This is a genomic window from Bacillus sp. UNC322MFChir4.1, assembly GCF_000746135.1.
Classification (GTDB): domain Bacteria; phylum Bacillota; class Bacilli; order Bacillales; family Bacillaceae_G; genus Bacillus_A.
Genome location: NZ_KN050810.1, coordinates 203,116 through 260,786, shown reverse-complemented (window position 1 = coordinate 260,786; position 57,671 = coordinate 203,116). Strand labels below are relative to the sequence as shown.

The window sequence follows — 57,671 nt, the reverse complement described above, 5'->3', positions numbered from 1 at the left end:
AGCAGTTTTCCTAAAAAAATGTATAGGAGAAACAACTATGAAGAACAGACAGATTTATATGGATCCTCCGAAAACATTAGTAGTAGGATTCGCTTTCATTATTTTCATTGGTACGACTCTTTTAACGCTTCCAGTAGCGACAACAGATGGGCAAGGCCTTCCGTGGTTAAATGCATTGTTTACAGCTACGTCTGCTACATGTGTAACTGGGCTTGTCGTAGTAGATACCGGGACAACGTTCACCTTATTTGGCCAACTGGTTATATTGTCACTTATTCAGGTAGGTGGCTTAGGATTTATGACGTTTGCTATCTTTTTTTCTGTTTTGTTAGGAAAAAGGATTTCTCTAAAAGAAAGGCTGTTATTACAAGAGGCGTTAAACAATATGTCCATTGCGGGCATTGTTCGTTTGGCAAAAAGAATTCTTATTTTTACAGTTGTAATTGAATTCATCGGCGCGACTTTATTAGCGATTCGTTTTGCGTTTGATATGCCGCTTTCCAAAGCGGTGTATTACGGGATCTTTCATTCCGTTTCAAATTTCAATAACGCAGGATTCGATATAATGGGAAATTTTAAAAGCTTAACTGATTATGTAGAAGATCCAATTGTTACATTGGTAATCTGTGCACTCATTACACTGGGCGGTATTGGTTTTATCGTTATGAATGAAGTATATGAATATAAACGGATTAGACGCCTTTCTTTGCATACGAAGGTAGTTTTGTTTACAAGTTCTTTGCTAGTGGTAGTAGGAACGCTTCTAATTTTCTTATTGGAATTTCATAATCCCAAAACGTTACAACCGTTATCAGCGTTTGGGAAAGTTTTAGCTTCTTTATTTCAAGCTATCACGCCAAGAACAGCTGGGGCAAATACACTCAATATTCCAGATTTACACCATTCAACCCTGTTTATTATTATTATCCTCATGTATATCGGGGCTTCTCCTGGATCGACGGGTGGAGGAATTAAAACAACTACATTTGCAACTCTTTTAGGAGCAGTAAGGTCACAAGTAAAAGGAAAAGAAGATGTAATCTTTTTTCGGAAAAGAATTGCATACGACACAATTTATAAATCACTTACCGTTATGTTAGCCGGTCTTTTTATCGTTATAATCGCTACCATGCTGCTAACAATAACAGAACCAGGGAAGGACTTTTTAATGATTCTCTTTGAAGCAACTTCCGCCTTTGGAACAGTAGGACTTTCTATGGGACTGACCCCTGAATTATCTCCGCTTGGTAAAATCATCATTATTTTAACGATGTTTGCAGGAAGGGTAGGGCCATTGACCATCGCTTTTGCCGTTACGCTGCGAAGAAATTCAGATCCGTTCAGTTATCCAAAAGGGAAAATTATGATTGGCTAGGTGTTTATTTATCCTTAGAGGAGCGATAGGAATATGAAAAAGCAATACGCAGTTATTGGGTTAGGAAGGTTTGGTTCAAGTATTGTAAATACATTAGTAGAAGCAGGAAATGAAGTATTGGCAATAGATAGCAATGAAAAACGTGTAAATGAACTTGAGGATGCTGCCACCCATGCAGTGATTGCAGATGCAACAGATGAAGAGGTATTAAAAGCAATTGGCATTCGGAATATTGATACAGTCATTGTGGCAATTGGAAATGATATTCAAGCAAGTATTTTAACAGTCTTAGTACTAAAAGAATTAGGAGTAAACAAAGTTGTAGTCAAGGCGCTTAATAAACGGCACGGCCAAGTGTTAGAGAGGTTAGGTGCCGACTGGGTCGTATTCCCTGAGTGGGATATGGGAGAGCGTGTAGCACATCAGCTGATGTTACCGAATGTTCTTAATTTCATTGAACTCGCCAAAGATTATAATATTGAAGAAATTAAAGTGCCTTCCAGTATGTCAGGGAAAAGTATCAAAGAACTGGATATTCGAGCGAAGTTAAATTTAAATGTTATTGCGATTAAAAGTAAGGGGAGAATTAATATTTCTCCTTCCCCAGATGAAGTTGTGCAAGAAGGGGACGGTTTAGTTATGATTGGAGAAAAGAGAAATTTGCATCGTTTTGCAGATTTTGAATAAGCACAGTAAGCTCGGAAAGAATGAAACCGACAAGAATCCCCTTTTTAGGGGGAGACGAGAGCGTCTGGCCATGCATAGAAGCGGTCAGGGCCTATTTTTACCACGTGTTATGCTTAAAACAAAAGGAGCAAGCGAGTAGCGGGTATGCTGTGTTTTGCGTGGCAGAGATAGAGATGTCAAAAATTGAAATGGATATATAAACGAAATTAAGAAAAAAGCGATATAATAGCTCACTACATATGTAAGCTATTATATCGCTTTTTTATACAGACCTTATTCAATATGATATCAAAATTCTGAAAAATAGTCTATTTCTTTTTGAATCATGCAGCTAACATGAGAGTGAAAGCAATGATGAATGGAGGCTATTCTATGTCAGTGTTTGCACAATCTTCATTTCAGTGCCGCATCGAGTGGGGACGGCGCGGAGCTAGGGAGGCAGCAAAGCGCGGTGATATTACTATTATTGTAGATGTTCTTAGTTTTTCTTCGGCAGTAATTACTGCTTTACATGAAGGTGCTGAGATTTTTCCATATCCGCCGCCGTTGAATGAAAAAGCAAAAGCGTATGCGAATCAATTGGGTGCAGAGCTCATACTAAGCAGGGCAGAAGCTGCGAAAACAGGGAAACATTCTTTATCTCCAGTAACATTTAGCGGTGCTGATTTAGGGAAAAGATTTGTTTTATGTTCGTTAAACGGTGCATCTTGTACGTGGATTGCTTCGAAAGTTCCGGTTCTTTTAATTGGCTGTTTACTTAACGCTTCGGCAATTGCAGAGGCAGCGAATCATCTCCAAAAACAAACAGGTGCCAATATAACAGTTGTTCCTTGCGGCGAACATTGGGAAGATCCAAAAGAAGATGAAAATGACTTGAGACCAGCAATAGAGGATTACTTAGGTGCAGGTGCAATTATGGAAAAATTGCAAGGAAGTAAGTCAGTTGAAGCGCAATTATGTATGGGCGCTTTTCAATCTGCAAAACCCAATCTTAACGAATTGATTTGGGATTGCGGAAGTGGTAGGGAGTTACGAGAGCGTGGATTTGCAGAAGATGTAACGCATAGTGCATCTTTAAATGTGCTGCAAGTAGTACCCACTTTACAGAATGGTCGCTTTGTAAATTTTGTGAAATAAGATCTTCTTTAAGGTTCTGTTGCAAAGTTGCTTTAACTAGATGGAAATATTCTCTTATTCTTGATAGGAGATTTATATTCTATATAAAAAGCGAAGTCTTCATCAGACTCCGCTTTTTCATATACTACAAATCACAAAACTGTTATAGTCTAAACTTAGGCTTGTCATGTTTGTTCAAAAGCTTTAAAAGAACCGATATTTCCTTATTTTTGTGGAGGTTGCACGTTTAATGCTTTTATCCCTTCTTTTAATGTGACCGCATCTGTTTTTACTGTTTTCCAACTGTCTTTAGCTGCATTCAAATTAGGTAGTAAGAATTTAAATTTATTTTGATCAGCTTTTTCAGATGTCTTATCAATAAACCCTAGAACCGACCCATATTGACGATCTAAATCACTCCATTGATCGTACATAAAAGTAAGAGATTTAAGAGCATTATCAATCGCACTATGCATCTGATCAATATTATTAAATGCAACGCCAACAACACGATTTAATGTTAGTTTATAATCTACAGTCTGACGTAACTTTGCAAACTCCGGCTCTAACCAGCCCAACTTACCTCTTGCATCACCTATCATGATACCACCAGAAATCATTACGGGAATAAAGCCGGTTTTTACCATTATCCATCCTTTAGATTCTATGTCTCTCTGATAGTTTATGTCCGCTAAAACTTCATTTAGACGTTTTTGATCAGCCTCAACATCAGCACCTTGGTTTTTTAAAATCGACTGCAACTGATCTTTATCGCTTCCAAATGATCTAACATCTTGTCCAATATCTTCTTTTAACTTAGTTAATTCTTGTATTAATTTTTGTGCATGCTCTTGGTTTTGTTGAATTTCACCTCGTAAATCTGTAATCCCTTTCTTTAAAGTATCTCCATTCCCGGAATTAATCGCCTCTACTAATGTTCCATAATGATTGTCAAATTTTGCATCATATTCAATAATGTCTGTCAATGTATCTAAAAGCTGTCCTTTTACTTGCGTATCCCATGTAACAGCATGTTCTCTTGCATTCTTTTGATCTTGTATAATTTTACCGGGTAAATCTGGATACCCATTAATAATAATTCCTTGAAAGTTCACATCTGGATTATTAATTAGCAAACAAGAATAGTCATTCATAGATTTTGCAAATACCCCAGCATCTTGCAAAGCTTTTTTCATCTGTTCTTCATTTGCTGAAAGAGACATATCTCCATTGTTAGTTTGCACAATTTCACTTGCAAAAGTTGCTACTGGTGTGACTGCATAAGTTGTTGTAATAGTTAAAAATGTCGATACAGCAAGTAGTTTGTAAGGGATTTTTTTCATCATTTCATATTCCTCCTATGCAGGTTTTGATTATAAGTTCTATTCTTTTTTTAAAGTGAAATTAGTTCTGTATCTTTATGAATATCATCCCAACTTTGTTTCGTAGTATTTATCCTGCTATTCGTGGGCAGTAAGACCCCCACCTCAAGATTGAGAGAGAATCGAAGAAGATAGGTGAGGGTCTTACTGCCCGTAAAAGCCCGATTGGTTCAACTAACCATCAGTGGGGGATGAAAAAAAAACCACTGATGGAAGTTTCACTTTATAGTGAAAGGCGAAGTCTTTCATCAGACTCCGCCTTTTTGATTTATAAGGAATTACTAATTGTTATACTGAAATTTAAAGATATATTCCTGAATTCAGAACCGATATTTCCTTATTTTTGTGGAGTAACAGTTTCCACTTTTAATTCTTTTATTCCGTCTTTTATTGTGACTGCATCTCCGTGTAATGTGTTCCAAAGATTTTTAGCTGTCTTCAAGGTAGGTTTTAAGTAGCCAAATTTATTTTCATCAGCTTTTCCAGCAGCCTTATTAATCTGTTGAAGTACCCCATCATATTGATTATCTAAATCATCCCATTGCGTTTGCATATAAGTAAGAGCATTAATTGCATTATCAATCGCCTTATGCATCTGATCAGTATTATTATATGCAACGCCAACTACACGATTTAATGTTGTTTTAGAATCTACAGTCATCCGTAGTTCTTCTAAATACGGATTTAACTTTCCTAAATTATCTCTTGCTGTACCTACTATTATACCGCCAATCCACCATAGGCCAAAAACGCCAACCTTCATTGTTGTAAAGCCATCAGATTCTAATTTTTTATAATAGTTTACTTGTCCTAGAACTTCATCTAAACGTTTTTGATCGTCCTCAAGCCCAGCTGTTTGATTTTTTAAAATCGAATACAATTGTTCTTTATTGCTTCCAAATGCTCTAACATCTTCTCCAACATTATTTCTTAACTCAGTTAATGCTGTTATTAAATTTTTTGCAGTCTCTCGGTTTTGTTGAATTTCAGCTCGTAAATCTGTAATTCCTTCTTTTAAAGTATCGCCATCCCCTGTATTAACAGCATCTAGTATTGTGTCATAATAATTATCAAACGTTGTATTGTATTCGACAATGCCTGTCAATGTATCTAAAAGCTGTTTTTTTATTTTCGTATCCCATGTAACAGCATGTGCTCTAGCATTCTTTTGATCTTGTACAATTTTACCAGGTAAATCTGGATACCCATTAATAGTAATCCCTTCAAAATTAACATCTGGATTATTAATTAACAAATAAGAATATTCATTCATGGATTTTGCAAATACTCCAGCATCTTGCAAAGCTTTTTTCATTCCGTCTGTATTTGCAGAAAGAGACGTATCTCCATTGTTAGTTTGATTAATTTCACTTGCATAAGTTGCTACTGGTGAGACTACAGAAGTTGTTGTCAAAGCTAAAAGCGCCGATGCAGCGAGTATTTTGTAAGGGATTTTATTTAGCATTTCATATTCCTCCTATATAGGTTTTGATTTTTAGTTCTTTGTTTCTTGTGTAAAAGCAATGTCTTTTGAAATGAATTCTGCATCTTTATGAATATCACTCCAACTTTGTTTAGCAGCTTTTAAATCATCAAGTATTAAAGAAAGTTTATGATCTTGCATAGAGTCGACATTATCATGTAAATCTGTATAATTCGCCCCCATTTTATTCCATTGTTGTTGAATACTTGTTAGAGACAGTATCGCTTGATCCACTGTTTGATACAGATCTGTCAAAGTTGCCTTCGCGTTAGTAAGCGAAATAACTGCTTGGCTAGCAAGATCAGCTTTCGTACTTAATTGTCCGATTTTGTTAGAAATTGCGTTATAGGAGTCCATATTCTTAGACGCAATGACACCAGATGCTGTTCCTAAACCGATACCAGCTGCACCGAGAGCCGTAAGACCACCAACAACAGCTGGTGTTGCTGTACCGCCAGTCACAACAATTACTACTGTTCCTGCAATGGCTGCAGCAACTAAAATGAATGCTCCCAATCCACCGCCAATTGACCATGCTAATACATTGTTAAAATGCTCTGTCTGAGTAGAACGTAGCTTCTCAATTTCAGCTTGAAGTTGTGGAATCAGTGCATTATTTCCGGCTAATAGTGCCGTTAATCCACCTTGTCCATCTGGACCACCAACATTATTTTTAAACCCTGTAGAATTGTCATACAGTTTTGCTTTGAAGTCTTGTAACATCTTAATTACTTCTGTAACTTCTTGTGAATTTGTATTAATTGTAGTGATTAAATCATTTAATCCATCTTTTAACTCTGCTTTATCTTTCTTTTGTACAGCAGCTGCCAATGTATCGTAATAATTTTTAAATTCTTCATCGTAATTTACAATATTACGTGCTGTTTTTTGAATTTTCGGCTTCGCTGTGTCTAACCAATAATTCGCATTGATTCGTGACAGTTCCTGATTAAGGTGAATGCTTTTGAGTAATTCTGCTCCTTCTGAACCTAAATCAATACCGGATAAATTTACATTCGGTTGTTTAATCATTGTTTTTGCGTACAAATCCATTACAAGAATATTAGATCCTGTTTGAGCTAATGCTTTTTTCAGCCCTTCAGGCCCTAATTCATAATTCCCTACTTTTTGTTCTTGAGCGGTTTGTTCCTGTGCAAGTACATGAATAGTGTTACCGTTAGTAGCAGTTATAACCGTTGCAAGAGTGGCTACAGCTAACACCTTAAATGGAAGTTTTTTCATAACGATTCTCCTTCTCAGTTTTTTGATAGATTCTTATAATCTTTATATTATTTTTATTAAATTCGTAACATTAAAACTTATTAACTTGTTCTCCAAGGTAACTTGTTACATTTTTTAATTGTCTTAATGTATCTTTTTGAGACTGCTGGTCAGTTGTATCAACATTAGTAGATAATTTTGTAATATTATTTTTGATTAGATTCAAATCTTCTTTATAGCGTTTTAGTAGGTCAAGTTCTACATCTACTTGATTTGCAAATGTATGTAAATCATTTTGCGTAATAAGAAGCATTGATTTTTGTAAATCTGCTACTTTTAGGTTTTTTGTTAAATCATAAAACTTTTGGTTTTGTTGCTCTAAATCATCTAAATGTGCTCGTTGCTCTGCTGTTAGTTTATTTACTTCAGCGAAGGCACTATATGTTTTTTTGACTTTTTTAGGGTCAATAACTTTCGTAAGGTCATACTCTTGTGTCTTTGTAATTGCAGCTGCAGCTAGTTCGCCTTTTTTGTTTTTCTCAATTGCTTCACGAGCTTCTTTTTTGGCAGCTTCAATCTCTAGAGCAGATTTACCTTTTTCTTTCAATTCCTGCTCTACTTTTTTCTCTGCTTCTAAAATAGAGTTGTTAATTTCTCTTCCTTTGTTATACGCTGCTACCGCTGTTTGAGCAGCTGGTTCAATGATATCTTTTGAAAGACTATAGACTTCTTTGAATATATCAAATCCTTGTTCATTTAAAGCGCCTGGTAACAATGCTATTTGTTGTAAATCATCTTGAATTGATTTTTGGGTATTTTGTATTTCATTTTTTAGTTGGTCTATTTTCCCTGTTCCATCTGAACTTAGTACACCTTGCGCTTTCGTCACATCAGTATCGAGATCTGTAAGTTTTTTATCGAGTTGTAATTTAAGATCTGTTAGTTCATTAATTTGACGCTGCACGTTATCTTGGTTCGTCATAGCCATGTCTTGAAGAACTTCAAGTCTATCCAAAAACCCTTCTTTATCTTCTTTATTGTCTACAAATCCTTTTAATGCTGGGTAATAGCTATTAAATTTAGTCACAAATCCTTTACTTTTTGCATTTAATAGAACTAATTTTGGATAAAGTTCCGATGACCATTCGTTCATATCTTTCTTGATTAGGTCTTGGTTCGTATTTAAAGATGGGACTTCCATTAGTTGTATATTAGGATTTACTAAAGCTTTATCTATATATGTTTGGATTAATTTAGATTGCGCACCTAATTTTCGTAATGATGAGGAAATATCCGTGTTCTCTTGTTGCGTTTCGGCTTTAACGATTGGCGTTGCGAGAGCATTGATAGGAATATTCGCTCCAGTAACAATGGATGTTATTAAAAATCCTGTAATTATTTTATTTTTCATTCCGTACACCTCTTCACGATTGTCTTTTTACAATTTTATTTATACTATCTTGAACGATCTATCGCTTTGTTTTCTCCTTGCATAATTGAGGTAGGAGAATTCTTTCGGATAGAATGTTAAACCAAGAAACTCTCGTTATGATCTATTTTTATAGAATGTAAGGACCCTACGCCCTCATTGTAAACATTATGTTTTTAATAAGTAAATAACAAAATTTCACCGCTTACATCTGATGATTATGATATTTAGTTTTTTGTATTTTGAAAACATTATATCTAAAAAGTTAAATACTATGAATCGCTTTACTAAGTGAAATAATTATACTTTGATAATTAAGCCTAAAATATAATGATTTGTATTTATCTATATGAATTATTTGATAAAAAATTTTTTTAATATAATTTAATAGTGCTTTGTATGTTGCTTTCCTTTATTTAGGAAATGCAAAATTGCATATAAATATGGTCATATTAACAATAAATAATCCAAAATATTATTATCCTATGAATAGTAATTATATTCCCTGTAAGCATTACGGGGGAAAATTCCCTTCCGTAGGGAATGAGATGAGATATGCTAAAAATATTACGAAATGTACACCTTTAATAATATTTATATATATAAATTATTTTTTACAGAATGGTTGATTTGTGAATTTCGTAAAATAAGGCTCTAATCCCTTTAGTGGAATATAAAGTTATCACGACAAAATGTACCAAATATGAACTTATATATTTGGTAAAATAGATGAGGTAATTATTTATATGGTTGTTCTAGGGGGAGTATTAGGTGTTGAAAAAGTTAGTAACACTACTTATTTGTAGTGTGTTTGCCTTTAGTTTAGCGGCATGCGGTAATAATGCGAAGGCGACAGAAAATAAGGATACAAAAGCAGCAGAACAAAAAAAGATTGAGGAACAAAAGAAGCAAGAAGAGGAAAAGAAAAAGCAGGAAGAAGTAAAAAAACAACAAGAAAGCAGTACATATGAAGATGTTGCAGTGGCGGATCGTGAAAATAACACGCCAAATAGTACGGAAAATAAAGTACAACAACAACCAAATAACAACTTACCACAAGGTGAATCCCATTTTAGCAGCTGTAAAGAAGCAAAAGCAGCCGGGTTCTCCAATATTTCGAAAGGTCACCCCGATTATTCTTCTAAGCTAGACCGAGGTGGCGATGGGATCGCTTGTGATAAGTAAATACAAAAAAGGATTCGCTTAATACGCGAATCTTTTTTTGTATGTTACTCGCTTCTTATTGATAAGGTTATACTTAACAATCAAGATAACTATATAAATTCATTTTAAAAAATAGTAGGTGGAGTGTATGATTCGAAAAGTAATTTTCCTTTTGATAAAGTTACAGCATCTTCTTGTGGGAATGCATACGCATATTCTATTCCTTTTTTCTTGTTTCCTTCCTTGATGTTTGTGAAAAATTTCCTTTCTAATGATACATCATAATTACTTGGATTATTTTGACGACGGGTTGAAATATATAAATCAGGATTTACAATTGTATAGGAAGTTTCTTCTAATAATTTATTTTTCTTCCAAAAAGTGTTTACATCTAATTCTTTATTATAAATCATGTAATATAATAAAATGCCTATATGAATTAAAGTCATTTTTTTAATTATAGGTACTGAATAATAGTAGTCGTAGAAGGAAAAGAAGTAAAAGGTGTATCAGATGAAAATGGCATGATTTCATGGAATAACCTCCCATATGGAGAATATCAAGTTGTCGAAACGAAAGCACCAACTTATAAAAAAGATGATGGTTCAACAACTTCTTATCAACAATTAAGAGACCCAATTGATGTAACAATCGATGCAGAGCACAAAACAATCAAATTGAATGTAGAAAACAACAAAAGTGGTTGGATCCTTCCTTCCACAGGTGGTATGGGAACAATTCTCTTTACTGTAGTAGGTCTTGTAGTAATGGCTGCATTTTTTTATTAGGACTTGGTATTTTTCTGTATCCATTTGTAAGCAATTGGCTGGCGACAAGAGCATATTACTCCCAAATCAGTTCCTATCTATAAAGTAGAGCAAATTAAAGTTGTACTCCCAAAGGAAATCGATGATTTGTTAGTTGTAAAAGATCAAGATTATGCAACATTACTTACATGTACGCCTTATGGGGTAAATACACATCGATTGTTAGTTAAAGGTCATCGTGTACCGGATGAACTGAAAGAAAAAGAAAACAAACAATCCAAACCATTCATGATAGAAGATTGGGTGATAGGAGTTTCCGTGGCTGCTTTAGTTGTGCTTGCGCTGATTATCTATATAAGAAAGAAGAAACAGAGACAAAGACAGGAAAGTTAAAATTAAAATATTGCTTTTATGAATCGTTGTAAGGATTTGAATTTCTCTTAGAATAGAAAATTCGAATCCTTTTTTTGTTTGTATATCTTTGAGGCAAGCTAGGTCTCACTAGGTTTCTCAAAAGAATTAATAACGTCATAATCATTATGCAAGATATTTGCAAGACTTTTGTAATACTTCTGAGAGAGAAGTGAAAGATTTGTTATATAAGATGAAGTCAAGATTACTAGTAAACGTACTCATGACCTGAGAAAACAAGGAGGAAAATGATAATGAAGGAAAAGAAATTGAAGCCGGCATTCGCTGTATTAAGCAGCGTAGCAATGGCACTAACTTTGGCATCTCCTGCTTTAGCTGAAACAAAGCCTGAACAAGACGGAAAAGTGGAAACCTTTAAAGAAGATAAAAATCTAAAAGACGGACAGAATATTATCTATGGTGATTCTGGAAAAAAGGGAATCATGATTAAGGAAGAGCCTCAGGAAAATAATGATTGGGACGATGATGGCATCCCTAACGAATTAGAAGAAAAAGGATTTAAAATTGTATTTAATGAAAAGACAGGGAAAAATGAAGCCCAGTTATATGACCTAGAGAAAGACTTTGGGAAAAAGAGGTTTATAACAAATCCTAGGAGTGCAAACTCAGATGGAGACCCTTTTACAGATAGCTATGAAGTGGAGCATTATGATAGTGATTCTGATGTAGATTTTAACCCGATGATCGCGAATGTACCAAATCTACAAATTGCTGTAAAACGTATCGATATTACTCCCGTTGCTAGTATTACAGATTCAAATGGTGAGTCACGTACTAAGACTTGGGAAAAAAGCTTATCTGTACAACATTCTTTTAATGTTGGCTTAGCTGGTGAAGGTGGCGTTGAAGGATCAGCAGCAGGTCCTGTACCATCGGGTAAGGGATCGTTAAATGTAGGGTATGGTTATTCCAATACAAAAACAGAAACAGAAAGCATCTCTAATAGTTTTGACTGGTCGACAGCAACCACTGTTGATTCATCTAAAGCAGCAAATGTGAGACTTCATCTAGAATATAAAAATACGGGTACTGCATCTGCTGGGGATGTTTCACCTCATTTTAACATTCGATTAGGAAATAAAATTATTAATACTGTAAAGGCAACACAAGATCGTTATAAAGCCAACTTGTTAACTACAGCAAAAGGTGGAAACAATAAAACTGAAATTCTAATGGATAGTGTAGAAGGTCAAGCGGATGTGAAAATTTCCCTAACACTGGATGAATTAAAAGCAGTAGAACAAGGGGCACCCCTTTCTATTGAAGTCTTGCCTACTAGTACGATGAATGTGTATACGATGAAAGATGGGCAATTTGTGAATTTAGGGGATTGGTCGCATTTTGCATCAAATGTAAATGCTTCTACTACATTAATAGAAACAAATTTGGGTTCTATACCAAAATTTAGAGTGTATACACCAAAAACGAGCAAGGAAAAGCCTGCTAACGTTAATCATAATCTTTCACTTGACGAATTTTTTAAACATAGCGGGATAGATAGTTATGTTTGGTCAGTAAACGCTGTAGTGAATGGGCAGTTAAACAAAAATCTAGAGCGTTTTGGTCCAAATCGGACACTTTTAGAACGAGGTAAGAACCTTGGTTTCTTTGATAACCGTGTACTATCACCAACTCTATCATATAGCAGTTATGATTATAGCAAGAAAAAGATTTACGCATCGGTTATACCGGGGATATTTAATTTGAGTGAAGAAATCTTTGTTACGGTTCGTAATAAAAAAGGTGAGAGCCAAAAGGTAAAATTAGTTCGAAATAAGAATTCAAATGTGTATGAATCTAAAGAGAATGAACCTGTAGACTTAGCAGTAAACAAAAAATCTCTTGGAGAAACCTCAGTTAAGTTTGAACTCAATGATGTCCAAAATAATAAAACTGAAGTTTCTGTGCCTCTTGTTTCAAATAAAAGCTATCTAGAAGCTATCGATAAATTAGTAGTAGATAATTCTGGAGAACCTATTCTAGAAGGAAAACAATACTATTTGAAGACGAATGTTAACATACGTGAAGGTGTGCAGGAGAATTGGCACATTGGTTTAGACCAAGCGATTAATGGTCGATATGTACACTTTTCACCTCAGTCCAGTTGGGATAGATTGAGACTCGGCCCTATACAAAAAGCAATACATGGAGACGATATTCAAGCAACACCAGTAATGATAGAAAGAAAAGGGCAGCCTAAACCAGGACAACCATTCAAAAAAGATGAAGAAGTGTTCCTTAAGTTTACTAACAGTAGTTATAGTGGTTACCAGTATTTAAATATTGGTAACGGTTATGATTATAGCTGGTTAGATACTGAAAACAATAGATCTTCTATTAAATTAGACAAGCTTCCTGATCAGAAGAGCTTCTATCTAAAGTCTGATTCTACTTATATCACATTTAGGGAAAATAAATGGCAAGCTACTGTTGCTGATAATGGTAGCGCGCCAGTTGTAGCTTCTAGTGCGTTTATTTTAAAACCTGATCATACAACTTCACCAGGTAATAACCATAAATGGGAACTAGAAAGTATTAAGTAAAGTAAGAAATCATCAGACTGCAAAGCGTTTCTTCCTGAATGCTTTGCGGTCTGGTTCTGTTTTTGGTGAGGTAATATATAAATACAAATCAAAAAAACGACATAAAAGCTCTTTTTTTAGAGGGGATAAGAGCATCTGGTCAGGGTCTTTTTCGGCCACGTGCAATGTTTAAACCAAAATGAAAAAGCGAGTGCAAGTCATTTTTTGCTCCCCGTAGTAGCAAATGATATGTTAAAAAGTGACATTGACATAAAAGTGAATTACAAATAAAATAGTGTAAAAATACACCTTATTGGAAGTTCGACACTATGAAGCAAAAAAGTTTAAATATAAAATTGTCTATCATACAATTATTTGTTTTCGTACTTAATTTATTTATATTCTCCTCAACGATGCGCTTTTTACCTTGGTTTGTTGAAGATACTTTCGGCTGGTTTGGGATTTTAATTACTGCTCCTGTATTATTAGGTATTGGAGTCATTATGATCTATCTTCAGAAGAGTAAGGGATATGCAATTTCAGCAATGAGAAAAATGATTCCTTTTCTTGCGTCAATCTTTTCAATTTATATTTTATTATCATATATCACTGATTTTTCTGTTATAATGGCTCTTGCAGTCAATTTTGGAATGGTTATCATAACAATTGTATTTTTACTACAAGATATTATTAAGCCTAGTAGAAATTGATTATTGCATTGACAATTTATAAGAAAGTCTCCATTGATCGCAATGGGGACTTATATTATGTAAAAAAAGCCTTTCTACCTCTATGCCTGAAATTTAAAAACTTTGATATGTAATCCTTCAAGGATTGTAAATATACAGTATTCTCCTTTTCAGTATGTCATCTGAATTGTATCATTACTTTTCATGACTTTTTCGTGAATGTATGGCTATAGCACTTGACTTGGAATAGATATATTGATAATTATTATATTTGCATAAAAGATTGCTGTAAGTATTTTATATATATACAAGTTAAAAAATGGCATATCCCTCTTTTCCTTTTAGGGGAGACATCTGGTGCGTATAGAAAACAATGTTTAAAACAAAAGGAGAAAGTCAGTAAAAGGCATAGTAGTGATGTTTATGTCAGAAAATTCAAATGTATGTATATAATGGAATTATTTTTACATTATAAGAAAAGAGCAGCGGGGGTTCTAGTTATGAAACAAAGGATTGTAATTGTAGAAGATGAAGAGAATATTAGAGAAATATGTAAAAGATATTTAGAAAGAGATGGATATGAAGTATTTACAGCTGAAAATGGAGCAGAAGGCTTGAACGCATTTCAGCAGTATCAACCAGATTTAGTCATTTTAGATTTGATGATGCCGAAAAAAGACGGTTGGGAGCTATGCGAGGAAATTCGTCAACAATCTAATGTTCCTATTATTATGTTGACCGCTCGAGGTGAGGAAAGAGATCGGATTTTAGGCTTAACAATCGGAGCAGATGATTATGTGACAAAGCCGTTTTCGCCTCGTGAATTAGTATTAAGGGTTCAAATTATACTAAGAAGAGGAAATCAACCAGTAGTACAAACGAAAGAACCGGAATTAAAAATGATAGAGTTTCCAGATTTGGAGATTTATCCAGCGAAGAGAAGTGTGTTTGTTTGTGGGCATGCGGTGGACTTAACAGTTAAGGAATTTGAAGTACTTTATACGATGGCCAAACATCCAAAACAAGTGTTTTCTCGGTCGCAGCTTCTTGAACAAATTTGGGAATTTGAATATGAAGGCTGTACAAATACAGTAACTGTGTTAATGAGTCGTTTGCGAGAAAAACTAGATAAGCATACGACAAAGAACCGTTGGATTCATACAGTTTGGGGCATAGGGTATCGTTTTGATCCAAATGGAGGAAATGAAACATGAAATTACGTTATCAATTGTTATTGATGAATTTATTAAGCACGAACATCATGGTCATTGCGATATGGTATGGTGATAGGAAAATGTTATTGGAACCGGAACAAACACGGTTATTAACAGGAATTGCGATTGTAGCAATGCTTCTTTCAACTTTTATCTATTGGCTATTAACACGTCCGATTATGAGGTCCATTCAAAATTTAATTGCATTATCACATCAATTTAGCGATAGACATTTTGAAACGATGTATATAATTGGAAAGGAACCACAAGAATTTAAAGAACTCGCAACTGCTTTTCAGGAGATGGCGAAAAAGTTAGAAGAAGGGTTTACGAAGTTAGAAGAAGGGGAAAAAGCGCGTACAGAGCTAATTGCCAATATTTCACATGACTTGCGAACACCCATTGCCAGCGTACAATTGATGATAGAAGCATTACAAGATAATGTAATTGAAGACCCTGATATGAAGAAGCAGTACTTAGCGACAATATTAAAGGAAATGCAAAGATTAAATGGTTTAATTAATAATTTATTTGACCTTTCCAAGTTAGAACTTGGACAAGAAGAGTTTCATCCGAATTTAACCCATGTGGATACAGTGCTATTAGAAGTACTAGATTCACATTCTATCTTACTAGAAGAAAAACAGATGCATTTAGAAGTGCAGGTGTCTGATACATTGCCTAGGCTTTGGATGATGCCATGTAAAATAGTACGGGTTATGAGTAACTTGTTACATAATGCAATCCGATATTCTCCTGCAGCTTCCACAATTGAGTTGATTGTAAAGGAAGATAAGCAGAAACAATATGTTCAATTTATTGTGCGCGATGAAGGGGAAGGTATTTCATACAATGATCAATTACGTATATTTGACCGTTTCTATAGAACAGATCAGTCCAGAAGTTCACAATCTGGCGGATCAGGGCTCGGATTAGCTATCGCAAAGTCATTAGTTGAAATGCACAAAGGGGACATTGGTGTGCGAGATCGCTCAGATGGAAAACAAGGAAGTGAATTTTGGTTTATGCTTCCAATAAAAAATGAAAGACTTTTGTAATAGTTATGTTATAAATTTGAGAGGTTTCCTTGTTAACATATAAGTGTTAGAGGAGGGGAATTACTTTATGAACAGAAAATATATATTCCTTATTGGAGCATTCATAATTGTTGGGGGGATACTGTGGTCGTTATTCCGCCCAGAGAAATTATTCATTGATAAGAAAGTAAATGAAACATTGCCGCAAACAGAAATGAAGTCAAAAGAAACAAAGCAACAAGCAATAAGCGAAGGACAGTTTCAAAGCGGTGTGCATGAAACAAAAGGAACAGCAACAATCTACCAATTAGCTGATGGAAAACGTATTTTACGCCTTACTAATTTTACAACTTCTAACGGCCCAGACGTTCGAGTTGTATTGGTTCCTACAAATCAATTGAAAGATAATGAAGATGTTAAAAATTATAAATATGTTGAATTAGGAAAATTAAAGGGAAACAAAGGCGATCAAAACTATGAGATTCCTGAGGGAATCGATGTAAGTACGTACGGCGCTGTTTCTGTATGGTGTAAGAGATTTAATGAGAATTTTGGTGCAGCTTATTTTGGAAAATAAGAAAGAGTATAGAAAAACAGGTGATAGAAATAGAATCTATCACCTGTTTTTCTGTTTTGTAGAATGTACATACGACTTAATATTTTTTGTTATGCTTTAGAGAAATGTATCAAAAGAAAATGGATCATTATAATAAGCATAAGCTCTCTGACCATCGAACATCTCGGTAATAACTTCCTCATTGTTAAATTTATCCCGGCCGAGCTTTTTTAAAATCAAAGAAAGACTTTTGTGACATTTATGAAAGACTTTTGTAATATTTACGAAAGTAATTTGAAAGACATTTAAAGTAAGATAAGTTTATCCTTAATCTACATGCAAAACACTCTTTAAAATTGATCAAACCGAACTTCCCCAAAGTTTCTTTGAAATGATAAACCCCACAGAAAATATTCTTGTTTTCTGTGGGGTTTATCATGTTTTTATGGAAGATACGTCTACAAATAAACAGGCTAAAGGAGAAGAGGTTATCATCTCTCTTGCTTCACTTATGGCCATTGGAACGAATATTGGACTTACAAAAACAGTGTATTGGAATAAACTGGGGTCTGCATCCCAAGTAAAATCCAGGAAATGCTGTTGCTGAGGGCCAAGCGGATGGCAATAATATAAAAGGAAAAGTAGAAGTAAAACCAGGGAAGTATTACTTAATTCTATCGTTCGGCGAAGAAAATAGAAGTGGAACATATTCATTATTAGTAAAATAAAATCCATTTCGTAACTACTCAGTTATTCTATTTTATTCTATAATTTGTTTTTTAGGAGGAGTCTGTCACTGTAGGCTCCTCTTGTTCTTTTTTTAGATAAAGTAAGAATCATTGTCTATGCTAACCAAAATGAAAATTTTACTTTACTACATGTATTGATTTTTGAAGGTCAGCTTATTTTTTTGTTTTAAATCTCGCATGTGGCAGGAAAAGGGATTATATAAAAAGCTCGTAAAATGAAAAAGAATAATGCAAACGATTGCAATAAATGATAATATGTAAGCGTATACATATAAATATTAGCTTGCAAGCATAGAATGAAATCCTTTGTTTTTATTATTATGGGTCTTAATTTTCAGGAAAAAGGAGAGCGTGTATGAAAAAGTATGTAAAAGGCTATAGTATTGTCATGTTATCCGTTCTTATATTGTTTGTTTCTGCAATATTTTCAAGTCAGAGTTATGCAGCTGTAAACGGACAAGCAATGAATGGAAATTACAAAGCATATATTATGGCACCGCTAAAGAAAGTGCCAGATATTATGACATGGGAGACGTTTGAAAATGATTTACGCTGGGCAAAGCAAAATGGTTTCTCAGCTATTACTGTTGATTTTTGGTGGGGGGACATGGAGAAGAATGGAGATCAACAATTTGATTTTTCCTATGCGCAGCGTTTTGCCCAATCTGTAAGAAATGCTGGTATGAAAATGATTCCAATTATTTCAACGCATCAATGTGGCGGTAATGTTGGGGATGATTGTAATGTACCGATTCCTGCTTGGATATGGAATCAAAAATCAGATGATAGTTTGTATTTTAAATCGGAAACAGGAACGATTACTAAAGAAACATTAAATCCGCTAGCTTCAGATGTCATTCGAAAGCAGTATGGAGAACTATATAATGCTTTTGCCGAGGCGATGGCTCCGTATAAAGATGTCATTGCGAAGATTTATTTATCCGGCGGTCCGGCTGGAGAAACACGTTATCCATCTTATACGTCAGCTGATGGTTCAGGTTATCCGAATAGAGGGAAGTTTCAAGCTTATACGGAATTTGCAAAAGCGCAATTTCGTTCTTGGACATTACAAAAATATGGATCTTTAGCAGGGATAAACGGAGCATGGGGAACAAACTTGAATTCTATGTCACAAGTGCTTCCGCCATCTGATGGATATCAATTTTTGGCAAGCGGCTATCAAACAAAGTACGGTGAAGATTTCTTAAAATGGTATGAAGGTGTGTTAGAAGAGCATACAAAATTAATAGGAGAATTAGCTCATTCGGCATTTGATAATAAGTTCCACGTACCAATTGGTGCAAAAGTTGCCGGCGTTCATTGGCAATATAGCAATCCGAATCTTCCACACAGTGCTGAAAAACCAGCAGGATATAATGATTATAGTAGTTTGCTAGACGCTTTTAAGAGTGCAAATTTAGATTTAACATTTACTTGTTTAGAAATGTCAGATAAGGGAACGTATCCAGAATATTCAATGCCAAAAACACTTGTCCAGCAAGTAGCTAAGCTTGCGAATGAAAAAGGAATTGTATTAAATGGTGAAAATGCATTAAGTATAGGAAGCAGTGCTGAATATAAGAAAACAGCAGAGATGGCTTTTAACTATAATTTTTCGGGATTCACACTCCTTCGTTATCAAGATGTTATGTACAATAATTCATTGATGGCGCAATTTAAAGATACTTTAGGAGTTATGCCTACTTTACAAACAATCGTGGTAAAAAATGCACCAACAACTACTGGCGATACGGTGTACATTGTTGGAGATCGTGCTGAGTTAGGACAATGGGATACAACGCTATATCCTATTAAATTATCTTACAACCCTACTTACGGGGATTGGAGAGGAACGGTTTATTTACCGGCTGAACGCAATGCGGAGTTTAAAGCGTTTATTAAGCGTCAAGATGGAACGATTAAAGTGTGGCAGTCAAATCAGCAAAATTGGACGCCAATTCCAGCAACTTCTACTGTGTATACAGATTGGTGGTAGTTTCATTGTTTAAAAGAAGTTTTTTAATATAAAGGATAATGATACAAGCTGCCTCCTATCATATTATGAAAAATGATAGGAGGCTTATTTTTTTGACATCTTTGTCTAGCTCTTCCTAAACAGTCGGCTCTGCTTTTCTTTATGTCAACACCACCATTTCTCCTGCGGCAGTAATACAACATTTACATTGAAGTTTTGTGAAAACCAATCATACATGAGTGTCTTTTTTACTAAATACTCCGATGCAGAGTGGGACACACCAATGAGCGACATATTTGTTTGCGGTATGTATTCTTTCATGATGGTATATCTCTTTTTGCCATAGTCGTTATCAATATAACAATGCACTTCTCCGGTAATATACGCTTGCGCCCCTTTTTCCTCAGCTTCTTGCATCATACTTACTTTATCACCGCAGCCAGCGATGATTGCGATTTTCGAAATATGAGAACGTGTTTGTCCTTCGAAGTCTACATACGGGATGTCAAAAATCTGTTTTGCTTTTTCAATGAGTTCATTTGTATGTGTTGGAGCAATTTCACAAATCACCCCATCGCCTCCAGCAAAACTTTCGATTACTGATGCATGTAGTGCTTTGGCGATGGCGATACTTGTACCATATGTTTGATGACGGTCCATTGGCGCGTGACATGTGTACACGGATAATCCCTTGTCTTTTATTCCCTGCAAATAGTGATTTGGAATCGGAATGAACCCGCGCCCTGGTAAGCCTTGCGGATCGCCGCATTCCATAACAAGTGGATGGTGCATAAATAATAAATCTCCAGCTGTTCCTTCATTAAGAAATCTATCAAGCACTTCATCTGTTGGAAAAACAGCTAAAAAGACGTTGCGAACAACATCTGCTCCTTTTATCATGAGCCCATTAAAGTATGTAACGAAATCATCTTCAAAGAACTCTTGCCAAGGAAACGAAATTGGGTCATAAGCAGCTGGGAGGAAACGGCTAAACCCAGGGTCAATTCCGTATTTATGCACTGCAAATAAAGTATCTAACTGATGCTCTATATCTTGAAGTTTTGGCATGATAAAACCTCCTTTGGAAAAATATATAAATTTAATTATATATTTGAATGAATTTTCTGTATATGGAAATCGAACCAATTCATAAAAAAAGAATGCTACAATAAGATAATCGTGATATAAGTAGGAGGAAAAACAATGAATGTGACCGTTACGGACGCAGCATATGCGAAAATAAAAGAGATGATTCCAAGTGAAGCGAAATATATAAAATTATTTTACGATACAGAAGGGTGCGGCTGTGTGATGAGTGGGATTATTGATTTAGTCGCTGTATCGGAAAAAGATGAGCGCGACATAGACATCTCATCAAACAAGTTTCAGTTTATTGCTGATCGGACGAAGCTTGTTTTTATGGATGATAACTTGACTGTTGATTTCTCTGAATCGGGAGGAAGCTTTCAATTAAAAAGCCCAAGTCAATATTATAATCCGAATATGAAATTGCATGTTCGGGTGTAATCCATGAAAAAGAAGAAAGCAGATTATCTTTGCTTTCTTCTTTTTTGCGTTAAGATTTAGGGATGAGAGTGTTCATCTACTGACTCTAGAATTGTTTTTTCTTGAATAGTTGTTTCTGGTGAGGAATCACCGCTTTGGAAGAGGTAGAAAGATAGAACGCCAAGAACAACGAGAACTAAAAAGAGAAATAAAAAGAGGAAAAGTACAATAAGAATGCTTCTTCGTTTTCTGTGTTGTTGCTTAGATATTTGCTTTTCTGTACTCATATCAAACCTCCCTTACATGCTAAAACCTTATGCGTATTTAGCGGGTTGTATTCTCCAAGTACTTTTTCTGTACTGATATGTATATTCCTCTTTTACACATACGTAAGAAGGAGTTGCAGCATATGTCTCGAAACTTAATGAAGTAAAGTATCAGACATAGCGGGGGAAAGAGATGAAAAAATGGGGAATTGAACTATTACTTTTATGTGTTGTAATTATATGGGGAATCAATTATACAATTGGAAAATACGGTCTTGTCGAATTAACAGCGATCCAATTTACAGCCATTCGCATGGTTACTGCGGCGCCGCTGTTATTGTTGCTAACGTTTTATATAGAAAAATCGCTTTATATCGCATGGAAAGATATCGTAAGGCTTATTTTTGTTAGCATGGTTGGGATTACGTTGTATCAAACACTGTTCATGGAAACGATTCAATATACGTCTGCAACAAATGCATCGTTATTAATCTCGATTTCTCCTATTTTTACAACGATGTTTGCTGTATTTTTGAAAGAAGAGCAGTTTTCATCACGTAAACTTGTTGGATCAGCCATTGCGTGTATCGGAGCTGCGCTTGTATTACTTGCTGGGCATTCTCTTGTACAATCTTTTTACGGGAATGCAATTGGGATTATTACTTCGATTTGTTGGGGATTGTACCCTGTTTTAGCAACGCCGCTTATGAAAAGATATTCCGCTTTGCGTGTAACAGCATGGGCGTCAGCAATTGGTGCGGTGCCGCTTGTATTTTTGAGCGGTTGGCAAATTGTTCAGTTGCCTTTTACGATTGAGCACGGTAGTACATGGCTTTCACTGTTCTATTCGATTTTTCTTGTTACTGTATTTGGGCTTGTGATGTGGTACGTTGGGATTCAAAAAATTGGAGCATCTCATACGATGGTGTATATGTACATTACACCGTTTGTAGCGGTTTTATTTGCAGCAATATGGGCGAGAGAGCAGTTATCTTTGCAACAATTGATTGGCGGATTGATTATTTTTCTTGGTTTGTGGTTTGTAAAGTCAGAGAAACGGTTACCTGTAAAAGAAAATATTTCAAAATAAGAAAGCAGATTAGATCTGCTTTCTTATTTTTTGATTCTCGGTAAAAAAACAAGATACAAGATAGCTATAATAAATGGAATCCAGTTGAGGGAAGGAAAGTGGAAATAAGTAACGAGAATCATACCGGTGAGAAGAACGCTGAGGACAGCATAGAAAACACTATGCTTAGGTGTATACCAATATAATGTTAAGCCGACGAGAGCCGGGATAACGAAATGAATAAGAGCGATGAGAAAGAAGAGCAATGGAAGTCCCTCCTTTATTGTGTACTTACTATATAATATCCATATTTTGTTAAAATGATAGCTAATTTTATAAAAAATGTTTGGAAAAACGACACAATTCGACTCGTTATTTACGATAGAAGTTTTGTATAATGTTAGTTCTTAAATGTATTTTAACAATATAAACACTATCAAAATAGTTGAAACTATGTAAATCCATTTTGCTTTTTCAGCATATAAGTCGAGATGACCTGCTTTTATATTGCATGTAGTAGGGAATCGATTACATACTTTTACTCACCTAAAAAGTGGTTTTTATGTTTTTAATTTGGATGATATTTGATATAGAAATTTTGCAGCAAAGGAGCCACAACATGATTAACATGTCGTTACAAACATTTAAAGTACAAACATATTACATTTTAGCACTGATGATGCTCGGCTGGGCATTTACTCCTTTTTCTCCGCACTTTTTAGGAATCGGTCTTGGTTTTCTTGTGAGCACGTATTGTGTTTGGATTTTAGGACGCCGCATTGAAAAAATCGGAGAGAGTATAGTGAAAAAAACGAAATCACCAACTCTTGGGATGATAAACAGATTTGCAGCAGCGATACTTGGTGCCATTATTATGTACGAAATTGAGCATCATATGGTGATGTGGGCATTTGCTGTTGGGATTATGGGCGGATATATATTAATTGTAATTAATTTAGCATATTACAGTATGAAAGATGCTAAGAAATAGGAAAGAGGCTTGCGAGATTATTCGTAAGCCTCTTTTATATGTAAGTATGCGCGATTACAAGAAAACGTGGGCTTTGTCGGTGAGTACTTGTTTTCTTGCAATCACAACATACTTATTCACATGATTTAGGATATTTCACAGTAAAGTTAGGTTAGGCGATTGGACCGCCAAGGTTTACAACTGTTTCAGAAACAGTATCAAATTTCTTGAAGTTTTCTTTGAACTTATTAGCAAGTTCAGTTGCTTTAACTTTGTAAGCTTCTTTATCAGTCCATGTTTGTTCTGGCATTAATACTTCATCAGGTACACCAGGAACATGAAGTGGTACTTCAAGACCGAAGATATCATGTTTTGCTGTTTCAGTGTTGTCAAGCTCGCCGTTTAATGCAGCTTGCACCATTGCGCGTGTATGACCTAAGTTCATACGTTTTCCAACGCCGTATTCGCCGCCAGTCCAGCCAGTATTCACTAAGAACACATTTGCATCATGCTTCTCGATTTTTTCACCAAGCATTTCTGCATAGCGAGATGCATCAAGCGGTAAGAATGGAGAACCGAAGCATGTTGAGAATGTTGCTTGCGGTGAAGTAATACCGCGCTCAGTTCCTGCTAGTTTACTAGTGTAACCGCTTAAGAAATGATACATAGCTTGCTCTTTCGTTAATTTACTAATTGGAGGCAATACGCCGAATGCATCAGCAGTTAAGAAAATGATTGTATTTGGATGACCTGCAACGCTAGGTAACACAATGTTATCAATTGCATCAATTGGATAAGCTGCACGTGTATTTTCTGTTAATGCAGTATCATCGTAATCGGCAATGCGTGTATGCTCATCAAGCACAACGTTTTCTAAAACAGAACCAAATTTGATTGCGTCAAAGATCTGTGGTTCTTTCTCACGAGATAAGTTCACACATTTTGCATAGCAACCGCCTTCAATATTAAACACACCGTTATCAGACCAACCGTGCTCATCATCACCAATTAATTTACGGTTCGGATCAGCAGATAATGTTGTTTTGCCTGTTCCAGATAAACCGAAGAATAAAGCAACATCGCCTTCTTCGCCTACGTTTGCAGAGCAGTGCATAGAGAAAATATCTTGCTCTGGAAGTAAGTAGTTCATAATAGAGAAGATTGATTTTTTCATTTCACCAGCGTATTCTGTACCCCCGATTAACACGATACGCTTTTCAAATGAAACGATAATAAATGTTTCTGAATTTGTGCCGTCAACTGCTGGATCTGCTTTAAAGTTTGGTGCAGATACAATTGTGAACTGTGCATCATGGTCTTGTAATTCTTCTTCAGTTGGACGAATGAATAGTTGATGCGCAAATAAGTTATGCCAAGCATATTCATTAATAACTTGAAGAGGAAGACGGTAGTTGCGGTCTGCTCCTGCAAATCCTTTGAACACGAATAGTTCTTCTTTATCTTTTAAGTATTCCAGCACTTTTGTATATAATTTATTGAAATGTTCTTCAGAAATTGGTTGGTTCACAGATCCCCAAGCAATTTTGTCCGTAACAGATGCTTCGTCTACAATAAATTTATCTTTCGGAGAACGTCCTGTATATTTTCCTGTTGAAACAGAAACTGCGCCAGTAGAAGATAATTGACCTTCTTTTCTCATTAATACCTTTTCCGTTAATTGCGGAACGCTCAATTGAACCTGTGCATTGCTTCCGTTCAATAGTTCATGTAATCCAATTTGGACATTCGCAGTACTCATATTTATATACCATCCTTTATTTGATTTATGAATATTCATCGTAATCCCCACTAAAAGTATAACACAATCATATAAATAATGTATACTATTTATTTGTTTTTTGTTTGTGTTATTATATTATTTTTTCCATAAATTTCTGCCCTGAAAAACTTATAGGAATATGTGTATTTGGATTGACAAATGAAATTCATTTCTTTAGTATAGTTGAGGACGGATACTCTCTTATTCCGAGCTGGCGGAGGGACAGGCCCTATGAAGCCCGGCAACCTCACTTGTATGAAAGTCAAACAAGTGAATAGGTGCTTAAACCTGTGCGAGGCGAATAGTCTCGAACGATAAGAGCGAAGGGCAAAAAGCAGTATGCAAGTAGCAAATACAACCTTTCCTCTAATAGGGAAAGGTTTTTCTTTTGTACTTGTATGGGAAAATACATGAATGTCGCAGTTTGTGGCAAATTAAGGATGAGTTCCGTACAATATATATCATTACTGTAGGGAGGTTTACCACATGACAAAAAAACGTCATCTGTTCACATCTGAGTCTGTAACTGAAGGACATCCAGATAAAATTTGTGACCAAATTTCTGATTCTATTTTAGATGCAATCTTATCAAAAGATGCAAACGCACGTGTAGCTTGTGAAACAACAGTAACAACTGGTTTAGTATTGGTAGCGGGAGAGATTACAACTTCTACTTATGTGGATATTCCAAAAATCGTTCGTGAAACAATTCAAGGAATCGGTTACACTCGTGCAAAATACGGATTTGATGCAGAAACTTGTGCAGTTTTAACATCTATCGATGAGCAATCTGCTGACATCGCAATGGGTGTTGACCAAGCGTTAGAAGCACGCGAAGGTCAAATGACTGACGAAGAGATTGAAGCAATCGGTGCAGGCGACCAAGGTTTAATGTTTGGTTTCGCATGTAATGAAACAAAAGAATTAATGCCACTTCCAATCTCACTTGCTCACAAATTAGCTCGTCGTTTAACGGAAGTTCGTAAAGATGATACATTACCATACTTACGTCCAGACGGTAAAACACAAGTAACAGTTGAGTATGATGAAAATGGTAAACCAGTTCGCGTCGACACAATCGTAATTTCTACGCAACATCATCCAGAGATTGCTTGGGAACAAATCGATCGCAACTTAAAAGAATTTGTAATTAAACCAGTTGTACCAGCTGAATTAATCGATGAAGAAACAAAATTCTTCATTAACCCAACAGGCCGCTTCGTTATTGGTGGACCACAAGGCGATGCTGGTTTAACAGGTCGTAAAATAATCGTTGATACTTACGGCGGATATGCTCGTCACGGCGGCGGTGCATTCTCTGGTAAGGATGCAACAAAAGTTGACCGCTCTGCAGCATACGCAGCTCGTTACGTTGCGAAAAACATCGTAGCATCAGGACTTGCTGACAAAGCAGAAGTACAACTTGCATACGCAATCGGCGTAGCACAACCAGTATCTATCTCTGTTGATACATTTGGCACTGGAAAAGTATCTGAAGAAGTATTAGTAGAACTAATCCGAAGCAACTTCGATCTTCGCCCAGCTGGCATCATCAAAATGTTAGACTTACGTCGCCCAATTTACAAACAAACAGCAGCTTACGGCCACTTCGGACGTACTGATGTAGATCTATCATGGGAACGTACAGACAAAGCTGAAGCTTTAAAAGAGCAAGCTGGTCTATAATATAGGAAGAAAAAAGCTTTGCGCGTGTGCGCAAAGCTTTTTTTATTTATGGAAATACATAAAGTGAAACTTTAATCAGTGGGGGTTTTTTCATCCCCCACTGATTATTAGTTGAACCAATCGGGCTTTTACAGGCAGTTTATCTCCCACCTAACTTCTTTGCTTTCGCCGAATTTTGAGGTGGGAGTATTACTGCCCGCGAATAGCGGGATAAAGTTTTCTTTATTAGGTAAGTTCAAATAATAAGCAAGACGGATTGACTAAGTTATATGGTCGTTTCACAAAAACTGCGGTTGGTTTCATTCATTTTCATATCAATAAATCAAACTTTATTTATTGAACGTTACTTTCCCTTTAACACCATCCACTTTTATCTTATCGTTTTTAGCGCCTAAGATTGTTACGTTTTTTTCAATACTATTGATATCGGCTGATCCATCTCCAATCTTAGCACGTACTGACCCGTTAATATCTTTAATAACAACAGCTCCATTATTATTGTCAACATTGATATCAGATGACGAATTAGAAATATTAACTTTCCCATCCCTATTTGTTACACTTACAATTCCTTTAACATTGGAAATGTCTATATTTCCATTAACATTAAGTATGTTTATATCTGAATCCAGTTTAGAAACTTTAATATCTCCGTTTCGATGGTTTTCTTTAAATTCTACTTTTACGTTTTTAGGTACTGAGAGTTTCACATCAACCCAAGTTTCACTATTGCTAAAGAATTGCCCATCAAAAGAAGTATTTAAGTTGGCAACTCCATTTTTTTCTGAAAGATCTAGTTTTAATTTGTCTATGCTGATTCCTTTTGCTTTTGCATGGATAGAAGCTTCTATTTTATTCGATGTAGAATTTGTTGAAATATCAATATTACCATTACGATTATCTAGTGTTAACTTTTTAATATTAGAGGCTGGTAATGCCAGTTTTTCTTCTTTTGTTTCACTTTCAGAACTTGAACAACCAGTAAGAATTAAAGTGATTAATGTACCAAAAATAATTAGCTTTTGTTTCATTTTTCTTTCCTCCAGTCTTTAATAAAAAATTTAAACAACATCTCTTTTCACAAAGATTGGATACGAAACTAAGTGCATAATGAGTATATGAATTAAGATTAATATTAAGGAAAAGCTTAAGGTCATTCCTTCTACAGGTGGACTCTCATATATAAAATTCGATAAATCTGTATTAGAGAAGATAAAATATTGTGTCCAACTGAAACCTTTTAATGAAATGCTCATAACAAAACCTGCAATTGTTATTAAAAGAGAAAACACGATAGAGAATGTTGAACTTTTAAATGCAGCTGAAATCATAAATGCTAAAGTTGCAACAATAATTAAGAAAGGAATTTTAAAGAGTAAGCTACCAATTAGTGCTTGAAGGACACTTGTTTTTTGAACGACTTGATCTTTGACAAATAAGTAGTCGCTGTTTATGCCATCAAACCCTAAAAGAATACCACTAAATATAATGGAAAGAATAAATGTGATTCCGACTAGATATAGTCCAAATAATAAGGTCGAAATATATTTAGAAAAATATATTTCTGTACGAGTAGCAGTTCGAGTTAATAGAAATTTAATCGTTCCGGATTGAAATTCACTTGCGACACTTTCACCAGCTATTATTAAGGTAAGAATAGAAATCGCTACTAAAAAATTTGTACTTTGTCCAATTGTAAAGAACCATGCATTGTTTTCTGGTTTTATATTGTTGTCAATGTAATACTTATTTAGTAAAAATTTTTTTTCATTTTCGAGTATTTCCAGAGGTAATGTTTTAGATTCTTTTTCAACTTTAAGTAATGCATTTTCTTCTATAAGGGAGGTTTTCCAATCATCTCCGTAGTTAACTTGATGAGAAAATTTCACATTTAGAAATTGCACCAGAATAAATAGAACCATAACTCCTATCATTACCCACGTTCTTTTACGTTTAAAAGTTTTCATGTTTTCATTCTTGATTAGATTAAGCATTACGTAGTTCATCCCCTGTCATTTCAATGAATTTGTCTTCTAAAGTAGTTTTAATCGTTTGAACACCATAAACATTTACTCCACTTCTTGCTAACGTATCACTAATTTCCGGTATATGTTCTTTACTAATTGTAATATTGATCATATTTTGGTTTGTCACAATTTCTGCTCCTACTAATAACTTTTGAAGTACAGGAATAGCTAAATCTGTTCGGTCTACTTCAAATTGAACACAACTTATCTTTTCTTTTGTAATATCTTTGATGTCATGTAAACCTATCATATAGCCCTTATCAATAATGGCTATACGGTCACACATCATTTCCATTTCAGCCATTTGGTGACTTGATACAACAATTGCTACATTTTCACTTTTGGCTAGTTTCTTTAAATGAAGTCTTAAATCACGAATACCTTTAGGATCAAGTCCATTTGTAGGCTCATCTAATAGCAGAAGTAGGGGCTTGTGTACTAAAACAATCGCAAGAGCGAGCCGTTGTTTCATTCCTAAAGAATAAGTCGAAACTTTGTTATGAATACTTTTCTCCAGCCCAACTAAAGATACAACCTCATTTAATCGTTCGTTAGGGACATTGGGTGTCATTCGAGAGAAATGAAGCAGATTATCATAGCCGGATAAAAATTTGTACAAATCAGGGTTCTCAACAATTACTCCTACATGTCTCATTGCTTCTTTAAAATTGTTATCTACATTTTTTCCATTGATTTCAACTGTTCCGCTAGACTTTGAAATTAATCCAACTATCATTCTAATTGTAGTAGTTTTTCCAGCGCCGTTTGGACCGAGGAGTCCAAGTATTTCTCCTTCATTCACATCAAACGACAATTCATTGACAAGTATTTTTTTTTTGATTTTTTTAGTTAAATTACGTACTTTCAAAATACTCATTTTTTCATCTCCTTATGTAAGAGTCGTGTTCTTGGTTATTAACGTATCAAAATGAGTGTAATAAAGCACAGTGACAAAATGTAATAACCTTGCTATGATAAAAATATGATTATGGAAAATATATACATAAGGTGAAGTTTTTTTAGTGGGAGGTGCTTATACAGTTGATTTCAGTACAAAATAAATTACTTTGGCAGCATTGGCTAATCGTATTCATTCGTATCTTTTGGATCGCTGCAGTTGCAATTTTAACGTATCAAGATAATCCTACATTTCCCTTTGAAAGTGTTTTTTGTATGACATTAATACTGTATGTCATACCTGTAATATTATATAAAATTCGATATGAACTATATGTATTGGCTGAGATCATATTAGTGGGAGGGCTTTCGCTTTATCTTGCATATACGTATCATTTAGCACAGTTTTTTTCTCCTGCAATTTTAACATTGGCATTTTTTTGCCGTGGAAAAGCTAATTTCTATACATTACCTTTAACAATTATCGTTTATATATTCGGAGTTTTCTTGAATTTTGATTATAAATTAAATCATTTGTTCATAAGTCTGTTTGACGTTCTTTTCATTTATAGTGTTGGACATGTGTTACAGAGAATTGTTTTTTCTATGGATTCAATTAAACAAAAACTCGAATTAATTAAAGAGAAGAATGCGATTTTAGAACAATATTCTTCACAAGTTGAAAGAATGACCCTGCTTGAGGAAAGATGTAGAATGGCGAGGGAATTACATGATACTGTTGGTTATAAATTTACGTCAGTTATATTAAGTATGGAAACTTTAAAACCTCACTTAACTACTCAAGAAGGTCAAAAAAAATTACAAGATATATTAGATATGTCACGATCTGGATTAGAGAGTATTCGAAGACAAATTCATGAAATGGATCCATTAGAAGAGGAATTAAATTTAGATGTATCGTTACTTAATATTATAGAAGAATTTAAAAGCAACACACACGTTGATGTTGTTTTTCGAACAATTGGAGAGCAGTATACGATAGCGAAAAAAGTTAAAATGGCTTTTTGTCGTTGTTTACAAGAAGCAATGACAAATGCAACTAGACATGGCGAAGCAGAGTCGATACAAGTTCTTCTGCAATATCATAAAAGTCATGTCATGCTTCAAGTACAAGATAATGGTAAAGGAATAGAAAATATCCAAGAGGGATTTGGCTTATCTGGAATGAGAAATCGTTTAAATGAATATCAAGGAAGCTTGTACATAGACTCTCAAAAGAATGTAGGAACCATTGTAACTTGTGTAATTCCAAGCTTAAATATAGAGAAAACTTCTATTCAAGATAAAATAAATATACTGATAGTAGATGATCAATCTATAATTTTAGATAGCTTGGAACTTTTATTAACCGAATATACTGACTTTGATGTTGCAGTTGCGAATAGTGGAAAACAGGCTTTAGAAAAATGTGAAGAAAATCAACCAGATATAGTTCTTATGGATGTACAAATGCCCGAAATGAATGGGATTATAACGACAGAAGAAATTAAGAGGAAATGGCCAAGTACGAAAGTTATTATAGTGACGACTTTTGAAGAATCCTCTAGTGTTTCTGAAGCGCTAAAAGCAGGGGCTGAAGGATATGTACTTAAATCTGCCACTCCCAAAGAATTAGTAGCGGCAATTAGATTAGTAAATTCAGGAGGGACTATGTTATCTCACGGTATTGCGAATCGTTTGTTTCACGCATACAACTCAATACCGAAAAAGTATCCCTATGAATTGACGCGACGTGAAATGGAGGTCTTAGGTGCTCTTAAAGAAGGACTTCGATATAAAGAAATTGCAAAAAAGTTGTTTTTATCTGAAGGGACTGTAAGAAACTATGTTTCTTCTATATATACAAAGCTTGAAGTTTCTGGAAGAAGTGAAGCTGTAAAAAAAGCAGAGGAGGAAGCTTTGCTATAAATGATACGGATAAAAATGTATGCGCAATCGGTGTAGCAAAACCAATATTTGATACATTCGAATAGGAAAAGTATGTGAAGAGGTATTAGTAGAACGAATCTGCAGAAACTTTGCATCATCAAAATGTTAGACTTACGTCGCCCAATTTACAAACAAACAGTAGCTTACGGCCACTTCGGATGTACTGATGTGGATCTTTCATGGGAACGTACAGACAAAGCTGAAGCTTTAAAAGAGCAAGCTGGTCTATAATATAGGAAGAAAAAAGCTTTGCGCGTGTGCGCAAAGCTTTTTTTCATTTTAATATTTACCAAAATGTTTATGCTTATAGGAATAAGTGTCAAGGTTTATCTTGTCATCCAGTAATGTTGTATGATAAGCAAGAACTCCTTTTTTTTCCTGTATCTCTAATTTTTTGATAGCGAAATGTGTAGATTGCATGAGGTTCATCTTTGTATATAACATCGATCAAATATCCAAACTTAAAATCATATCTGACTTCAAAATCTTTAAAATCAGTTTTCTTGTCCCCTTGCGAGAGTAAATAAGCTTCTACTTTATGAGCGATGTGATTTTTATAAAGTGAAACTTTAATCAGTGGGGGTTTTCTTCATCCCCCACTGATTATTAGTTGAACCAATCGGGCTTTTACGGGCAGTTTATCTCCCACTTAACTTCTTAAGAAAAGCGGAAGCGGCTCGTTCAGAATCGTAGGAAGTTGGAGCCCCTGACAGAGAGGCGCTTTTGGCCTCGTCCGAGGGGGCGAAACGACCGGAGATTCTAGCCGCTAGAGCTGGACTTTGCTTTCGCCGAATTTTGAGGTGGGAGTATTACTGCCCGTTAATGCGGGATAAAATGAAGTACCGCCCAAAAAGCAAATGATTACAACTATAATAAGAAAAGTAATCTTTCTTATTATAGTTGTAATCCCCTTTATAGCCTCTTAGTTACTTTCCTGTTTCTCTAATTTCCCAACACAAGAAGTGCAGTACACTTCGCCACCGAGCTCAATATATTTTTGCATGTTTGTCAAACCGCTTGCCGGATATTGTATATACACCCAAGAACGTTCATGTACTGCAATTTCCTTTCCACATGTTGTACACGTAGTTGATTTTTTACCAAACATAATTAGTCCCCTTTACGATAACGAATTCTTCCAGCACAAAAGGCTGAACATAGTAAAAAGAGCGTTCCAAATCCCCAGCCCCCAATTGCAGCATATGGTACAGCGTCTTTTAGTGCCATGCCAGCGCTAATAGAAGCGATGAATAGTAAAATGAATAACGTCGTTAATTTTCTCATTGTATCCATATGAAATGCCTCCCTTTGAAAACCTATATTTTTATTATAAAGTAAATTTTGGAAAATGAATGTTTTTTTGATAAAGAAGTGTGACAGGTCTCACATTTTTTTGTTGCCATATTATATATGATAAAATTTAGATAGGTTTATCAATGGGGAGGAAAAAATAATGAGCGTCACAGACCATAAAAAACAAGCACCAGCACAAGTTCGTTGTAAAATCATCACAATTTCAGATACACGAACAGAAGAAACGGATAAAAGCGGACAGTTATTAAAGGAGTTATTAATAGAAGCAAATCATCAAGTAACAGCGTATGAAATTGTGAAAGATGATAAGGAAAGCATTCAGCAAGCTGTCTTGTCTGGATATCATCAAGAGGATGTTGACGTTGTATTAACCAATGGGGGAACAGGTATTACAAAGCGTGACGTGACAATTGAAGCTGTTTCTCCATTATTAGATAAGGAAATCGTTGGCTTTGGTGAGTTATTTCGAACGATTAGTTATTTAGAAGATATCGGCAGCGCAGCGATGTTAAGCAGAGCGATTGGCGGGACCATTGGACGAAAAGTTGTCTTTTCGATGCCAGGTTCGACAGGAGCGGTGCGCCTAGCGATGAATAAATTAATTTTACCAGAGCTTGGACACATTACATTTGAGCTCAATCGCCAATGAAAATAGCAGGAATTGTATTAGCCGGCGGAAGGTCAAGCCGTTTTGGAGAACCGAAAGCATTAGCAATTTGGCAAGGAAAAACATTCGTTGAGCATAGTATAGACGCATTGAAAGAAGTTGCGGCAGACATTGTTGTCATTAGCCATCCAGACATTACAAACGATCTTTCACATATATTAAATGTGCCTGTTGTAGAAGATATCGAATTATATAAAGGAAACGGCCCGCTTGCTGGTTTCATAACAGGCATGGAATTTGTAGAAGCAGATTGGTACATCGTTGCACCATGCGATACACCAAATGTTTCGAAAGAGTGGGCACTGGAATTAATAGAACGAGCGGATGAACCATATGAAGCGATTGTTCCACTCGTTGAAGGACGGAAACAACCGCTTTTAGCGCTATATCATTATAAAGTAAAAGAGAAAATAAAACAGTTATTAAAGGAAGAAAAAAGAAGTATGCAGGGTTTATTATCGCAGTGTAACGTTCAGTATGTAGTGGTGGAAGAAACAGGTGTATTTGTAAATGTGAATACAAAAGAAGAGTATAACGAATTACAGAGGAAAAAGAGCTGAAATCAAACATACGATCATTAGAAGAGGATACTATGTCCAATATGAGGACGTAGATCCTCTTTTTTCTTACATTTTTTTAATCATTAAATAATACATCAATACTAACGATTGCTGAATCATCATCAGTTGGACTATTAATCAGTATCTCAAGGTCTAAGTAATCGTGCTCATTATGTAACTAAGTATTTTCAATATGAGGAATGTCTACAATTTCAACCATTATGGTAAATATAATAATTGAATGAATAACGGAAAGGGATAATCAATAATATTAAATAATGAATTAATATTATTAATTTTATTTAATGGAAAAATTGAATTTATTATTTATATTTTTAATTATTTGTTGTATAATCGAATTAACTAAAAGAAAGGAATTTCATTATGGCTTATAAAGTAATCACAAATTGTCCTGTCTGCAGTAAAACATTGAAAATTACAAAGTTGCAGTGCTCTCATTGTCACACTACGATTGAAAATGAGTTTGAATTATCTAAGCTGGCATCCTTATCAAAGGATCAGCTTCATTTTGTGGAAGTATTTTTAACATGCAGAGGGAATATCAAAGAAGTTGAAAAGGAACTGGGGATTTCGTATCCAACGGTTCGAGGCAAGCTAACAGACATCATTTCATCCCTTGGATATGTGCAGAAGAAGAAAAATGAAGTAGACGAGAAAAAGGTTGTTACCATGTTGGAAAATGGCGAAATCACACCTGAAGAAGCCATTAAGCTCTTAAAAGAAGAATAAGGAGGAATTTATCATGAAAGAGGAAATTACAAGAGTGTTAACAATGGTTCAAGAAGGAAAGATCGATGCAGATAAGGGATCAGAACTGATTCAAGTATTAAAAGAGAAAGAAGAAACGGATAATAAGCTTTATGAAAAACCGACTAAATATTTAGATAAAACATTAAAAATTCGTGTTGTATCAGCCGAAAATGATAACGTCACGGTCAATTTGCCTATAAAACTTGTCAAGGTAGTATTAACGGCTGGACACAGCATCGCAGCGAGTATCCCTCAATCAGAAAATTACGTGAAAGATATAGACATAAACCTTATTATTGAAGCAATCGAAAACGAATTAGATGGCCCAATTGTTGATATTAAATCGGCAAACGGGGATACCGTTTCGATCATCATTGAATAGTGATTTGCTTATGATGCATGTAAAAGTGAAAGCAAAAGACGTTCGTTTTACCATCCCAATCCCATATGCTATTTTAAACATTGTTATTTCAATTTTGTCTTCGAAATTTTTTCAGCAAAATGTAAACAAATGGACAAAAGAGCACTTCGAAAGAAAAAAGCAGGACTTTACCTTCCCACTAATAGATAAAAAAACGCTAAAGCCTATCGTCAAGGAACTGAAAAATCATAAGGGAATCGTGCTAGTAGATGTCAAAGCTAAGGACGGTACTGAGGTTAAGATTAGACTATAGTTTTTGAAGGCGTCTTAATGGAATAAAAGGAGAGCATGTATAATATGTGCTTTCCTTTATTTTTAGGGATTTTTATAATTTAGGTCTTGATAATATAATGCTCTTTTTCTTTTTTTTGTAAAAAATTACTGAAAATTATTATTTTCTGGTAAAATAAGTAAAGAACGCTTTTGATATTATTGTATAAAGTCTTTAATAGAAGAATACTGAAGGAGCATACATAATGGAAAGTGAATTACTAAAAATATTTGATGAACATAGAAATCCAGTCGGAGTCGCAACGCGTGAAGAAGTACACAAAATAGGGCATTGGCATGAAACGTTTCATTGCTGGTTTATAAGTAGAGAAAATGGAGTGAATTATATTCATCTTCAAATGCGTAGTCATACAAAAAAGGATTATCCAAATTTGTTAGACATTACAGCGGCGGGACATATATTAGCTCACGAAAGCGTGTATGATGGAATACGCGAAGTGCAAGAAGAAGTGGGGATTAATGTTTCGTTTGATGAACTCATACCACTTGGCATTATTCATTATTGCGTTACAATAGAAGATTTTATTGATAAAGAATTGGCCCACGTCTTTTTATATGAAATGAAAGGCACAATGGACGATTATACACTGCAAGTAGAAGAAGTGTCAGGTATGGTTAAAATTGAGTTTAATCGTTTTGCTGAACTTTGGTTAGGAGAAAGAAATGAAGTTACAGTAGAAGGATTTGAAATGAATGAAGCGGGAGAAAAAGTTTCCATTCATAAAACAGTAGATAAAAGTCATTTTGTACCGCATGAGCTTTCATATTATGAGAGCATTATTACGCTAATTAGGGAGAGTGTAGATTTACACTGAAGAAAAAGCACTCATATCGAGCGCTTTTTCTTTTTTAAACAAGTGCTATTATGTAAAACGGAGGTGTATAATCAGTAGTTAGTTTGAAGAATGACCCGCATAATCACATAAGTGGTACTACATATATCATTATAAAATCTAAAACATCAATCCCATAATAAGCGTACTATAATACTTACCATTTATATACGTATCTTGTTCTAGTAATCCTTCTTCTTTAAAGCCGACCTTTTTATAAAGTTCTATTGCTCTATTATTGTCTTCTCTCGTTACAAGATGTATTTTCTTAGTTGTGCCATTTCCTCTTGCCCATTCAATAAGTTCTTCCATCAATATTTTGCCTAAACCAAATCCGCAGTGTTTTTCTGCAATCACGATTCCGAGCGTTCCTACATGTTTCGTTCGCTCTTTTGGACTGGAGGTAATAGAGGCGATACTGATGATCTCATCATCCAATGTTGCTAAAAATATAATTGAATTATTAGCTGCTTTAGTAGATTCTATAAAGTTTTCATAATCATGTAGAGGTTTACTGAACTCATTTTTTCCGAACGAAAGAAAATCAGTCTCCCCGCCGACTATATTATAAAAATTGATCATAGACTGAGCATCTTCTTGTGTAGCTTCTCTGATTATCACTTCTTTTCCATTTCTCAAACACATTTTTTTCATATGTCTCAACTTCTTTCCATTTTAATTTTCCAGCATACAAGTCACTGCTATACAAAACACAACATGCCGGCAACTTGCTGTCTCCCTTTGTTTTAAACCTCGCATGTGGTAGGAATAGGTCCTGACCGCTACTATGCGCGGCCAGATGCTCTCGCCCTCCTAAAAAGAAAGGGGGTTTTACTTTGTATATATAGTTACGTTCATCATAATATTAACACTTGAATTTTTATAGCTTAATTTTAAATACGATCCCAAATTAACAAAAAAGCGAAGAATCATAATGATTCTTCGCTTTTTTGTTATAGAATACTAGGGTATCTTGCTAAATATGAGGTAAAATTCACTCTCTAATTTATTATAACACTGTAAATTATTTGAAATTTATGCAATTATGCATATCGTAATTATTGAATGTTATGTGTTTGTTATTTACGTTAAGAAACACACATAAAGTTTCTGATTTGTGAATATCGATAGCTTACTTTGCGGCGGCGGCCTGCTTGCCATGTATATCCCACTACTCCGCGTGTTCTTATTTCAGTAGGATAAAACCAAAAATCTCTTCCAAATGGCCCTTGTCCTTTTAAACCGATAAATCCCCATCTGCCTAAACAATGACACATTGCTGATCGTATTTGTCCCATTTGTATAGGAGAAGAAAATGCTGAAGGGGCTGCTGGTTGTTGTGCTGGCGGTGCCGATGTTGGAGCATCTTCAGCATCATCAGGACGATATACGTCATCATCGATTTCTCTTATGTCCTCGAATGATTGATAACCTGGAGTTTGCATAGGGTAATACTGTGGTTGATTATAATTTGCATACGGAAAATACATTGGTTGATTATTCATGAAAACATCACCTCATCTTTTTTTATCCACATTTACAATATTAGTATGTTGTGTGCTCCTTATATGAAGCTTATTCATAGCCTAAAAATCCTTTTATCTTCTTTATATATATTAACTTTTCGGCATGTAGGTCGCTGCTATGTAGAATCCAACATGATCGCTACTTGCTTTCTCCTTTTGCTTTAAACCTCGCATGTGACAGGAAAAGGTCCTGACCGCTCCTATGCACGGCTAGATGCTCTCATCCCCCTAAAAGGAAAGGGACTTTTGTGTCGTTTTATATATAAATAATTCATAAATCGTTTAAAAACTATTAAAAATTAATATGAAATCCTGCATATTTAATTCACTTTATTTAGATAATGTGTTATTTTGTTTCAGTTATATATTGATCTGGAGGAAAATTATGAAAAAGAAAATGAATAAAATTATGCTTGGAGTTAGTACAATGGCATTGTCGTTAGGGGCATTGCAAGTTGAAGTATCAGCGGAAGAAAAAGTACCTTACAATGTACTGCAAATGAAACCAGCAGGGATAGAGACGCCAACAGATGTAATTTCTCATTCCTCAAAAGCTGATGAAACATTATCATATGAAGAACGTTTAAAAGTAGGAGATTTTTCACAGAAGCCAGCCCCCGCTAAGGAAAGTGTGAAAGCGAAGCAGTCGCAGGAAAGCTATACTTTGGATGAGCTGAATAAAATGAGTGATGAGGAGTTAATTGATACACTAACGAATATTCGCAGCGGACAAATTAAAGGTTTATTTCAGTTTAACGAAGAAACAAAAGCTTTCTATAAAAATAAAGAGCGTATGCAAGTAATTATGAACGGATTAGAGAGACGAGGAAGTACGTTTACAAAAAATGATACAAAAGGAATTGATACATTTACTGAAGTGCTCCGTTCCGCTTTTTATGTCGGAGCTTATAATGAGGAATTAAGTTATTTAAAAGAGAGAAGCTTCAAGGATAAGTGTTTACCTGCACTGAAAGCAATTGCAAAGAATCCAAACTTTAAACTTGGTACAGCTGAGCAAGATTTAGTTGTAAATGCATACGGGGATTTAATGAGGAATGCTTCTAGTGACGTTGAAACGGTGCAATATGCAGCAAAAATTTTAAAACAGTATAATAATAACCTTTCTACATATGAAAATGACCGTAAGAAAGGAGAGGCTGTATACGCTTTGATGGGAGCTGTTGATGCCGGTATAGATACTGATTGGCGCCTTTCGGGTAAAGAGCCAAATGAGACAATGTGGTATGGAAAGATTGATAGTTTTATAAATGAAGTCAATAAAATGGCGCTTATACGCAATGTAACGGATAAAAATGGTTGGCTCATTAATAACGGTATTTACTATGCAGGACGTTTAGGGAAATTTCATAGTAATCCGAAGAAAGGGTTAGACGTTGTTACGCAAGCAATGGGGATGTATCCATATTTAGGAGAGCAATATTTTGGTGCAGCACAGCAGATTGCTACAAATTACGGCGGAGTAGATGCGAACGGAAAAACAGTAAATTTAGATCAAATTAAAGAAGAGGGAAAGAAGAAATTTTTACCTAACACGTATACATTTGATGACGGAGCAATTGTCTTTAAAACGGGAGATAAAGTGACAGAGGAAAAAATCCAAAGATTGTACTGGGCTGCGAAAGAAGTAAAGGCACAATATCACCGTGTAATTGGAAATGATAAAGCATTAGAACAAGGGAATGCGGATGATGTATTAACAATCGTGATTTATAATACGCCAGATGAATATAAATTTAACCAGCAATTGTACGGATATGAAACGAGTAATGGTGGTATTTATATCGAAAACGTAGGAACGTTCTTTACATATGAACGTACGCCGCAGCAAAGTATTTATAGTTTAGAAGAATTATTCCGTCATGAATTTACACACTATTTGCAAGGAAGATATGAAGTGCCTGGATTATGGGGGCAAGGAGAATTACAGCAAAATGAACGTTTGACATGGTATGAAGAAGGAAATGCGGAATTTTTTGCGGGATCGACGCGTACGAATAATGTTATTCCGCGTAAAAGTGTTATAGGAGGTTTATCAAACGAACCAGCAAAACGCTATACAGCAGAACAAACATTATATGCAAAATACGGAACGTGGGATTTTTATAACTATTCCTTTGCATTGCAGTCTTATATGTATAATCATAAATTTGATACATTCGACAAAATACAAGATTTAATTCGTGCAAATGATGTGCAAGGTTATGATGCATACCGAGAAGAGTTAAGTAAAGATGCACAATTGAATAAAGAATATCAAACATATATGCAGCAATTAACTGATAATCAAGAAAAATTTACTGTACCACAAGTATCGGATGATTATGTAGTAAGTCATGCACAGAAGGCACTAACTGAAGTGCAGCAAGAAATTGTGGATGTTGCGAATGTAAAAGATGCAACGATTACAAAGCACAAGTCTCAATTCTTTAATACGTTTACAGTTGAAGGTACGTATACAGGCAATGTAACGAAAGGTGAATCTGAAGACTGGAAAACGATGAGTAAACAAGTGAACGAAGCATTAGAGAAGCTGTCACAAAAAGAGTGGAGCGGTTATAAAACAGTAACAGCGTACTTTGTAAATTATCGTGTAAATAATGAAAACCAGTTCCAATATGATATTGTTTTCCACGGCATTGCAACAGATGAAGGCGCAAATCAAGGAATGATTGTAAAGAGAGATAAGCCATATTACGGGGAAGCAAATAACGCAATTCAGTTTAAGAGCGATAGTTCAAAAGCTGAAGATCGAAAAATCGTTTCTTACCTTTGGGACTTTGGAGATGGGGAAACAAGCACAGAAGCAAATCCTACTCATGCGTATGAAAAAGAAGGAACGTATACGGCAACCGTAACAATGACAGATGATCAAGGAAAAGAAAGTAAAGAACAAATGACAGTTCATGTAGAGCGAACAAGAGAAACATATTACGGGGAAGAAAATAGCGCAATTCAGTTTAAGAGCGATAGTTCAAAAGCTGAAGATCGAAAAATCGTTTCTTACCTTTGGGACTTTGGAGATGGGAAAACAAGCACAGAAGCAAGTCCTACTCATGCATATGAAAAAGAAGGAACGTATACAGCAACCGTAACAATGACAGATGATCAAGGAAAAGAAAGTAAAGAACAAATGACAGTTAATGTAGATCGAATAGGAGAAACTGAAAAAGAACCAAATGATCGTCCTGAACAAGCGAATGTAATTCCATTTAATACGCTTCTCAAAGGTTCACTTGAGTCTGAAGATTCTAAGGATATTTATACATTTAACGTGTCATCACCAAAAGAAATGGATATTTTGGTCAAAAACAAAGATAACATCAACATGATGTGGGTACTTTTTCATGAATCAGATATGAAAAATTACGTTGCAGCCGAAAGACCTGATGGAAGCTCTGATGGAACTATACTTAAAGGAAAGTTTACTGCAAAACCAGGGAAGTATTATTTATATGTGTATGCCCCTGGTTTTGGAACTGGGACATATTCTGTTAAAGTAAAATAAAGATAGAAATAGAGATATTTCTTTATAGAAAGAAGTGAGAAGAAAGCAGATTATATTTGCTTTCTTCTTTTTTGCTATTTGTATACGTTAAAATTTAGAATAAACAAAAAGGATAGCTAGAGAAATAGTTTGTAGGAGACTCAGCAGTGAGAGTCTTCATTCACTGATTCAAAAATTGTTTCTTCCGAATAGTCGTTTCTGGTAAGGAATGCCCGCTTTTCATGATATTGAGATAGTTGTTTTTCTGTATTCATATGTATATTCCTCTTTTATGCATACGTAAAAAAACTAAAATTCAATGAGAAAAGTAGGAATTTCGCAAGTAAGAAGGAGTTACAGCATATGCCTCGAAACTTAATGAAGTAAAGTATCGGATATAGCGAGGGAAATATATGAAAAGATGGGGAATTGAATTACTACTGTTATGTGTCGTTATTATATGGGGCGTCAATTATACAATCGGAAAATACGGCCTTGTAGAATTAACCGCAATCCAATTTACAGCGATTCGCATGGTTACTGCGGCGCCGCTTGTATTATTGAGCGGTTGGCAAATTGTTCAGTTACCTTTTGCAATCGAGCACAGCAGTACATGGTTTTCGTTACTCTATTCCATTTTTCTTGTTACTGTATTTGGGCTTGTAATGTGGTACGTTGGGATTCAAAAAATTGGTGCATCTCATACGATGGTGTATATGTACATTACACCGTTTGTAGCAGTTTTATTTGCAGCAATATGGGCAAGAGAGCAATTATCTTTACAACAATTGATTGGCGGATTCGTTATTTTCATTGGTTTATGGTTTGTAAAGTCAGAGAAACAGTTACTTGTAAAAGAAAATATATCAAAATAAGAAAGCAGAGTAGATCTGCTTTTTTATTTTGATGCTGTTGAAAAACAAACCCGTCCAGTGAAATTGCTAGTAGATTTTCACAGCTACCTTTTGCCTCTAAGATTGTATATAAATCCATTTTAATTTTTTAGCTGTTATGAAGAACAAAACATGACCGCTTCTATGCATGGCCAGATGCTCTCGTCCGCCTAAAAGAAAAGGGGTTTATGTCAGGTTTTTAATTTGGATTTATATATAAACAAATAGAAAATTGATTATGCTTAACAAAATCATACAACTTAAGTAAATATTATTTGTTTCTTGAATGGTCTTGGATTTGATATTTCAAAGAAAGAATCTGCAAATTTTAAGTCTTCTCTACCAAACTCCATGTCTTCACCAATAATAAATGTTAAAGGCAACATGTTATCCACTAAAGTACGACCATAGTTTTGTCATGTTTCTCTTAACGTTTGCTTGTTCGTTGTAGTCTCCCTTTCACTTATTTACTCTTACTGTTTCTAGTATCGTATATAGACTTACATACGAATACTAGAAACATACTTATAATACTTAGTAATGGTCTATCTACAATAAAGAAGAACGCCCCTACTGTTAACATAATTATTAATTGTAACATCGTCTTACTGCATGTCATTGATTGCAATGAATCCGAAATAGAAAAATCCGAAGATTAATACCCCTAGCCCCATTTGAAGGATAATCGGTTTCCAACTGAAATCGTCTCCCTTTTCTGCTTTCTGTCTCTTAATATAAAATACGAATATAATAGCTGAAATGATAATTAATAACATTTTTCCTGTCTCCTTTTATATTTTATTTGTTGCTCCAAGGTAAGCTAAACATATCGCCATTCATATACAACCAATACATACGTATAAAAGACTTTTTAAGTCTGCGGGTTTACGGTATCTAAATATAGCTATAATAATCGAACCTAGTAAACCTAAACACATCATAAATATGTACATATGTTTATAACCTTTCTTTTAGTTTTAATATTGGCTTACTTTGTAAAATGCTAACACTATTAGAGCAAGTCCGACAACCAGCATTACCCTTGCTATTGCTTTTATTGAGTTGTTTGACTTCCCTTGCTCATCGTTTTGTGCTTTCTTCTTTTGTAACACTATTGCTAAAATAACGATTATTGGAACTAATATTTTTATCATGCTTGTTGTCTCCCTATACTAACTTTAGGTATTTGTCTATAACTCTAAAGCATAGAGCAAATACCCCTTTGCATCTTATTAAATACACGGACTGTTTGGGTTACTTTGTTTTATAAGTTTCAACTAACCATTTTGGTGCTTGAAATACGACTTGAGTTTTACGACCTGCGTAAGCATCATTTACCTGTACAATTAGCTTGTCCTTCTGTAACCTAATACCTGTAATTAAGTCTTTTACTGTATTTACTCCGATAAAATCGAAATTGCATCTTTCGAATGTTTCTAAGTTTAACAAGATTAATCTACCGGAACCGAAGTTTGAAGGTTTCATGTGGTAGGGCGTAGCTAGGAATTTTAAGACGCCTACTATAAAAAATAGTGCAATAAGAATGAAAATGGTTACTAAAAGTATAAGCATATGAAAAGGATTTTGCTTGACTTTGAATTTCATGTATATCCACCTCGGTATCTTCGGTACATAAAATAATTATAATACAATAATTACCAGATAAAATATGCATAATTGCATATTTTATCTTTTTGTTAATAATGTAAAATTTTTAATGTATTCTCATTTTTTTCTATAAAATAAATGGAAAGAAAGGTCTTGATCACATGTTAGGAATCAAAGTTACAAAAACAGACGAAGAATTAATGATTGAATGGCAACTAGCAAAAATTTCTATTCCGCTAAAGGAAATTATTGAGGTCACTGAAGATGACACTTATGGTGGAGAAGAAGCGAGTGCGATTCGAATCGGAACGCCATATGGGACAACAGATCGAATTTTAATTCGGACTACAAAACAGAAATATTTGTTGTTTACTACAAATAAAACTTCAATTTTGAATGCGATACATTCAGCTTAAGATATCCGCCGAAATTCGAAATCGAACAATATCAAAAATAGTTTATTTTAAAAGCCCTTGGAAAGCGTCCCAAGGGCTATAGTTTATTTTATATAAAAAGTGGAACGAATTGATAATAAGAAACAATGCCGACTATTGACCCAAGGCACATGCCAACGAGTACATCAGATGGATAATGCAGGCCGAGATAAATACGTGAAATACCTACACTAATTGCAATAGGAAGTAGCAAGAATGTCATGTACGGTTCATATAATAAAAAAGGGATGATAACAGAAAAGATAGCAGTTGTGTGCCCAGATGGAAAAGAATGATCCACTAATGGATTCGTTGGATATTTTGCGTTATGAATGGTTAAATAAGGACGTTTTCGCGGATAAAACTTTTTTAAAACTTGTACAGGAATATGACTAATCGCAAGGGAAATGGCGCTTGCAATTGCTATGCCGCGTAAAGATCCGTTTGTAATAATAAGTAAGAATGCGATGAGGGAGATTGTAAAAGTTGCACCGCCCATGTGAGTAATGGTGCGAAAAAAGATATTTAATGTTTTACGTTCAAAATAGCGATTAATTCCTTTGAAGATGTAGCACTCTATCTTATATAAGGAGCTGATGGTTTTCATCAAACTTCTCCTCCTCATTACATATATTTGAAGTATCATTGTTATTTTAATGAAATTTTATTGAGGGAATACTAAGATTTTGTAAAAAAAATGTAGAGTTTTACGAAAAAAAGGCTGCCATGTAAGGTGGCAGCTAAAAAAAATTATTTTATTTGCAAACTTTTATAATATTGTCCTTTTTCGACGTATTGACCGCGAATGCGAGCCATATCTTCCCGGTCTTCTTCTGTTAGTTCACGAATTACTTTGGCTGGGCGACCGAATGCAAGTGTATTTGGCGGGATTTTCTTTCCTTGCGGTACTAAACTGCCAGCGCCAATAAATGCACCTTCACCAATTTCAGCTCCGTCTAAAATAATAGAACCCATACCGATTAAAGCATCTTTTTTCACTGTACAACTATGTAAAATGACTTGATGTCCAATTGTGACATCATCTTCTAAAATAAGCGGATACTTTGGACTTTGATGAAGCGTACATTGATCTTGTATATTAGTCCGGTCTCCGATAATCGTTGGGGAAACATCCCCGCGGATGACAGTATTAAACCAGATGCTTGATTCTTCACCAATTGTAACATCACCTGTAATTGTGACATAGTCAGCGATGAATGCGCTATCAGCAATTTTCGGATTTTTGTCTTTGTAAGGATAAATCATATGAGTAACCTTCCTCTCCTAGAAACTAATATTAGTGTAGCAAATTATGAAATAGAGTGAAATGGAGGAATTTTATGTGGAATTATGAAGCAGAAGAGGCGAAAGGTGTTATAGTTATAGTACATGGTGCAATGGAGCATCATGGCCGATACGAAGCACTTGCAGACATGTGGCGCTATCTTGGCTTTCATGTTGTGATGGGAGATTTACCAGCACACGGAACAACTTCAAGAAATAGAGGACATATTACGTCATTTGATGAATACATAGAAGAAGTAAAGACATGGATTAAAGAAGCGAAAAAATATTACTTACCCCTTTTTCTATATGGACATAGTATGGGGGGATTAATCGTCATTCGCGTACTGCAAGAAACGAAAATGGATGTGCAAGGCGTAATCTTGACTTCGCCATGTTTAGGAGTGTTATCATCGCCGAGACTTCCGCTTCGTACGATTGCAAAAGTGCTAAATGTTGTGGCGCCGAAAATGCAATTTCATTCCAATATTACAGTGGAAATGGCGACGCGCAACCATGAAATTCGCGATGCGATGGAAAATGATTCATTGTTCTTGCGCAAAGTATCGGTTCGTTGGTATAGTGAGTTAATTAAAGCGATAGAAGTTGCACATGAAAAACGACATGAATTTCCGGACGTACCACTCTTGCTAATGCAGGCATGTGAGGATAAACTTGTAGATAAAACACGTGTATGCAACTGGTTTGATAACCTGAAAATTAGTGACAAATCATATAAGGAATGGCCGGATTGTTATCATGAGCTGTTTAATGAGTATGAAAAAGATGAAGTTTTTGCATATGCCAAATCATTTGTAGAAACACATGTAATGAAGAAAACAGAAATAAATAATTGAACAGTATACAGAACGTATTAGACCATATTCATTTAGAGGAGATGAAGAAAGAAGTGAAAGTACCGAGTAACCCCATAACGCTCATGGCGAAAGTATACCGAGATGTGTTTCCGGTCGTACACCATGAGCTCGCAATGTGGAAAGAACGCGCCTACCATATTCCGAATGATGAGCTCCATAATCAAGCGTTAGCAAGTATTGAGCATAAAACATTTCACTGTGAAGGCGGCGGCATTTTAGCGCTGCTTGCCGATGAACACCGTGAGGAATGCATTCGCTTCATTGTAGCATATCAAACAATTAGTGATTATTTGGATAATTTATGCGACCGTAGCACATCACTTGATCCGAATGATTTTGCAGCGCTTCATGAGTCAATGCTTGCGGCACTAACACCAGGGAGTGAAGGAAGCAACTATTATCGTTACCGTGATGATCAAGATGATGGTGGTTATTTAGATGAACTTGTAACAACTTGTCAAGAAGTGCTTGAAAAGACGAAGCACTATAACAAGATTGCACCAATTCTTCATGAACTTGCTTGTTATTACTGTGATTTGCAAATTCATAAACATGTCAAGCTAGAAGAAAGAGAAGAACGCTTAAAAACTTGGTTTGCAGCACATCGTGAGAAAGTCCCGCCAATGAGCTGGTTTGAATTTTCTGCCTGTGCAGGTTCAACGCTCGGTATTTTCTGTCTTGTAGCGTATGCATTCCATGATGAATTAACAGACGATGATATTATGAAAATTAGACAAGGTTATTTTCCTTATGTACAAGGATTACATATTTTACTTGATTACTTTATTGACCAAGAAGAAGACCGTATTGGCGGAGATTTAAATTTTTGTAGTTATTATGAAAATAAAGAAGCAACTCTTGAGAGATTGCAACATTTTGTAATAGAAGCAGAAAAAAGTTTAGAACAATTGCCGCATATGAAATTCCATCGCCTCATAAGCCGCGGACTGCTCGGGATTTATCTATCAGACGAGAAAGTATCGCAGCAAAAAGAAATGCAGTACATGGCACGGCGCATTGTGAAATATGGAGGCTTTACTTCACGCTTTTTCTATTGGAATGGAAAGATGTATCGAAAGAAGATGGCGCAGTGATAAAAACGAGCTGTATCCTACAGAAGGTAGGATGCAGCTCGTTTTTTTATGTTCATACATAAAAGGATCATTCCGATGCTGATCATCTCTTCCTAGTTCCTCATGAATGGTTTGGTTATCTGATTTATTTGGGGCTTCGGATTTATATTTTCGCTGTAAGAAAAAACCTACACTAATAAGCAAAATGCAAATAGACCAAAATATGATACCGAAGATTGTCATGTATTCACCTCCTTTTTCTATTATATGGTAAAATATAAATACGGAGGTGCTCAGATGAAAAAAATTTTAAAAAGGTTATATGATAATATCGAAGTTTCGTTATTAGTATGCCTTTCTATTTCATTTGTACTTGGCATCTATAATATGCTGATAAAAGCAGGTGGCCCAACAACTGTAGACTACATCGTGCAGGCGGTATTAGCGGTCGTTATTATTGTGGATATTTGGTTCTTAAAACATCAGGAAGAAATGAATTAAGGAGCGCTCATACTTTTTGTATGGAGGCTCCTTTTTGGTTGTATTCATGTTGAGTTTTGTCGGAGAATCTTTATATTGTGTCGAATCGCCGATATATTTCAAAAATCGCCGATATATGATGAGAAACGGTCGATATATTGGAAAAATCGCCGATATATCGATGAGACATTAATCTATCAAAACAGAACGGCAATATTGAATACACTGTTCTGTGGAGCGAATTAGTTCTTGATCTCCCTTTTTTACTCGAATTTGTAACGCTTTTTGAAAATAAGTTAAAGCTGTAGAAATATTTCCTTCATCGATTTTGCATTTTCCGTAATGCTGATAGAAAAAGTCCTCATACGTAGTTAACTCATTTTGCTGTAATAGGTGTAAAAGTTCATTGAAAATTTTATGTGCTTCTTCAAAGTTTCTTTCCCAGTGATAAACGTGGGCAAGGCGGAGCTTATTAATAAAAAGTCCTCGTATATGCTGGGAAGTTTCATATTGTTCGATAGCTTGCCGTAAATAGAATTTACTTTCAGATAGATTTCCTGCGATACGTTCATAGGTCCCGATTAGACCGCATTGTTTTGCATAGGATATACCTGAAGTAGTTAAATTTGTTTTCAAAAATGCAATACCTTGTTTCATCTGTTCAAGAGATATAGGCTGTTCACGGAGGTTTTCATCAAATGTATAGCCCATTTCGAATGGGATATGTTTCATTTTGTGCATGTCTCCTTTTGAAGAGATAAATATTTGCTTACAACTGCTTTGGCAAGACATGTAGAGGAATCTACAATGTGAAAATGATTTTGCGATGTCTCTATTACGACATTCAAATCTGTACACGCGATGACAACAGCATCGACAGTTTCAGCTAATTCTAAGCATAGTGTATTCCACAAGTTACTTGCTTCGGTTGTTTGTCCGATTTTTATTTTATGAATCATTTGATTTATAGCAGTTTGCCAGCTATCTTTTTGGATATAATCGATACCACGTTTTACAAATCCTTCTTGGTATATACCGGATTGAACGGTTGAATCAGTTGCTAAAAGAGATACTTTTTTAATGTGAGGAGGAATTTCCTTTAGCGTTTCATCCACCATATTTAATACTGGAATTGAGAGGGATGCCTGCAGTTGAGCAAAATAAAGATGTGCCGTATTACATGGCATAGCAATAAACTCGACACCCGTACTTTCTAGTTTTTGTGCCCCGTTTATAATTGCTTTTTCCATCTCTTCATGATTAATGGCTTTATCGATATAAAACGGTGTTGGACATGAGTAAATCATCATATGAGGAAAGTCCATGTCATCTTTCGCTCCGTAAATTTCTTGGCATTGTTTTACTACGTTATCAACGAATGGCCCGGTAGATTTTGGTCCCATTCCTGCTAGTATTCCAATCATTGTTGTTCATCCCCTTTATTTTAATTCGGATATAGAAATTCTTGTTTCGAGTTAGAGAATCCTTCTTAGACAAAAAAATACGTGCAGTATGCACGTATTTTTGTAGGTGTATTTATGTTGTAATTTGTCGAAGGATCTTTATCTGGTGTCGAATCGCCGATATATGATGAAAATCGGTCGATATATCGAGAAAACCGCCGATATATTGGCCTGGCACCTTATCTTTTCTCAATCGCCACAATAAATGGCGGGTTATTTTGCTGGTTCATGAATCCGTATCGCAGTACGTGAGCTTGTTTTTGATCAAGCTCTGCGGCGAATTGTAAGACGGCATCGCGTTCTATTTGTCCTTCAGGATGTCCGTGATAAATGACAAGGACGATGATTCCTTCTGGGGCCATAACTTCTAGTAACTGCTCTATGGCAGAAAGAGTCGAATTTGGCTTTGTGACGATACTTTTATCACCGCCGGGAAGGTAGCCTAAGTTAAAGATCGCTCCGGTTACTTTTCCTTTAGCTTCTTCTGGTAATACCGCTGTTAATGTATCGTGGCTATTGTGAATAAGAACAGCGCGCTCGTTTAAGCCTTTTTCTTGTAGTAGTGCGCTTGAATTGGTAATGGCTTCTTCTTGAATATCGAAGCCAAATACTTTTCCGTTTTCGCCGACAAGCTCTGCTAAAAAGCACGTATCATGACCATTTCCGAGTGTTGCATCAACGGCGTAATCTCCTTCTTTCACCGCTCGTTCTAGCAGCGTGCGGGCAAAAGGTAATATGCGTTCTAATTTCATGTAGGCTTCACCTCATTTGCATATTTACCTTGCCAACTGCCGCGGCGTACAAATTCAGCATCGATTGCATTTAATACTTCCCACTTGTTCAAGCTCCACATCGGACCGATCATTAAGTCGGGCGGACCGTCACCTGTGATGCGGTGTACGATGACATCTGATGGAATGATTTCAAGCTGATCAACAACGAGATTTACGTAATCTTCAAGAGACATAAATTGTAGTTGTCCTTTTTCATATTGCTTTACCATAGGTGTTCCTTTTAATAAGTGGAGCAAATGAATTTTGATTCCTTGAATATCAAGTTTTGCGACTTCGCGCGCTGTTTCCATCATCATGTCATAGTCTTCAAGCGGGAGACCGTTAATGATATGTGAGCACACGTTAATGTTATGCTTACGAAGTTTATTTATCCCTTCTACATAGGAAGGATAATCGTGAGCACGGTTAATGAGAAGTGCGGTACGTTCATGTACAGTTTGTAAGCCAAGCTCGACCCAAAGGTACGTCCGTTTATTTAAATCAGCTAAATATTCGACAACATCATCAGGTAAGCAGTCTGGCCTTGTAGCGATTGAAAGACCGACAACGCCTTCTTCCTGTAAAAGCGGTTCGAATTTTTCTTTTAACACTTCAACTGGAGCGTGTGTATTCGTATAAGCTTGGAAATAGGCAATACACTTACCATCTTTCCATTTCGTATGCATCTTTTCTTTCATTTCATGATATTGCGTAACAACATCATCACGGCGGTCACCAGCAAAGTCTCCAGAACCAGCTGCGCTGCAAAATGTACAGCCACCGTACGCAACTGTGCCATCACGGTTTGGGCAGTCAAATCCAGCATCTAAGGAAACCTTAAAGATTTTCTCACCGAAATGCCCACGCAGATGGTAGTTCCACGTATGGTAACGTTTATTGTCATTTGAATATGGGAAAGGATTTTGAACTTTCATGTTATTCCTCCTCAATGATATGAGCAAAAATCATTATAACATACTCATAAGGTTCATATAGAACGGACAAGCTAAAGGAGAAATATAGGCAAGGAGGAACAATCATGGCAGAGCGTGAATCACTAGAAGTATGTATTCAAAATGCACAAAAAGCAATGGAATATGCAAAAGAACAATTAGAAATTGGTATGAGACAAGAACATTACAATACGATGGAATATTCTGATGCACAGCTTCAATTAGAACAATCTTACAATGAGATGCAAACGATGCAGCACTACGCAAATGATGAACAACGTGAACAGCTGAACCGTGCACGTATGGCAATACGACAATTACAACACCAAATGATTATTACACCGCATTAATAAGGAGCGATAAAAATGGCAACGCGTTCAGATCAAAATAACCCAGAGCAAAAAACACAAAATGGACATAACGCTGAGTTTTCTAACGAATTAGACCCAGTCGTACAAGCAAAGCAAAACAATCGTAAAAAAGGACAACCGCAAAAATCAAAGCAGTCTGAGTAAGCCAGGTCGAAATATGACCTGGTTTTATTTCTTATGGTAATACGTGGTATGTTTTATATAGAGAGAAATATTAACATGCTTGAGGTTTTCTAAAACACGATAGGGAAAAATAAGGGGGAGGAATTAGAGATGAGAAATACTATGGAGACAAGAGCTAATAATGTACAGGAGAAACTCAATGTATTTGGAAGTAAATCTTTTTCACAACCAGTTATTGTTGAAAGTGTTAGTGTGAAAGGTGTTGCATCTTTTAAAAAGGATGTACAGGCTAATGAATTTAGTATAATCGGGGACTGTACAATTCGGGGAAGTTTAATTGCTAAAAGTTTTAGTAATTCTGGTGCATGCAAGATTGAAGGATTATCTCAAATTAACGAAATAAAAAACACTGGTAGTTGTAAATTAGGAAAAATACAGGCAAGTCATATACACTCATCGGGTACTTTATCGATAAAGGAAGATGTGTGTGCCGAAACATTTACAGTGCAAGGGGCTGTTCGAGTAAATGGAAATTTACAAGCAAAAAAGATTGAAATAGGATTTATAGCACCTAGTGAATTGCAAAATGTTGAAGGGGATATAATCAAGTTAGCACCATCTCGTAAATTTATATCTCTTACAAGTTTCATCCCGGGTATAAAGAAAAGAATGGCTTGTAAAACGATAAAAGGAAACGACATCACTTTAAGTAAAACAGATGCATCAATTGTGTCGGGTCGTCATATAAAGATCGGTCCAGATTGTAAAGTGGATGAAGTTGAATATAGCGATACATTAAATGTAGATCCAAGTGCGAGCGTTGGAAAAATCACACGGTTGTCATGCAACTTGATTACATGACATGAAAATAGATAAATTCAAATTAAAAAATTGACATAAAAGCATTCTTTTTAGGCGGTCAAGAGCATCTGGCCGTGCATAAAGCGGTCAGGGCCTTTTCCTGCCACATGCAAGGTTTAAAACAAAGGGAGAAAGCAAGTAGCGGCCATGTTGTGTTCTGCATAGCAGTGACTTATATGTCGGAAAAATAAAGTGTGTTTATATACATATATTAAATTAATAAATGGCTCCATATGTTACGTGTAAACGTGTAACATATGGAGCCATTTTCTTATATGACAAAAATGTAAGACAAATGTAAGTTTAATCTATGGTAGGTAATGCTTGAAAGGAGCAAAATAGAAACAGGAAAACAAAGTACAGGAGGATTTATATGAAAACACCAGTTGTAGACGTGAAAAATGTTCAAAAAGTATACGGTAAAAAAGGTGAGAGCCAATCACATGCATTAAAAGGCGTATCATTCTCCATTCAAGAAGGTGAATTTGTTGGGATTATGGGACCATCGGGTTCTGGGAAAACAACATTATTAAATGTTATTTCAACATTAGATAAGGCGACGGACGGCATTGTTGAAATTGCAGGTATAGATATTACAAAAATGAAGCAAGGGGAATTATCTGATTTCCGTTCACAAAAACTAGGCTTCATTTTCCAAGACTTTAATTTACTAGAGAACTTATCAATTTATGAAAATATTGCATTGCCTCTTTCACTGCAAGGCGTTCCTTCAAGAAAAATTGGACCGAAAGTAGAGAAGGTAGCGGAAATGCTAGGAATTTCAGAGATACTTCAAAAATATCCATCTGAAGTATCTGGGGGACAAAAGCAACGTTCAGCAGCGGCACGTGCACTTGTACATGAACCAGCCATTATTTTAGGAGACGAGCCAACAGGAGCACTAGATTCTAAAAACGCAACAAGTTTGTTAGATGCGATGACAAGCTTAAATGAAGAACAAGGTGTTTCTATTATGATGGTTACACATGATCCGTATAGTGCAAGTTATTGCCGACGTATTTTATTTATCCAAGATGGTGAGTTATATAAAGAAATTCATCGTAATGGTACACGTGAAGAATTTTATAAAGAAATTTTAGATGTGCTGGCAGATTTAGGCACACAAAAAGCGTAAGGAAGGAGAGGTAGGCATGTTATTTAAGCTTTCCATGTCAGGACTGAAAAGTAAGCTGAAAGACTATATCGTCTTACTAACCGGTCTTGTAATGTCAATTTCTATTTTTTATATGTTCCAAACGCTTGCACTGAATAAAGCGTTTCTTGAATCTAATTCCGTTATTGCAGCAATCGGATTTGTCTTTCAAGCTGGTTCATTCTTATTAGCCATTATAACGTTCTTCTATATTTTATATGCGAACTCGTTTTTATTATCTCTTCGTCAAAAAGAGTTTGGTATGTATATGATGTTAGGAGCAAAAAAGCATAAGATTACATTGCTTATGTTTATAGAAACAATCGTAATTGGGCTCGCGTCTCTTGTAATCGGGATTGCAGTTGGTGTAGGGCTTGCACAAGGTATCGGTCAGTTACTTATGAAGCAGCTGGAGTTTCCTGCAGGTGGTTATCAAGCATTTTATGTTTCGTCAATGACTGTTACTTGTATTTTCTTCTTTACACTATTTGTGTTATCTGCAATTTTGAATAGTATTAAATTATCACGTATTTCCGTATTGCAGCTTGTGCATGCAGAAGCGCAAGCTGAGCGCGTTACTGTAAAAGGAAAAATGACTGTTGTTGTTGCATTTCTTGCACTAATCTTATTAGCAATTGGTTATGCTTCTATGATTTATATGGAAAAATTACAACAAGTGGGTATCATCATTGCATTGATTACAACAACAGCTGGAACGTATATGTTGTTTGCTTCTGTCCTTCCACTTGTAATCAAAAAGCTGAAAAGTAATAAAAAGCGAAGCGAAAAAGGGCTTAATGCCTTTACATTTGCACAGCTAAACTTTCGTATTAACAGCTTAACGAAAGTACTAGCAACAGTAGCAATGTTAGTAGCACTTGGTGCAGGGGCTATTTCTGGCGGTATGGCTTTTAAAAATAACATCATGATGCAAGTGGATGGTTTTGTAATCTATGATTCGGTCATTCATAACCCAACAGCAGAAGAAAAGAAAATTTTAGATGGTATTACATTCAATGAAAAAAACGAATATCGTTATAAAGTCGATGATAAATTTGTTTATTATTTAAAAGAAGATTTAGAGAAACATCCCCCATTAATACATGATGGTGTAGGAAAAGAGAGCTTTGGTAAATTCAAACGTGCTTCAGGAGATCTTCCTGTAGGTGCTGTTTCAAAAGGTAATCAAGAAAAAGCAGTGGTAATCCCAAAAGAATGGGACGATGCGTTAAGAAGTATTCAGCCATTTCATTTATACCGCAATCAAGCGATTAAAATTGTAGATCAGAAGATGTACAATGAAGTAAAAGGAAATGAGGGCATTGCCTTCATTGGAAAAACGGATGATTTTATTGCACACAAAAATGAGTGGAAAAAACTTGATGAGTTGCAGCTAAAGAAACATAAAGATGTAAAAGCAGATGATTTAGCAACGAAATATGCGATGTATACTGGATTTTACGGTATTGCGAGCGGAACTGTATTTATGGGCTTCTTCCTAGGAATTGCGTTCCTAGCAATGATGGCAAGTTGCTTAATGTTTAAGATTCTTTCTGGAGCTTCAAAAGATATTACACGTTATAACATGCTACGGAAAATTGGTGTACGCCGTGAGTTATTAACGAAGTCGATTTATAAAGAATTGTTCTTAGTATTCTTATTCCCAGCGATTATCGGGATTGTACACGTATTGATTGGAATGAATATTTTCAGCTTCATCTTACTTGATCCGTACTTCCGCATTTGGCTTCCAATTGTCATTTTCGTAGTCATTTATACGATTTATTATCTTATTACAGTTCAATTGTATAAAGGAATTGTTCTTCCGAAAGAGGAATAGGATTTAGGAAATACCGAGCGGTTGGTGCTCGGTATTTTTTTATCCCGCATTAACGGGCAGTAATACTCCCACCTCAAAATTTGGCGAAAGCAAAGAAGTTAGGTAGGAGATAAACTGCCCGTAAAAGCCCGATTGGTTCAACTAATAATCAGTGGGGGATGAAAAAACCCTCACTGATTAAAGTTTCACTTTATATCCATAACTGTTATAAAGGCTTGTTGTGTTACGATTACACAAGGGGGTATAGAAAATGAATAAGAAAAAAATAGGCATATTTATTTTAGGATTATTATTTATATTCGTTCCTTTATTTATATATATCTTTTTAATAGATCATGAAGATAAAGTAGCGCTAACACCTGATATGATATTGGGGGGATGATTACAGATAGTGGGAAAGATGCGAGAGATGTATTTCAAAAGTTAACGAGTTCAAAAAAAGTGGTGACACAAAAAGAATTTTTTATGAAGAGATTTTTTGAACAATCTTCGCACCGTAAAATTGATTTTGTGTTAGATGACGGGAAAAGAATTACATTTAATATAGTATCGTTTAGCGTTGAACCATACTATGCTGAAGCATATGTTCAATGTGTTGGAAACAAAACGATTTATCACTTAAATAAAGAAGATGCAACCGATATAGGAATGCAATTTATGAATTGATAATTTGCTAACTTTAAAAAGCACTTGTGAAATTTTTAAAAGTGCTTTTTTTAATGAACAAGGATTTTATACACAAATCCCCCATATCAAGAAGGGTAGCTTGATATGGGGGACGCTAAAAAGAAAGAGTAGGAGAAACACAAGCATGGAAGTGAACAGTAAAACGGTCAGAAAAACTTAATTTTCGGAAAACTATAAAGCTGAAGGGTTTTTTCATTTTACTCTTTCTTTATGATATGAGTGTATCATTAAAAAGAAAATGAATCAACGAAAAAAAGACAATATTCTCATTAATTCGACATTTTTCGATAATTTGACACATTTCATTCCAATAGAATCATTTTCTTTAGAATGTGAGTGGGATTATGTCAAAAAAATTATACATGACTAAATTATGAGTGTATAAATTTTTTGATGATTCTGTTTAAAATGTGTCTATTTTGTGAAAATACATATTGGCACAGTTCTTGCTTGTATGAAATGTGGAAGGAGGGGGATTTAGCAGTAGCTATAATAAGAGAATGCTTATTGAAAATACAGGCCGCTGATTCTACGGACATAACTGGGGGAAGCTGTTTTTAATAGAGAGATATATAAAATTTTTAGACTAAAAATTCAGAATTTTCACTATTTTATAAAAAAGGAGAAAATAGCATGGTAAAATACTCAAAGGTTTATAAACTGATGCTTGGTGTGGGACTTGTTACGATGTCATGTAATGGCCTGCAAATTCAAGCAGAGACAAAAGAAAAAAATACGAAGAATGTATTACAAATGGAGCCGGTAGGAATACAGAAATCCGTTGATGAATTAGCGCACTCATCGAACGTGCAAGAAAATGGCTCTTTTACAAAACGGTTAAAGTTAGCTGATTTATCGCAGCGTCCATTAGTGCCAAACGAGAATGCTAAACAGTTAGCTGAAGAAAAAAAATATTCGATGGCTGAATTGAATCAATTAAGCAATAAACAATTAACCGAT

Annotated in this window: 60 protein-coding genes, 5 pseudogenes and 1 riboswitch (1 of these 66 running past the window's edge); of the genes and pseudogenes, 39 read left to right on the top strand and 26 right to left on the bottom strand. The window is 35.3% G+C overall.

All coding sequences use genetic code 11. From position 1 onward, the window contains the following. Positions 1-37: 37 nt before the first annotated feature. The 3 genes from BR72_RS20380 to BR72_RS20370 all read left to right on the top strand — a co-directional run bounded on the left by BR72_RS20380 (position 38) and on the right by BR72_RS20370 (position 3,199). Positions 38-1,375 carry a TrkH family potassium uptake protein gene (locus tag BR72_RS20380; RefSeq protein WP_035436229.1) on the top strand — a complete coding sequence of 446 codons (1,338 nt, stop codon included), beginning with the start codon at positions 38-40 and terminating at the stop codon, positions 1,373-1,375. Between the two features lie 33 nt (positions 1,376-1,408). Continuing rightward, positions 1,409-2,062, top strand: coding sequence for a potassium channel family protein (locus BR72_RS20375; RefSeq protein ID WP_035436225.1), 654 nt, complete (start codon positions 1,409-1,411; stop codon positions 2,060-2,062). 372 nt (positions 2,063-2,434) lie between these two features. Beyond that, positions 2,435-3,199 carry a 2-phosphosulfolactate phosphatase gene (locus BR72_RS20370; RefSeq protein WP_035436222.1) on the top strand — a complete coding sequence of 255 codons (765 nt, stop codon included), beginning with the start codon at positions 2,435-2,437 and terminating at the stop codon, positions 3,197-3,199. A gap of 203 nt (positions 3,200-3,402) precedes the next feature. On the opposite strand, the gene BR72_RS20365 is transcribed toward BR72_RS20370, so the two are convergent. The 4 genes from BR72_RS20365 to hblC form a co-directional block, all read right to left on the bottom strand. Next, positions 3,403-4,524: a ClyA family alpha-helical pore-forming toxin gene (locus BR72_RS20365; protein ID WP_035436219.1), complete on the bottom strand. Its 1,122-nt coding sequence runs from the start codon at positions 4,522-4,524 to the stop codon at positions 3,403-3,405. A 373-nt stretch (positions 4,525-4,897) separates the two neighbouring features. Next, positions 4,898-6,025, bottom strand: a complete 1,128-nt coding sequence (hblA, locus tag BR72_RS20360; RefSeq protein WP_035436216.1) for a hemolysin BL binding component B — start codon at positions 6,023-6,025, stop codon at positions 4,898-4,900. A 30-nt stretch (positions 6,026-6,055) separates the two neighbouring features. Continuing rightward, positions 6,056-7,285 (bottom strand): hemolysin BL lytic component L1, encoded by a 1,230-nt coding sequence (gene hblD, locus BR72_RS20355; protein ID WP_035436213.1) that lies wholly within the window; start codon positions 7,283-7,285, stop codon positions 6,056-6,058. Positions 7,286-7,355: 70 nt separating this feature from the next. Further along, a complete protein-coding gene (gene hblC, locus BR72_RS20350) occupies positions 7,356-8,675 on the bottom strand; it encodes a hemolysin BL lytic component L2 (RefSeq protein WP_035436210.1) in 1,320 nt (439 codons plus the stop codon). A 789-nt stretch (positions 8,676-9,464) separates the two neighbouring features. On the opposite strand from hblC, the gene BR72_RS20345 reads away from it, so the two are divergent. Next, a complete protein-coding gene (locus BR72_RS20345) occupies positions 9,465-9,878 on the top strand; it encodes an excalibur calcium-binding domain-containing protein (protein WP_051957368.1) in 414 nt (137 codons plus the stop codon). 137 nt (positions 9,879-10,015) lie between these two features. On the opposite strand, the pseudogene BR72_RS20340 reads toward BR72_RS20345, so the two are convergent. Further along, positions 10,016-10,339, bottom strand: a pseudogene (locus BR72_RS20340) (AraC family transcriptional regulator); the annotation flags it as partial. Here BR72_RS20340 and BR72_RS20335 point away from each other — a divergent pair. The 8 genes and pseudogenes from BR72_RS20335 to BR72_RS20300 all read left to right on the top strand — a co-directional run. Then, positions 10,331-10,645 (top strand): annotated as a pseudogene (locus tag BR72_RS20335) (SpaA isopeptide-forming pilin-related protein); the annotation flags it as partial. The pseudogenes BR72_RS20340 and BR72_RS20335 overlap by 9 nt on opposite strands. Positions 10,646-10,723: 78 nt before the next feature. Next, positions 10,724-11,017: pseudogene (locus BR72_RS20330) on the top strand (sortase); the annotation flags it as partial. A gap of 272 nt (positions 11,018-11,289) precedes the next feature. Continuing rightward, entirely contained in the window at positions 11,290-13,599 is a 2,310-nt protein-coding gene (locus tag BR72_RS20325) for a binary toxin-like calcium binding domain-containing protein (RefSeq protein ID WP_035436201.1), read from the top strand. Between the two features lie 308 nt (positions 13,600-13,907). After that, positions 13,908-14,288: a hypothetical protein gene (locus tag BR72_RS20320; RefSeq protein ID WP_035436199.1), complete on the top strand. Its 381-nt coding sequence runs from the start codon at positions 13,908-13,910 to the stop codon at positions 14,286-14,288. Positions 14,289-14,767: 479 nt separating this feature from the next. Continuing rightward, positions 14,768-15,481, top strand: coding sequence for a response regulator transcription factor (locus BR72_RS20315; RefSeq protein ID WP_035436196.1), 714 nt, complete (start codon positions 14,768-14,770; stop codon positions 15,479-15,481). Next, positions 15,478-16,539 (top strand): sensor histidine kinase, encoded by a 1,062-nt coding sequence (locus BR72_RS20310; RefSeq protein WP_035436193.1) that lies wholly within the window; start codon positions 15,478-15,480, stop codon positions 16,537-16,539. Before BR72_RS20315 ends, BR72_RS20310 begins: the two co-directional genes overlap by 4 nt. Positions 16,540-16,606: 67 nt before the next feature. After that, positions 16,607-17,095, top strand: coding sequence for a DM13 domain-containing protein (locus BR72_RS20305; protein ID WP_035436190.1), 489 nt, complete (start codon positions 16,607-16,609; stop codon positions 17,093-17,095). 1,083 nt (positions 17,096-18,178) lie between these two features. Continuing rightward, the gene (locus tag BR72_RS20300; protein WP_035436187.1) at positions 18,179-19,819 is read left to right on the top strand and encodes a family 14 glycosylhydrolase; all 1,641 of its coding nucleotides are present in this window, start codon (positions 18,179-18,181) and stop codon (positions 19,817-19,819) included. A 144-nt stretch (positions 19,820-19,963) separates the two neighbouring features. On the opposite strand, the gene BR72_RS20295 is transcribed toward BR72_RS20300, so the two are convergent. After that, positions 19,964-20,866, bottom strand: a complete 903-nt coding sequence (locus BR72_RS20295; RefSeq protein ID WP_035436184.1) for a Nif3-like dinuclear metal center hexameric protein — start codon at positions 20,864-20,866, stop codon at positions 19,964-19,966. A 135-nt stretch (positions 20,867-21,001) separates the two neighbouring features. Between BR72_RS20295 and BR72_RS20290 the strand changes: the two genes are divergently transcribed. Next, positions 21,002-21,325, top strand: coding sequence for an iron-sulfur cluster biosynthesis family protein (locus tag BR72_RS20290; RefSeq protein WP_035436181.1), 324 nt, complete (start codon positions 21,002-21,004; stop codon positions 21,323-21,325). A gap of 56 nt (positions 21,326-21,381) precedes the next feature. Here BR72_RS20290 and BR72_RS20285 read toward each other — a convergent pair whose 3' ends face one another. Further along, positions 21,382-21,591, bottom strand: coding sequence for a hypothetical protein (locus tag BR72_RS20285; protein ID WP_035436177.1), 210 nt, complete (start codon positions 21,589-21,591; stop codon positions 21,382-21,384). Positions 21,592-21,763: 172 nt separating this feature from the next. On the opposite strand from BR72_RS20285, the gene BR72_RS20280 reads away from it, so the two are divergent. Further along, complete coding sequence (locus tag BR72_RS20280) at positions 21,764-22,660, top strand: DMT family transporter (protein ID WP_035436172.1); 897 nt, start codon at positions 21,764-21,766, stop codon at positions 22,658-22,660. 23 nt (positions 22,661-22,683) lie between these two features. Here BR72_RS20280 and BR72_RS20275 read toward each other — a convergent pair whose 3' ends face one another. Beyond that, positions 22,684-22,905: a hypothetical protein gene (locus tag BR72_RS20275; RefSeq protein ID WP_035436169.1), complete on the bottom strand. Its 222-nt coding sequence runs from the start codon at positions 22,903-22,905 to the stop codon at positions 22,684-22,686. Between the two features lie 353 nt (positions 22,906-23,258). On the opposite strand from BR72_RS20275, the gene BR72_RS20270 reads away from it, so the two are divergent. Continuing rightward, complete coding sequence (locus BR72_RS20270) at positions 23,259-23,630, top strand: ATP synthase subunit I (protein WP_035436166.1); 372 nt, start codon at positions 23,259-23,261, stop codon at positions 23,628-23,630. Between the two features lie 151 nt (positions 23,631-23,781). Here BR72_RS20270 and pckA read toward each other — a convergent pair whose 3' ends face one another. Next, positions 23,782-25,368: a phosphoenolpyruvate carboxykinase (ATP) gene (gene pckA, locus BR72_RS20265; protein WP_035436396.1), complete on the bottom strand. Its 1,587-nt coding sequence runs from the start codon at positions 25,366-25,368 to the stop codon at positions 23,782-23,784. 219 nt (positions 25,369-25,587) lie between these two features. Further along, positions 25,588-25,710, top strand: a riboswitch (SAM riboswitch). 165 nt (positions 25,711-25,875) lie between these two features. Between pckA and metK the strand changes: the two genes are divergently transcribed. Next, positions 25,876-27,075, top strand: coding sequence for a methionine adenosyltransferase (metK, locus tag BR72_RS20260; RefSeq protein WP_035436162.1), 1,200 nt, complete (start codon positions 25,876-25,878; stop codon positions 27,073-27,075). Between the two features lie 329 nt (positions 27,076-27,404). Here the strand turns inward: metK and BR72_RS20255 are convergent, their stop codons facing one another. The 3 genes from BR72_RS20255 to BR72_RS20245 are packed head-to-tail and all read right to left on the bottom strand — an operon-like array spanning position 27,405 to position 29,979. Further along, positions 27,405-28,106 (bottom strand): DUF4097 family beta strand repeat-containing protein, encoded by a 702-nt coding sequence (locus tag BR72_RS20255; RefSeq protein ID WP_035436160.1) that lies wholly within the window; start codon positions 28,104-28,106, stop codon positions 27,405-27,407. A 30-nt stretch (positions 28,107-28,136) separates the two neighbouring features. After that, entirely contained in the window at positions 28,137-29,069 is a 933-nt protein-coding gene (locus tag BR72_RS20250) for an ABC transporter permease (RefSeq protein ID WP_035436159.1), read from the bottom strand. Then, entirely contained in the window at positions 29,062-29,979 is a 918-nt protein-coding gene (locus BR72_RS20245; RefSeq protein ID WP_035436155.1) for an ABC transporter ATP-binding protein, read from the bottom strand. The genes BR72_RS20250 and BR72_RS20245 overlap by 8 nt, the downstream gene beginning before the upstream one ends. Before the next feature lie 164 nt (positions 29,980-30,143). On the opposite strand from BR72_RS20245, the gene BR72_RS20240 reads away from it, so the two are divergent. Both BR72_RS20240 and BR72_RS25935 read left to right on the top strand, forming a co-directional pair. After that, entirely contained in the window at positions 30,144-31,928 is a 1,785-nt protein-coding gene (locus BR72_RS20240) for a helix-turn-helix transcriptional regulator (RefSeq protein WP_035436153.1), read from the top strand. Positions 31,929-31,951: 23 nt separating this feature from the next. Beyond that, positions 31,952-32,180, top strand: a pseudogene (locus tag BR72_RS25935) (methionine adenosyltransferase domain-containing protein); the annotation flags it as partial. Between the two features lie 691 nt (positions 32,181-32,871). Here BR72_RS25935 and BR72_RS20235 read toward each other — a convergent pair. Next, the gene (locus BR72_RS20235) at positions 32,872-33,057 is read right to left on the bottom strand and encodes a hypothetical protein (RefSeq protein WP_035436150.1); all 186 of its coding nucleotides are present in this window, start codon (positions 33,055-33,057) and stop codon (positions 32,872-32,874) included. Positions 33,058-33,059: 2 nt separating this feature from the next. Beyond that, the gene (locus BR72_RS20230) at positions 33,060-33,242 is read right to left on the bottom strand and encodes a hypothetical protein (protein WP_035436148.1); all 183 of its coding nucleotides are present in this window, start codon (positions 33,240-33,242) and stop codon (positions 33,060-33,062) included. A 160-nt stretch (positions 33,243-33,402) separates the two neighbouring features. Here BR72_RS20230 and BR72_RS20225 point away from each other — a divergent pair, with 160 nt between their 5' ends. The 6 genes from BR72_RS20225 (at position 33,403) to BR72_RS20200 (ending at position 36,788) form a co-directional block, all read left to right on the top strand. Beyond that, positions 33,403-33,912 (top strand): MogA/MoaB family molybdenum cofactor biosynthesis protein, encoded by a 510-nt coding sequence (locus BR72_RS20225; protein ID WP_035436146.1) that lies wholly within the window; start codon positions 33,403-33,405, stop codon positions 33,910-33,912. Next, on the top strand, positions 33,909-34,490 hold the full coding sequence (locus BR72_RS20220) for a molybdenum cofactor guanylyltransferase (RefSeq protein WP_035436143.1): 582 nt from the start codon (positions 33,909-33,911) through the stop codon (positions 34,488-34,490). Before BR72_RS20225 ends, BR72_RS20220 begins: the two co-directional genes overlap by 4 nt. Before the next feature lie 384 nt (positions 34,491-34,874). Next, the gene (locus BR72_RS20215) at positions 34,875-35,240 is read left to right on the top strand and encodes a DUF2089 domain-containing protein (RefSeq protein WP_018393054.1); all 366 of its coding nucleotides are present in this window, start codon (positions 34,875-34,877) and stop codon (positions 35,238-35,240) included. A 13-nt stretch (positions 35,241-35,253) separates the two neighbouring features. Beyond that, positions 35,254-35,643 carry an SHOCT-like domain-containing protein gene (locus BR72_RS20210; protein WP_035436140.1) on the top strand — a complete coding sequence of 130 codons (390 nt, stop codon included), beginning with the start codon at positions 35,254-35,256 and terminating at the stop codon, positions 35,641-35,643. Between the two features lie 10 nt (positions 35,644-35,653). Next, a complete protein-coding gene (locus BR72_RS20205; protein ID WP_035436137.1) occupies positions 35,654-35,935 on the top strand; it encodes a hypothetical protein in 282 nt (93 codons plus the stop codon). A 223-nt stretch (positions 35,936-36,158) separates the two neighbouring features. After that, complete coding sequence (locus tag BR72_RS20200; protein ID WP_035436135.1) at positions 36,159-36,788, top strand: NUDIX hydrolase; 630 nt, start codon at positions 36,159-36,161, stop codon at positions 36,786-36,788. Between the two features lie 138 nt (positions 36,789-36,926). On the opposite strand, the gene BR72_RS20195 is transcribed toward BR72_RS20200, so the two are convergent. Further along, positions 36,927-37,460 (bottom strand): GNAT family N-acetyltransferase, encoded by a 534-nt coding sequence (locus BR72_RS20195; protein ID WP_035436132.1) that lies wholly within the window; start codon positions 37,458-37,460, stop codon positions 36,927-36,929. Positions 37,461-37,894: 434 nt separating this feature from the next. Beyond that, complete coding sequence (locus tag BR72_RS20190; protein WP_035436131.1) at positions 37,895-38,311, bottom strand: hypothetical protein; 417 nt, start codon at positions 38,309-38,311, stop codon at positions 37,895-37,897. A 406-nt stretch (positions 38,312-38,717) separates the two neighbouring features. Here BR72_RS20190 and BR72_RS20185 point away from each other — a divergent pair. The 3 genes and pseudogenes from BR72_RS20185 to BR72_RS20180 form a co-directional block, all read left to right on the top strand. Next, positions 38,718-41,264, top strand: a pseudogene (locus BR72_RS20185) (collagenase); the annotation flags it as partial. Then, positions 41,247-41,858: a PKD domain-containing protein gene (locus BR72_RS27495; RefSeq protein ID WP_331280403.1), complete on the top strand. Its 612-nt coding sequence runs from the start codon at positions 41,247-41,249 to the stop codon at positions 41,856-41,858. The pseudogene BR72_RS20185 and the gene BR72_RS27495, both read left to right, overlap by 18 nt. 392 nt (positions 41,859-42,250) lie before the next feature. Next, the gene (locus BR72_RS20180; RefSeq protein WP_051957366.1) at positions 42,251-42,712 is read left to right on the top strand and encodes a DMT family transporter; all 462 of its coding nucleotides are present in this window, start codon (positions 42,251-42,253) and stop codon (positions 42,710-42,712) included. 623 nt (positions 42,713-43,335) lie between these two features. Here the strand turns inward: BR72_RS20180 and BR72_RS26510 are convergent. The 3 genes from BR72_RS26510 to BR72_RS20175 form a co-directional block, all read right to left on the bottom strand. Then, positions 43,336-43,506, bottom strand: coding sequence for a hypothetical protein (locus tag BR72_RS26510; RefSeq protein WP_156107963.1), 171 nt, complete (start codon positions 43,504-43,506; stop codon positions 43,336-43,338). Positions 43,507-43,707: 201 nt separating this feature from the next. After that, the gene (locus BR72_RS26505; RefSeq protein ID WP_156107962.1) at positions 43,708-43,884 is read right to left on the bottom strand and encodes a hypothetical protein; all 177 of its coding nucleotides are present in this window, start codon (positions 43,882-43,884) and stop codon (positions 43,708-43,710) included. 100 nt (positions 43,885-43,984) lie between these two features. Next, entirely contained in the window at positions 43,985-44,335 is a 351-nt protein-coding gene (locus tag BR72_RS20175) for a hypothetical protein (protein ID WP_035436126.1), read from the bottom strand. Positions 44,336-44,499: 164 nt separating this feature from the next. Between BR72_RS20175 and BR72_RS20170 the strand changes: the two genes are divergently transcribed. Continuing rightward, complete coding sequence (locus BR72_RS20170; RefSeq protein WP_035436124.1) at positions 44,500-44,754, top strand: SunI/YnzG family protein; 255 nt, start codon at positions 44,500-44,502, stop codon at positions 44,752-44,754. 88 nt (positions 44,755-44,842) lie between these two features. On the opposite strand, the gene BR72_RS20165 is transcribed toward BR72_RS20170, so the two are convergent. Beyond that, entirely contained in the window at positions 44,843-45,379 is a 537-nt protein-coding gene (locus BR72_RS20165; protein WP_035436121.1) for a phosphatase PAP2 family protein, read from the bottom strand. Positions 45,380-45,522: 143 nt separating this feature from the next. Continuing rightward, positions 45,523-46,038, bottom strand: coding sequence for a gamma carbonic anhydrase (locus tag BR72_RS20160; protein ID WP_035436118.1), 516 nt, complete (start codon positions 46,036-46,038; stop codon positions 45,523-45,525). Between the two features lie 74 nt (positions 46,039-46,112). On the opposite strand from BR72_RS20160, the gene BR72_RS20155 reads away from it, so the two are divergent. Both BR72_RS20155 and BR72_RS20150 read left to right on the top strand, forming a co-directional pair. Then, positions 46,113-46,913, top strand: a complete 801-nt coding sequence (locus BR72_RS20155; protein ID WP_035436116.1) for an alpha/beta hydrolase — start codon at positions 46,113-46,115, stop codon at positions 46,911-46,913. 53 nt (positions 46,914-46,966) lie between these two features. Then, positions 46,967-48,028, top strand: a complete 1,062-nt coding sequence (locus tag BR72_RS20150) for a tetraprenyl-beta-curcumene synthase family protein (protein WP_035436113.1) — start codon at positions 46,967-46,969, stop codon at positions 48,026-48,028. Here the strand turns inward: BR72_RS20150 and BR72_RS26500 are convergent. Beyond that, positions 47,975-48,250: a hypothetical protein gene (locus BR72_RS26500; protein WP_156107961.1), complete on the bottom strand. Its 276-nt coding sequence runs from the start codon at positions 48,248-48,250 to the stop codon at positions 47,975-47,977. The genes BR72_RS20150 and BR72_RS26500 overlap by 54 nt on opposite strands. Before the next feature lie 54 nt (positions 48,251-48,304). Between BR72_RS26500 and BR72_RS20145 the strand changes: the two genes are divergently transcribed. Next, positions 48,305-48,508 (top strand): hypothetical protein, encoded by a 204-nt coding sequence (locus BR72_RS20145; RefSeq protein WP_035436111.1) that lies wholly within the window; start codon positions 48,305-48,307, stop codon positions 48,506-48,508. A 168-nt stretch (positions 48,509-48,676) separates the two neighbouring features. On the opposite strand, the gene BR72_RS20140 is transcribed toward BR72_RS20145, so the two are convergent. The 4 genes from BR72_RS20140 to BR72_RS20125 form a co-directional block, all read right to left on the bottom strand. Continuing rightward, the gene (locus BR72_RS20140) at positions 48,677-49,228 is read right to left on the bottom strand and encodes a tetratricopeptide repeat protein (RefSeq protein WP_035436109.1); all 552 of its coding nucleotides are present in this window, start codon (positions 49,226-49,228) and stop codon (positions 48,677-48,679) included. Continuing rightward, positions 49,216-49,911, bottom strand: coding sequence for an aspartate/glutamate racemase family protein (locus BR72_RS20135; RefSeq protein ID WP_035436106.1), 696 nt, complete (start codon positions 49,909-49,911; stop codon positions 49,216-49,218). The genes BR72_RS20140 and BR72_RS20135 overlap by 13 nt, the downstream gene beginning before the upstream one ends. A gap of 218 nt (positions 49,912-50,129) precedes the next feature. Beyond that, positions 50,130-50,702, bottom strand: a complete 573-nt coding sequence (locus BR72_RS20130; RefSeq protein WP_035436103.1) for a tRNA 5-(aminomethyl)-2-thiouridylate-methyltransferase MnmM — start codon at positions 50,700-50,702, stop codon at positions 50,130-50,132. Beyond that, positions 50,699-51,658: a tRNA modification radical SAM protein MnmL/YtqA gene (locus BR72_RS20125; RefSeq protein WP_035436100.1), complete on the bottom strand. Its 960-nt coding sequence runs from the start codon at positions 51,656-51,658 to the stop codon at positions 50,699-50,701. Before BR72_RS20125 ends, BR72_RS20130 begins: the two co-directional genes overlap by 4 nt. Positions 51,659-51,762: 104 nt before the next feature. Between BR72_RS20125 and BR72_RS20120 the strand changes: the two genes are divergently transcribed. From BR72_RS20120 to BR72_RS20090, 8 genes are all read left to right on the top strand, one after another. Then, positions 51,763-52,026 (top strand): YtzC family protein, encoded by a 264-nt coding sequence (locus tag BR72_RS20120; protein WP_035436098.1) that lies wholly within the window; start codon positions 51,763-51,765, stop codon positions 52,024-52,026. Positions 52,027-52,041: 15 nt separating this feature from the next. After that, positions 52,042-52,191, top strand: coding sequence for a hypothetical protein (locus BR72_RS20115; protein ID WP_035436096.1), 150 nt, complete (start codon positions 52,042-52,044; stop codon positions 52,189-52,191). A 129-nt stretch (positions 52,192-52,320) separates the two neighbouring features. Then, positions 52,321-53,031 carry a hypothetical protein gene (locus BR72_RS20110; RefSeq protein WP_035436093.1) on the top strand — a complete coding sequence of 237 codons (711 nt, stop codon included), beginning with the start codon at positions 52,321-52,323 and terminating at the stop codon, positions 53,029-53,031. 373 nt (positions 53,032-53,404) lie between these two features. Continuing rightward, positions 53,405-54,166 (top strand): ABC transporter ATP-binding protein, encoded by a 762-nt coding sequence (locus tag BR72_RS20105; protein ID WP_035436092.1) that lies wholly within the window; start codon positions 53,405-53,407, stop codon positions 54,164-54,166. A gap of 16 nt (positions 54,167-54,182) precedes the next feature. After that, on the top strand, positions 54,183-56,024 hold the full coding sequence (locus BR72_RS20100; protein ID WP_035436090.1) for an FtsX-like permease family protein: 1,842 nt from the start codon (positions 54,183-54,185) through the stop codon (positions 56,022-56,024). Between the two features lie 250 nt (positions 56,025-56,274). After that, positions 56,275-56,406 (top strand): hypothetical protein, encoded by a 132-nt coding sequence (locus BR72_RS27370; protein WP_269320431.1) that lies wholly within the window; start codon positions 56,275-56,277, stop codon positions 56,404-56,406. Continuing rightward, on the top strand, positions 56,403-56,690 hold the full coding sequence (locus BR72_RS20095; protein WP_231559736.1) for a hypothetical protein: 288 nt from the start codon (positions 56,403-56,405) through the stop codon (positions 56,688-56,690). The genes BR72_RS27370 and BR72_RS20095 overlap by 4 nt, the downstream gene beginning before the upstream one ends. A 654-nt stretch (positions 56,691-57,344) precedes the next feature. After that, on the top strand, positions 57,345-57,671 hold the 5' end (the start) of the coding sequence (locus BR72_RS20090; protein ID WP_035436087.1) for a collagenase ColA. Its footprint extends 2,310 nt past the window's final position; only the first 327 of its 2,637 coding nucleotides appear in the window; it begins with the start codon at positions 57,345-57,347; its stop codon lies beyond the right edge, outside the window.

Coding starts and splice junctions, on each gene's coding strand:
- BR72_RS20380 (WP_035436229.1), top strand. CDS start 38: ATGAAGAACAGACAGATTTATATGGATCCTCCGAAAACATTAGTAGTA.
- BR72_RS20375 (WP_035436225.1), top strand. CDS start 1,409: ATGAAAAAGCAATACGCAGTTATTGGGTTAGGAAGGTTTGGTTCAAGT.
- BR72_RS20370 (WP_035436222.1), top strand. CDS start 2,435: ATGTCAGTGTTTGCACAATCTTCATTTCAGTGCCGCATCGAGTGGGGA.
- BR72_RS20365 (WP_035436219.1), bottom strand. CDS start 4,524: ATGATGAAAAAAATCCCTTACAAACTACTTGCTGTATCGACATTTTTA.
- hblA (WP_035436216.1), bottom strand. CDS start 6,025: ATGCTAAATAAAATCCCTTACAAAATACTCGCTGCATCGGCGCTTTTA.
- hblD (WP_035436213.1), bottom strand. CDS start 7,285: ATGAAAAAACTTCCATTTAAGGTGTTAGCTGTAGCCACTCTTGCAACG.
- hblC (WP_035436210.1), bottom strand. CDS start 8,675: ATGAAAAATAAAATAATTACAGGATTTTTAATAACATCCATTGTTACT.
- BR72_RS20325 (WP_035436201.1), top strand. CDS start 11,290: ATGAAGGAAAAGAAATTGAAGCCGGCATTCGCTGTATTAAGCAGCGTA.
- BR72_RS20320 (WP_035436199.1), top strand. CDS start 13,908: ATGAAGCAAAAAAGTTTAAATATAAAATTGTCTATCATACAATTATTT.
- BR72_RS20315 (WP_035436196.1), top strand. CDS start 14,768: ATGAAACAAAGGATTGTAATTGTAGAAGATGAAGAGAATATTAGAGAA.
- BR72_RS20310 (WP_035436193.1), top strand. CDS start 15,478: ATGAAATTACGTTATCAATTGTTATTGATGAATTTATTAAGCACGAAC.
- BR72_RS20305 (WP_035436190.1), top strand. CDS start 16,607: ATGAACAGAAAATATATATTCCTTATTGGAGCATTCATAATTGTTGGG.
- BR72_RS20300 (WP_035436187.1), top strand. CDS start 18,179: ATGAAAAAGTATGTAAAAGGCTATAGTATTGTCATGTTATCCGTTCTT.
- BR72_RS20295 (WP_035436184.1), bottom strand. CDS start 20,866: ATGCCAAAACTTCAAGATATAGAGCATCAGTTAGATACTTTATTTGCA.
- BR72_RS20290 (WP_035436181.1), top strand. CDS start 21,002: ATGAATGTGACCGTTACGGACGCAGCATATGCGAAAATAAAAGAGATG.
- BR72_RS20285 (WP_035436177.1), bottom strand. CDS start 21,591: ATGAGTACAGAAAAGCAAATATCTAAGCAACAACACAGAAAACGAAGA.
- BR72_RS20280 (WP_035436172.1), top strand. CDS start 21,764: ATGAAAAAATGGGGAATTGAACTATTACTTTTATGTGTTGTAATTATA.
- BR72_RS20270 (WP_035436166.1), top strand. CDS start 23,259: ATGATTAACATGTCGTTACAAACATTTAAAGTACAAACATATTACATT.
- pckA (WP_035436396.1), bottom strand. CDS start 25,368: ATGAGTACTGCGAATGTCCAAATTGGATTACATGAACTATTGAACGGA.
- metK (WP_035436162.1), top strand. CDS start 25,876: ATGACAAAAAAACGTCATCTGTTCACATCTGAGTCTGTAACTGAAGGA.
- BR72_RS20255 (WP_035436160.1), bottom strand. CDS start 28,106: ATGAAACAAAAGCTAATTATTTTTGGTACATTAATCACTTTAATTCTT.
- BR72_RS20250 (WP_035436159.1), bottom strand. CDS start 29,069: ATGCTTAATCTAATCAAGAATGAAAACATGAAAACTTTTAAACGTAAA.
- BR72_RS20245 (WP_035436155.1), bottom strand. CDS start 29,979: ATGAGTATTTTGAAAGTACGTAATTTAACTAAAAAAATCAAAAAAAAA.
- BR72_RS20235 (WP_035436150.1), bottom strand. CDS start 33,057: ATGTTTGGTAAAAAATCAACTACGTGTACAACATGTGGAAAGGAAATT.
- BR72_RS20230 (WP_035436148.1), bottom strand. CDS start 33,242: ATGGATACAATGAGAAAATTAACGACGTTATTCATTTTACTATTCATC.
- BR72_RS20225 (WP_035436146.1), top strand. CDS start 33,403: ATGAGCGTCACAGACCATAAAAAACAAGCACCAGCACAAGTTCGTTGT.
- BR72_RS20220 (WP_035436143.1), top strand. CDS start 33,909: ATGAAAATAGCAGGAATTGTATTAGCCGGCGGAAGGTCAAGCCGTTTT.
- BR72_RS20215 (WP_018393054.1), top strand. CDS start 34,875: ATGGCTTATAAAGTAATCACAAATTGTCCTGTCTGCAGTAAAACATTG.
- BR72_RS20210 (WP_035436140.1), top strand. CDS start 35,254: ATGAAAGAGGAAATTACAAGAGTGTTAACAATGGTTCAAGAAGGAAAG.
- BR72_RS20205 (WP_035436137.1), top strand. CDS start 35,654: ATGATGCATGTAAAAGTGAAAGCAAAAGACGTTCGTTTTACCATCCCA.
- BR72_RS20200 (WP_035436135.1), top strand. CDS start 36,159: ATGGAAAGTGAATTACTAAAAATATTTGATGAACATAGAAATCCAGTC.
- BR72_RS20195 (WP_035436132.1), bottom strand. CDS start 37,460: ATGAAAAAAATGTGTTTGAGAAATGGAAAAGAAGTGATAATCAGAGAA.
- BR72_RS20190 (WP_035436131.1), bottom strand. CDS start 38,311: ATGAATAATCAACCAATGTATTTTCCGTATGCAAATTATAATCAACCA.
- BR72_RS27495 (WP_331280403.1), top strand. CDS start 41,247: ATGACAGTTCATGTAGAGCGAACAAGAGAAACATATTACGGGGAAGAA.
- BR72_RS20180 (WP_051957366.1), top strand. CDS start 42,251: ATGAAAAGATGGGGAATTGAATTACTACTGTTATGTGTCGTTATTATA.
- BR72_RS26510 (WP_156107963.1), bottom strand. CDS start 43,506: ATGTTATTAATTATCATTTCAGCTATTATATTCGTATTTTATATTAAG.
- BR72_RS26505 (WP_156107962.1), bottom strand. CDS start 43,884: ATGATAAAAATATTAGTTCCAATAATCGTTATTTTAGCAATAGTGTTA.
- BR72_RS20175 (WP_035436126.1), bottom strand. CDS start 44,335: ATGAAATTCAAAGTCAAGCAAAATCCTTTTCATATGCTTATACTTTTA.
- BR72_RS20170 (WP_035436124.1), top strand. CDS start 44,500: ATGTTAGGAATCAAAGTTACAAAAACAGACGAAGAATTAATGATTGAA.
- BR72_RS20165 (WP_035436121.1), bottom strand. CDS start 45,379: ATGAAAACCATCAGCTCCTTATATAAGATAGAGTGCTACATCTTCAAA.
- BR72_RS20160 (WP_035436118.1), bottom strand. CDS start 46,038: ATGATTTATCCTTACAAAGACAAAAATCCGAAAATTGCTGATAGCGCA.
- BR72_RS20155 (WP_035436116.1), top strand. CDS start 46,113: ATGTGGAATTATGAAGCAGAAGAGGCGAAAGGTGTTATAGTTATAGTA.
- BR72_RS26500 (WP_156107961.1), bottom strand. CDS start 48,250: ATGACAATCTTCGGTATCATATTTTGGTCTATTTGCATTTTGCTTATT.
- BR72_RS20145 (WP_035436111.1), top strand. CDS start 48,305: ATGAAAAAAATTTTAAAAAGGTTATATGATAATATCGAAGTTTCGTTA.
- BR72_RS20140 (WP_035436109.1), bottom strand. CDS start 49,228: ATGCACAAAATGAAACATATCCCATTCGAAATGGGCTATACATTTGAT.
- BR72_RS20135 (WP_035436106.1), bottom strand. CDS start 49,911: ATGATTGGAATACTAGCAGGAATGGGACCAAAATCTACCGGGCCATTC.
- BR72_RS20130 (WP_035436103.1), bottom strand. CDS start 50,702: ATGAAATTAGAACGCATATTACCTTTTGCCCGCACGCTGCTAGAACGA.
- BR72_RS20125 (WP_035436100.1), bottom strand. CDS start 51,658: ATGAAAGTTCAAAATCCTTTCCCATATTCAAATGACAATAAACGTTAC.
- BR72_RS20120 (WP_035436098.1), top strand. CDS start 51,763: ATGGCAGAGCGTGAATCACTAGAAGTATGTATTCAAAATGCACAAAAA.
- BR72_RS20115 (WP_035436096.1), top strand. CDS start 52,042: ATGGCAACGCGTTCAGATCAAAATAACCCAGAGCAAAAAACACAAAAT.
- BR72_RS20110 (WP_035436093.1), top strand. CDS start 52,321: ATGAGAAATACTATGGAGACAAGAGCTAATAATGTACAGGAGAAACTC.
- BR72_RS20105 (WP_035436092.1), top strand. CDS start 53,405: ATGAAAACACCAGTTGTAGACGTGAAAAATGTTCAAAAAGTATACGGT.
- BR72_RS20100 (WP_035436090.1), top strand. CDS start 54,183: ATGTTATTTAAGCTTTCCATGTCAGGACTGAAAAGTAAGCTGAAAGAC.
- BR72_RS27370 (WP_269320431.1), top strand. CDS start 56,275: ATGAATAAGAAAAAAATAGGCATATTTATTTTAGGATTATTATTTATA.
- BR72_RS20095 (WP_231559736.1), top strand. CDS start 56,403: ATGATTACAGATAGTGGGAAAGATGCGAGAGATGTATTTCAAAAGTTA.